Here is a 48,177-nt window from a genome sequence, read left to right as displayed (position 1 = left end):
CACTAATATTAGTGGTACTTACCTTTTTGGCCGCATTGGGCTGGGTGTATGACCGGATCGTTTTCGCAGGTGCCCGTAATGCCCGAATCGCGGCGGCACAGCAGGCCAGTGGTGAGCTACCAGAGGAAACATTGGAACAGCTAAATAAAGAAAATGCGGTCGTTGATTTATGCCGTTCGTTATTTCCGGTTTTGCTGGTTGTGCTTATTTTACGTTCATTTGTTGTCGAGCCATTCCAGATTCCTTCCGGTTCAATGAAGCCTACACTAAAAATTGGCGATTTTATTCTGGTGAATAAATGGCATTATGGTTTCCGTTTACCGGTGATTGGAACTAAAGTTATTCCCATGAACATGCCGCAACGCGGAGATGTGGTGGTGTTTAAATATCCGAATGATCCTAGTATTAATTACATTAAGCGAGTGGTTGGATTACCCGGTGACCGCGTGAGTTATCAGGATAAAACGGTATACATCAATGGTCAGCCGCAAAAACAGCAGTTACTTGAGCAGTTGCCACCACAGAGTCCACGGTTATTATTGATGGATGAGGTGCTCGGGGATGTCAGCCATCAGATCTATCGAGATGTTGCCCCGCCACGTCGACCAGCTGAATGGGTTGTTCCTGAAGGACAATATTTTGTTATGGGCGATAATCGTGATAATAGTAACGATAGTCGTTTCTGGGGATTTGTCCCAGATGAGTTACTGGTCGGTAAGGCGTTTGCCGTGTGGATGCATTGGCCAGACTTTTTTACCTTACCTAACTTTAGTGATGTACGCACTATCCATTAAAAGGAAAATTGGGGTTAGTTATGTCGATACGAAATAAGCAGCGGGGCGTTTCATTCTTCTCGCTGATGATCATTTTGATTGTCGCGGGTGTTTTTTTTGCGGTTGGCATGAAGCTGTTTCCGGTCTATTGGGATCACAGTTTGGTGACATCAATGATGGAAGAACTGGTGGAAGAGCCTGAAACGAAAAAGGATTCACCAAACGAAACCCGACTTAAAATATCTAAGCGTCTGCGGATTAATCAGGTTTCGTTGCCGGTTAAAGACGCGATCATTATCGATGAAAAAGAAGGGGTGAAAAATATCATCCTGAAATACGATGTAACTGTACCCATGTTTTACAATGTTGATGCAGTGGTTAAATTCCACGAACAGTATGAAGTGATTATCCGTTGATTATTAAGCCTGCGACCGACCTCGCCAAGAAGCTGGGTTATCAGTTTAAAGACGAGAGCATGATTGAATTAGCTCTCACCCACCGTAGCCACGGGAAACGCAATAACGAGCGCTTAGAATTTCTGGGCGATTCGATTTTGAATTTCGTGATTGCAGAAGCCCTCTACCGACGTTTCCCTGAAGCGAAAGAGGGGCAGTTAAGCCGTTTAAGAGCTCAGTTAGTTAAGGGTGAAACGCTGGCTGAACTCGCTCGAGAGATGAAGCTTGGTGATTACCTGCGACTGGGTTCCGGTGAATTAAAAAGTGGTGGCTATCGTCGAGACTCTATTCTTGCCGATGCCGTTGAGGCGATTATTGGCGCGATCTATCTGGATAGTAATATGGATAGTTGCCGGCCCTATATTCTCGGTTGGTATCAGTCTCGTCTTGAGCAGACATCGTTGCTGGATACTAAGAAAGATTCTAAAACGCGACTGCAGGAGTTTCTACAGTCACGTCGGGCCCCGTTACCAGATTATGAGCTACTGTCCGTTAGTGGTGAAGCGCATAAGCAGACGTTTGAAATTCGTTGTGCTGTCTCTTTGTTGGATAAACCAACGGAAGGTAAGGGTAGCAGTCGTCGGCAGGCTGAGCAGAATGCGGCCAAAACCGCACTTGATAAACTGAAGGTGGTTAAATGAGTCGCGATCTGAGTTATCTGTTAGATCAGCCGAGTGAAGATCAACACTGTGGTTTTGTGGCCATCATCGGTCGTCCGAATGTGGGCAAATCGACGCTAATGAACAATATACTTGGGCAGAAGCTGAGTATTACCTCGCGTAAACCGCAGACAACCCGCCATCAGATTGTCGGCATTAAAACTGAAGGTGATGTTCAGGCTGTCTATGTAGATACTCCTGGGCTACATAAAGATCAGGATAAAGCGATCAACCGCTATATGAACAAAGCCGCCAGTTCTGCGCTGCGTGATGTTGATGTCGTGGTCTTTATTATCGACCGCACCGCTTGGACGGAAGAAGATGAAATCGTTTTCGAAAAATTGGGTGGTATCAAATGCCCAGTGATTCTCGTGATCAATAAAATTGATCAGCTAGATGATAAAGAATCACTTCTGCCACATCTCGAAATTTTGTCGCAAAAAATGGATTTCTTAGAAATTATTCCTATTTCGGCTAAAAATGGCACCAGTGTCGATCGTCTCGAAGCCGTGATTAACGAGCACCTGCCTAAGAGTATTCATTTCTATCCCGATGATCAGATCACCGATCGCAGTTCACGCTTCTTGGCGGCCGAGCTGGTGCGAGAGAAACTGATGCGTAATCTGGGTGATGAAGTACCCTACGGTACTACCGTCGAGATTGAAGAGTTTAAACGCAATGAACGAGGCATCTTGATTATTAGTGCCCTGATTCTGGTTGAACGAGAAGGTCAGAAGCGCATCGTGATTGGTGACAAGGGCGATAAAATTAAAGGTATCGGGCGTGACGCGCGTCTGGATATGGAAAAGATGTTCGATTCTAAAGTGATGCTGAATCTCTGGGTTAAGGTGCGTAGCAACTGGTCGGATGACGAGCGGGCCTTACGCAGCCTTGGATATAACGATATAGAGTGATTGTAGACCGCGGATGAGTTATCAGGTTGAAGCTCAGGCGGCTTACGTCCTGCATACCCGTCCTTACAGGGAAACCAGCTTACTGGTTGATCTGTTTACGCTGGAACAGGGTAAGGTCAGTGTCGTTGTCAAAGGTGCCCGCAGTCCGCGTTCTCGTATGCGGGCGATGATGCAGCCGTTTACCCCTCTACAGATAAATTTACGCGGTCGCCATGAATTGAAAACGCTGCTTCAGGCTGAAGCCGTTGCCGCCCCCGTGTTTCTTAAGGGTGATGCATTGATTTGTGGGCTTTATGTTAATGAGCTACTTGAACGTCTACTGCAGCCCTCCGATCCCCACCCTCATCTCTATGTTTTTTATCAATATGTCTTAAATGAGTTGCTAGCGGCGACCGATATTGAGCTGGCTTTACGAACTTTCGAACAGCAACTGTTGCAGCAATTAGGCTATCAGTTTGACGTTCAGGAGTGTAAACCCGAGACCATCTATCGCTACGAGTCTGCCCGAGGCTTTGTTGCGGTCAGCCAACTATCGGATGCGTTAAGACCGTTTTGTTTTAGTGGCGATCAGTTAATCGGTATTGTGGCGGAACAGTATCACCGCCCAGAGATTCGTCGTGCCGCTAAACGACTGATGCGACTGGCGTTGGAAACCCAACTGGGAAATCGGCCGCTGCGTAGCCGTGAATTACTTCAGGGTTATCGCCCGAAGGGGGCTTGATTGACATTATCGTCCTTGAATAAATATCGTCAGACTATTTCTCCGCTGATGATTCTAGTAAGCTTTAACTTTTAATTACTTTCTATTTCTTTACTGATGAAGAGGTTTACCGTGGTTGAGCCAAGCCGTTTACTACTGGGGGTCAATATTGATCATGTTGCCACACTGCGTCAGGCTCGAGGCACTCGTTACCCCGATCCGGTACAGGCGGCGGCTGTGGCTGAAGACGCCGGCGCCGATGGTATTACCGTGCATCTGCGGGAAGATCGACGCCATATTCAGGATCGTGATATCTATCTGTTAGCAGATACCCTGCAAACGCGGATGAACTTTGAGATGGCGGTAACTGACGAGATGGTGTCTATCGCCGAAAAAGTACAGCCAGGACACGCCTGTTTAGTCCCCGAAAAACGGGAAGAGCTAACCACCGAAGGTGGGCTAGATGTTGTCGGGCAGCTACAAAAAGTGAAGGCCGCCTGTGATCGCTTGGCGGCGGCTGGGGTGACGGCGTCTCTGTTTATTGATCCAGAAAAGGATCAGATAGAGGCCACATTGGCCTGTGGCGCACCGGTTATTGAACTGCATACGGGTGGCTATGCGGATGCGGAAACACCAGTGCAACAGCAAGCGGAATTAACGCGGATAAAAGAAGCGGCTGCCTATGCTTTTAGTAAAGGGTTAGTGGTCAATGCGGGCCACGGGCTGAATTATCATAATGTTGAGCAGATCGCTGAAATTCCAGAAATTAATGAGCTTAATATCGGTCATGGCATCATGGCTCGCGCTGTTTTTGTGGGCTTGAAAGAAGCCGTTGCCGAGATGCGCCGCTTGATGATGGAAACTCAGGTTCGGGTTCAATCATTAAGAGATGCTGTGCGTCGATGATTCTCGGTGTAGGGACGGACCTGTTAGATATCCGTCGTATTGGTCAGGCGTTGGAAAGAACGCCGCGTCTTGCTGAGCGTATTTTAACCACGACGGAGCTAGAGCAATTCGGCGCCTCTTCGCAACCGGTGAACTTTTTGGCAAAACGCTTTGCGGCTAAAGAAGCGGCGGTCAAGGCGCTGGGTACAGGAATTGGTCGAGGTATCAGTTGGCAACATTTTGCTATTAGTCATGATTCACTCGGCCGTCCATTGATTGAAATGAGCGGTGGAGCCTTAGAAAAAGCAGAGCAACGAGGTATTCGGCAGATTCATATCTCTTACAGTGATGAAACCGATCATGTGGTTGCCTTTGCGGTGGCAGAATCTTAAGCGTGGCGATTGTTCACTATAAATTCCAGTTTCTTTTTTATTGAGCTTTTAAGTCACCGCCGGTACTATTCTGATTATGTTTTTGGTATATAAAATTACTTTTTAATTCTCTTCGGTTATAAGTTTATATTGGCTGAAGATCGGTGGACATGCAGACGTATGAGTATGAACTTTCCAACCATTGAAGACTATGTGGGTAATACCCCCTTGGTTCGCCTGCAGAGGCTTAACATCGGGCGCGGTAATACGGTGCTCTGTAAATTGGAAGGCAATAACCCTGCCGGTTCAGTGAAAGATCGTCCCGCGATCAGTATGATTCAGCGGGCCGAGCAGCGTGGACAGATTTCACCGGGTGATACTCTGATCGAAGCGACTTCTGGTAATACCGGCATCGCTTTAGCGATGGCGGCAGCGATCAAAGGTTACAAGATGACGCTGATTATGCCGGACAATAGCAGTGAAGAGCGCAAAACGTCGATGACGGCCTACGGCGCAAAACTGATCACTGTCACGAAAGAGCAAGGTATGGAAGGGGCGCGGGATCTAGCATTACAGATGCAGGCTGATGGCCAGGGTATTTTGCTTGATCAGTTTGCCAATATGGATAACCCAGAAGCGCACTACCGAGGTACTGGGCCTGAACTTTGGCAGCAGACCGATGGTCGCATCACCCACTTTGTGAGTGCCATGGGAACCACCGGAACCATTATGGGAACTTCCCGTTATTTAAAAGAGCAAAATTCTGAGGTTCAGGTGATTGGTTTGCAGCCGGCAGAAGGTGCGTCGATTCCCGGTATTCGTCGTTGGCCTGAAGCTTATTTGCCTAAGATATTTGATGCGTCTCGGGTGGATCGTGTAATCGATATTACTCAGGAGGAGGCCGAGCAGACAATGCGTGCACTGGCCCGACAAGAAGGCATCTTCTGCGGTGTGTCATCTGGGGGAGCCGTCGCTGGTGCATTACGGTTAGCTCAAGAGGTTGAGAATGCGATTATTGTATGCATTATTTGCGACCGAGGTGATCGGTATCTTTCCACCGGGGTTTTTAGTCATTAAAACAATCTATTAAAGGAGCCTTGAGCTCCTTTTTTTACGCTTAGAGTGTCCGTTTTACGACCTTTGTTGATCAAGGCGGAGATTTTATCACGCTGAACTTACTCGCTATTAAAGGTCTGAAATAATAGAATGGGCCGCTGTATACGCTATTGGTTTTAACACAGATTTAAAAATAGGTCTGTTTCTGCTGCTGTTTTATCGCGGTATCCAGCAGAGCTAGAAAGCAATAGTTTTTAGGGTATCAGGCAACGAAGGGAGCGGCGTAGCGCTGTGGTAAAAGTACGCGAAGATCATCCGATACAAGCTGACGGTAGTGTCGATCTGGAAATGTGGCTCGAGCGGTTACAGGAACAGGTCGATGTTAAGGATATTGATACAGTCCGTCAGGCGTGTTTGTATGCTCAACAGCTAAAGGACGAGGCGGAGCCCTCTGAAGGTTCATGGAGTGATTGTGATAGTTATCTGACCGGTTTGGAGATGGCGCAGATTCTGGTTGAACTCAATCAGGATCAGGACGCACTAGTGGCGGCGATTTTGTATCGTAGTGTCCGCGAAAAACGTACCACGTTGGAAGATATCCGCCGTCGTTTTGGGCAAACCATTACCTCGCTCATTGATGGTGTATTACAGATGGCCGCTATCGGTAGCCGTCAGAATCCACGGCGTGAAAATGTCTTAGGCCAGAGTGGCAATCCGCTGGATAATGTCCGCAAGATGTTGGTCTCAATGATCGATGATGTGCGGGTTGTACTGATTAAGATTGCCGAGCGCACCTGTGCGATTCGGCGAGTTAAAGGCGATTCCCGCAAGAAACGCTATCTGGTAGCTCGCGAGGTGTTTGATGTCTATGCGCCGTTGGCTCACCGGCTAGGTATCGGCCAGATTAAGTGGGAACTGGAAGACCTCTCTTTCCGCTATCTGAAACCCAATGACTACAAACAGATAGCCTCCCTGCTGGATGAGAAACGTCTCGATCGCCAGCAGTTTATCGAAGACTCTGTCAATATTCTCAACACCGAATTAGAAAAGGTGAATATTGAAGGGGATGTGATGGGTCGAGCCAAGCACATCTACAGTATCTGGCGCAAAATGCAGCGCAAAAATATTGCCTTTAACCAAGTCTACGATATTCGCGCAGTAAGAATACTGGTGCCGGAAATACGCGACTGTTATACCGTGTTAGGTATCGTGCATGGTTTGTGGCGCAATATTCCTCATGAATTTGACGATTACATCGCGTCACCGAAACCGAACGGTTATCGGTCGCTGCACACCGCGGTGTTTGGTCCGTCAGGCAAAGTATTAGAGATCCAAATTCGTACCTTCTCAATGCATGAGGAAGCCGAGTTAGGGGTCTGTGCTCATTGGCTTTATAAAGGCACCGATACTCAGACGACCAGTACGAGTTACGAAGAGAAGATCGCTTGGTTACGTCAGGTATTGGAATGGACTGAAGATCTGGGTGAGTCAGAAGCTTTTTCTGAAGTGCTTAGTGGTGACGTTGCTCATGATCGAGTGTATGTCTTTACCCCCGATGGTCATGTTGTTGATATGCCGGTTAAATCCACGCCAGTTGATTTTGCTTATCGGGTACATACCGAGGTTGGCCACCGTTGTCGAGGCGCCAAAGTGAATGGCCGGATTGTGCCCTTGACGCGGCAGTTACAAACCGGTGATCAGGTAGAGATTCTGACGGCAAATGAGGAACACCCTCGACGTGACTGGCTTAACCCTAACCTTGGGTATATCACCAGCGCCCGTTCCCGCGCAAAGGTACAGCACTGGTTTAAACTGCAAGATAAAGATAAGAATGCTGCTGCCGGTAAAAAGATCATTGATCGTGAGTTCCGTCGTCTGGCATTAGAAAGTAATGATCTTAACTTTAGCAAGATGGCGAAAGCGGTTAATCATCGGACGGCTGAGGATATGTATGCATCCCTCGGTGCTGGAGATATTCGCCTATCACAGGTGATTAATGCCGCACAACAGCAGGTCGAAAGTGATCATAATCACGATGCCCAGCTGGATCTGGCCTTGCCGAACAATAGCGGCCGAGCCCAACGGGACAGTGTCGGCTCGGATGGTATTAATATCCGTGGGGTGGGTAATCTACTCACGACGATTGCGCCTTGTTGTAAGCCCGTGCCGGGAGATCTGATTATCGGTTATATCACCAAAAACCGAGGCGTCTCCATCCACCGTGAAGACTGTATTAACGTTTTTCAGTTGCGCCAGCATGAGGGTGAACGGGTGGTCGAGGTCAGTTGGGGTGAAGAAGCTGAATCGACCTACCCTGTGGATATCTATGTGGAAGCGTTTGACCGTGCAGGCTTGCTGCGCGATCTCATGATGGTGATGGCCAACGAGAATGTAAACCTAGTGGCGGCACATACCCAATCAGATAAGAAGAGCAATATTGCTCAGTTGACCCTGACTATTGAGATTAGTCGTCTTGAATTACTGGGTAAGATCATGGATAAAATCAATCAGATTCCGAATGTTACGGATGTTCACCGACAGCGGAGTGGCTCCTGATGGCGGTGCAATATACGCTTAACGATCTGATTGGCTTGATGGCAAGGCTACGCGACCCTGAGGATGGCTGTCCTTGGGATCTGAAGCAGGATTTTGCCAGTATTGTTCCCCACACCCTCGAAGAAGCCTATGAAGTGGCTGATACCATTGAACGGCAGGATTGGGACCACCTTCAGGGAGAGTTAGGCGATCTACTGTTTCAAGTGATCTTTTATGCCCGTTTAGCGCAAGAGGAGCGGCGTTTTGGGTTTGCTGAGATTGTCGATACTCTGGTGGCAAAACTGATTCGTCGTCACCCCCATGTTTTCCCCGACGGCACGTTGGAAAGTCGGCGTACGGCTGAGCCATTAGATGAACAGGCCATTAAAGAAACCTGGGAAGCGATAAAAGCGGCTGAGCGGGCTGATAAGCCGGTTGAAGAAGCGCGGGTGTTGGATGATATTCCGATGGCTTTGCCGGCGCTAAATCGTGCCGAAAAACTACAAAAACGTGCTGCCAGAGTGGGATTTGATTGGGGCGATGTACTTCCAGTGCTGGATAAAATCGAGGAGGAGATCGCTGAACTACGTGAGGCGATCGCTGCCGGCGATCCACTCGAGATGGAACATGAACTGGGTGATCTGATGTTTGCCCAAGTTAATCTTGCTCGCCACATGGGGATCAATCCAGAAAGTGCTTTGCGCTATACCAATCAGAAATTCACTAACCGCTTTAACTATATCGAAGATCACGTCGCTAAGAGTGGCAAGGGGTGGAAGGATTTCACCTTAGATGAACTCGATAGCTGGTGGGATGAGGCCAAAGAGAAAGGTTTATAGTCATGTCGGTTGGCAATCAACCATTAATATAACTGACGATAGATAACGCTTAGGCGGAGATCAAGCATGGGATCGACACAGTGGATTATTCTGGCGTTTATTATTATGGCTGGACTGGGGTATTGGAATTACCAACGAATGGATGGCCAGCGTAAAGAGTTACAAGCGGCCGGATTTCAGATCTCTGATGAGCTTAAAGGTAATCCAACACTATTAGTCAGTGCCTCTCAGCGTCAGATAGCCGTGTTAAATCCTTCTGGCTATCGGCGGTTTAGTTTTGATCAACTACAACGGGCCGAGGTTCGTTCGCACTCATTAGCCCAAACAGAAACTCGTTTTCGTGTTGCTCTGATATTAGATGGAGAACCGGACGTTGAAGTTGGCTTTGAGAATGAGACTCGAGCCGATATTGCACTCAAGAAATTACGGCAGCTGACCGGTTTTTAACATGCTACCTTTGCCTTGGTACTACTTGGTACTAAGATAGTATTTGTGCTTTGCACAAATCGTGTAATATCAATGTTAGTGTATAAACAATACTTTATGAATTGTATGTTGCAGATATGACAGGGGATGCGGAATGACGACGCTTCACGAAGACCTGCGGGACGACGTTCGGATGCTAGGGGACTGTCTTGGACAGACCATTGTTGCTCACAAAGGACAGGCATTTCTAGATAAAATCGAAACCATTCGAGCTCTGTCTAAGGCGGGGAGATCATCAGGTAAGCCCGTCGGTGACGAGTTGCTAAAGACACTCAGCGAACTCGATGATGATGATCTGTTACCGGTTGCACGGGCATTTACTCAGTTTCTGAATCTTTCCAATATTGCTGAAGAACATCACCGGGTGCGGCGTCGCTCGGGTGTCATGGATGTTTGCACCAGTGATTCTTTCTGCGGCTTGATTGGTCGTTTGGTCCAGCAAGGTTCCACCCCACAGCAGATTGCCGATGCGGTCTGCGATATGGATGTTGAGTTGGTGTTGACCGCTCACCCCACAGAAGTTAACCGACGTACCCTGATTCAGAAGTTTGATTCGATCACAGAATGTTTGCAACGTATTGATCGAGGTGAAGATCTACGCCACCGGCTGCATGACCTGATCAGTCAAGCGTGGCACACGGATACGATTCGTAAGCAGCGTCCTACACCGATTGATGAAGCTAAATGGGGTTTTGCGGTTATTGAAAACTCGCTGTGGGAGGCCGTACCGGTATTTCTGCGCCATATCGATCAGCAGTTATTTGATGCAACCGGTATTCACCTGCCCTTGACCCGCTCACCGGTTCGTTTTGCCTCTTGGATGGGCGGTGATCGTGACGGCAACCCTAATGTGACCTCCAAGACCACCGAGCAGGTGTTGTTACTGTCTCGCTGGATGGCCGCCGATCTGTATATCAGAGATATTGAGCGATTGCGTACCGAGTTATCGATGAGTGATTGCAGTGATGAGCTGCGACAACGGGTGGGCGATCATCCAGAGCCCTATCGGGAATTGTTACGAGAGGTCAGTCAGACGTTAACTAAGACTAAACACTGGGTGACCGAGCGGTTGGATGGACACCCTGTGGATAAAGAGGGTATCTATATTCTGCCGGATCAGTTGCTTGAACCGTTGCTACTGATTGATTCATCGCTGCGTCGTTGTCAGATGGATGTCATTGCTGAAGGCCTATTAAGCGACACTATCCGTCGAGTGGCCTGTTTTGGTATGAATTTGGTGAATCTGGATATTCGCCAAAATGCCGATCGTCATGCTGAAGTGCTGGATGAGTTGACCGGTTTTTACGGTATTGGCTGTTATAGCGAGTGGAGCGAGACTAATAAGCAGATGTTTCTGCTGAAAGAGTTGCAGGAAAAACGACCGCTCTTTCCCCGTGATTGGCAGCCCTCTGCGGATGTTCAGGAAGTGCTGGATACCTGCAATGTAGTGGCGCGAGAAGAGCCCAACTCATTGGGTTCCTACGTGATTTCGATGGCTAGTCAGCCTTCGGATGTACTGGCCGTTATTCTGTTACTCAAAGAGAGCGGTATTCAGCACAATATCCGTGTCGCTCCGTTATTTGAAACCCTAGAAGACTTAGATAACGCTGAGAACTGTATCCGGCAACTGTTGGCGATTCCTTGGTATAAGAACTACACCGAAGGTCATCAAGAAGTGATGATTGGCTATTCCGATTCATCTAAAGATGCGGGGCAGCTAGCCGCGGCTTGGGGGCAGTATCGGGCTCAGGAAGCGTTAACTAAGGTTTGTCAGGAGTATGACGTTCATCTAACGCTGTTTCATGGTCGTGGTGGCACCGTCGGCCGTGGTGGTGGCCCAAGTCATACTGCTATTCTAGCGCAGCCACCGGGCTCTGTTGCCGGGAGTTTGAGGGTGACGGAACAAGGGGAGATGATCCGTTTTAAATTTGGAATCCCCGACATTGCCGTACGAAACTTAGAGCTTTATACCTCAGCAACATTGGAAGCGACGCTGGCACCCGCCGCCGGGCCTAAACCGGAATGGCGTCAGCTCATGAATGAGATGGCGCAAACAGGCCTGACAGCCTATCGGCAGGTGGTGAAATTTGATCCACAGTTTGTCCCTTACTTCCGTTCTGCGACGCCGGAACAAGAGCTGGCAAAACTTCCATTAGGGAGCCGTCCTGCTAAACGTAAAGCCGATGGCGGTGTCGAGAGTTTGCGAGCGATTCCGTGGATCTTTGCTTGGACTCAAATTCGGCTGATGTTGCCCGCATGGCTAGGCAGTGATGTGGCCTTGCAGCAAACTATCGACAACGGGCAGTTTGATCTAGTCGAAACCATGCGCAGAGACTGGCCATTTTTCCGTTCCTATATGGATATGTTGGAGATGGTGGTGGCGAAGTCCGATGGTAATATCGCCGCCTATTATGAGAAACGTTTGGTATCTGAAGAGTTAAGCGTGTTAGGGGCAGATCTGCGCTACCGCTTGGCAAACACGATCGAGCTGGTGAAAAAGATCAAGCAGCAAGATGTTTTATTGGAGCATAGCCCTGTTATTCGTCAGTCGATCGAGGTGCGAAACCCTTATATCGATCCTCTGCATTTTCTACAGGCGGAACTGTTATACCGTGATCGAAATCAGCCGGATGAACGCTTAGAGCAGGCGTTGATGATCACCATGGCGGGTATTTCCGCAGGGATGCGCAATACTGGTTAAGCTGTCCTCAGCCCTTATTGTGATCATTCAATAGGGCTGAGTTTTCGGTTGATCGGTCAGGTCGAGAGTGAACGGTGTCTGGCAGACTTATTTGAGCGTTGTTGTTGATCGTGATTGATAACAAGGGTCAACAAAAGCGGATCTTATCCTTTTGGGGGGTTGCTACCTTAGACCGTTTTGACTACCCTCGATCGTTCTTTTTTCGCCCTTGTAGTGTAAATATTTCAGTATTGGCGAAAATTGCCTCCCACAATTGGTAACCTTTAGGTGTGGATTGTAGGTCGAATGTCCAATTGTGCGTCGCAGGCATAGGGCTATAGTGTGACACATTGCCTTTCAGAAAATTTCAGTCGGCGGTTATCCAATAAGCGCTTGGCACTAAGGTTTAAGTTATAAGTGGTTTTAAGTTATAAGTTTTTGAATTATAAAATTAGAAACGGAGCAATCCTTACATGCGAATCATTCTTTTAGGTGCCCCAGGTGCCGGCAAAGGCACTCAGGCCCAGTATATCTGTGAAAAATACAGCATTCCTCAGATCTCTACCGGCGATATGTTGCGCGCAGCGGTCAAAGCAGGAACGCCTTTGGGTATCGAAGCGAAAAAGGTAATGGATGCGGGTGGTTTGGTATCCGATGATATTATTATCGGTTTGGTAAAAGAGCGTATTACTGAGTCTGACTGTGCGAATGGTTTTCTATTTGACGGTTTTCCACGCACCATTCCTCAAGCGGATGCAATGAAGGATGCCGGCGTTGCTATCGATGCTGTGGTTGAGATCGATGTGGCTGACGAAGAGATCATCAAGCGTATGGCGGGCCGCCGTGTTCACCCGGGTTCTGGTCGTACCTACCATGTGATCTTTAACCCACCGGCGGTCGAAGGCAAAGATGATGTTACCGGTGATGATCTGGTTCAGCGTGAAGACGATAAAGAAGAAACCGTGCGTCAGCGTCTGGATGTTTACCATGAACAAACTGCACCACTGATCACGTATTATAAAGGTTGGTCAGAAACGGCCGCTGCGGATGCTCCGAAATATAACTATATTCCGGGTGTTGGTGGTGTCGAAGATATTCGTGATGCGGTGTTTGCGTCATTAGAAAAGTAACTCTTTGCTGAGTTTATGACAAACCGCTCACTTGAGCGGTTTTTTATTGTCTGCGATTCCGCGATAATAGCGCTTTGCTTTTAATCGGAAATAAACTGATGTCTCAGCCCAAAACAGCGGTGCTGTTGGTCAATCTAGGCTCGCCTGATGAGCCGACGCCAGCAGCGGTTCGCCGGTATCTTAAAGAGTTTTTGTCGGATCGCCGAGTGGTGGAAGGCAACGGTATTATGCGGTTGGTTTGGTTAACGGTGCTAAATGGCATTATTTTGACCTTTCGCCCGCGTAAGGTAGCCAAGCTGTATGCTTCGATTTGGGATCAGGATTCGCCTCTGCGGTTGATACTGAATCAGCAAGTTGCTGCATTACAATTAGCATTGCAGCAGCAGATGCCGGCGCAGAATATTCAAGTTTATTCGGCGATGACCTATGGAAATCCAGGTTTAACCGCACGACTCGAAGAGCTCACTGAAGCTGGCTATAAAAAAATCTTAGTGGTGCCGCTGTATCCGCAATACTCGGCGACCACCACCGCGCCTATCTATGACCTGATCGCTCGGTTTCAGATGAAAACCCGTGATTTTCCCGATATTCGCGTTATTCATGATTATCATGATCATCCGCTTTATATTCGGGCACTGGCTGAATCTGTACAGACTTTTCAGGCGAGTCATCCCCACAGCGATAAGTTGATATTGTCCTATCATGGTATCCCCCAAGAGTATGCGGCTAAAGGTGATCCTTATCCCGAGCATTGCCATCGCACCTCGGAATTGCTGGCAAAAGCATTGGGGTTGGTGGCAGATCAGTGGCAAACGACTTTTCAGTCCCGTTTTGGGCCAAAAGCTTGGCTGCAGCCCTACACCGATAAAACCCTTGAGGCGCTACCTGAGCGTGGTGTGAAGAAGGTGGATATTATCTGCCCCGCCTTTGCCGCCGATTGTTTGGAGACCCTCGAAGAGATCGCCGTCGAGAACCGGGATGTGTTTACAGAGGCTGGTGGCGAGCAATATCAGTATATTCCGGCACTGAATGCCGAGCAGGGCATGATTAACCTGCTGGTGGCACTGGTACAAGAAAATAGCACTGGCTGGTTTAACCAAGCCGATACCGTTAATGAACAGAAAGAGACAAACAATGCGTCCTGAATATATCTTTGGTATCCATGCGGCCAGCACCACGCTGCAACGTGACAGCAAGCGGGTAAAAGGAATGTGGGTGCTTAAGGGGCGGGTTGATGGGCGGATGCAGACGCTGCTGGACTTAGCGGCTGAAAAGAACATCAGTATTGAACGGGTGAGTCGTAAAGAGCTAGATACGATGGCTGAAGAGGGTGTTCACCAAGGTGTGGTGGTTGCCTGTGAGCCGATTCAAGCGAAGAATGAGCAGTTCCTTGATGCGATGTTGGATAAGCTGGAAGAGCCCGCTTTTCTGTTGGTGCTCGATGGTGTTACCGATCCGCATAATCTAGGGGCGTGTTTACGTACTGCCGATGCGGCGGGTGTGCATGCGGTTATTGCGCCGAAAGACAAATCTGCCCCTTTAAACGCCACGGCGAGTAAAGTGGCCTGTGGTGCGGCAGAAGTGATGCCTTATGTATTGGTGACCAATCTTGCGCGCACCCTGAAAGAGTTGCAGCAGAAGGGCATCTGGGTCACTGGCACCGCCGGCGAAGCCGATACTCTGATCTATGATGCAGACTTGAAAGGTCCGATGGCATTAGTGATGGGGGCCGAGGGACAAGGGATGCGCCGTTTGACCCGCGAGCACTGTGACTTTTTGGTGAAAATTGATATGGCCGGTGAGGTTTCATCACTGAACGTTTCAGTTGCTACGGGTGTTTGCTTGTTTGAAGCGGTTAGACAAAGAAAAGCCTAGGTTTTTCTTTCTACAGAAGCGTTCGTTTGCTGTGCTTTTTTTAGCTGTCTTAGCTAGATCGAGCGTGGCTGGTTTTTAATCAGGCACGCTTCGGCATCGCCGCTTCAGTGGCGACTGCCTCCTTTAAACCGTTATTCAACGTTTGCCCTCAATAACTGTTTGTAGCACACTCAGTTGATGACAATGTTTGATCAAGCTAACGGTGCTGATCAGCATCGCCTATACACTGTATGATCTTAAGTAATACAGAACAGTAGAACTTAATCAGTTTAAAAAAATAACGATAAGACGAGGCAAAAATGAAGCACATCATCGGACTGTTAGCGTTAACCTCGAGTCTGTCTGCCATGGCAGTAGAGGGCTATCAAGATATCTATCTTGATAAAAAAGCAGACATTATTATTCATGGTGTCATGTGTGGCGATGATTTAAATAATCTTAATAAACTCAAACCCGCCAATGTTTATACCAATACCGCTGAGATTGAGAAGGGTACCTATTATTTTAGCTCGGCATACGGGGAATATTCACTCACGTTCAATCCGACCGATAATGATGCGGTGATGGTTCGTGGGTTGTTAACCGCCGGAAAAACCTCAACAGAGGATATGGAGAAAAAACTCTGTATCGTGAAAGATGTCGAAGGCTTGCCAACTGCGTTGAGGGGGTATTTGAAAAAAGTAACGCTGAAAGCTAACGACTCCAATTGGGCACAAACTATGAAAAATTACGCGCTGGTGGCGGGTAAACCTGCTTTTGGTAAAGGAGAATATTAACGCTGGGTTTCGTCTGTTGGGTTGGTAAAAACAGAGAGCCAGTGGCTCTCTGTTTTTTTGCCTTAGAACTGTCGCTAGCCGCGCGCGTGGCGGTCTAGCGATGCTGATCAGTTTTAGCTTTCAGCGGCGGCTAAAATGTTTTCCGTATGTCGGGCAATCATAGCCTCTTCATTGGTGGGTATTACCCGAACAACGACGGGACTGGTGGCTTTACTGATAATTGCTTCACTTTCTTGGTTAGCGCTTTTGTTTAGCTTAACACCGAGCCAGTCGAGTTGATCACAGACCCGTTGACGCAATGAACTATCGTTCTCACCAACGCCAGCGGTAAAGACCAGTTGATCCAAACCTTGTAAAGCGGCGCTTAGGCGTCCGATTTCCAGTGCTGCACGATAGACGAACATAGCAATGGCTTCTTCGGCTTCGGGTTTATCCGATTTTTTCAGTTCTTGCATATCAGAGCTGATACCCGAGACACCTAACCAACCACAGTCCTTATAGATAAAACTTTCTAGTTGGTCTGTATCCATATGGTAGTTACGTTGCAGATAGAGCAAGACACCAGGATCAATATTACCGGTACGGGTGCCCATCGGTAGACCTTCTACGGCGGAAAATCCCATGGATGAGGCAATCGATTTACCCTCTTTTATGGCACACATGCTGGACCCCGCGCCCAGGTGACAGACAACGGTTTTGGCGCTTTCGGCGCCATTGCCGATTTTTTTCAGTGCGTGTTGGATAAATTCATAGGATAAACCGTGGAAGCCATAGCGGTGTATACCCGCTTTGGTAAATTTTCGTGGAATGGCGTAATGCTGTTCTACATCGGGCTGATCCGTGTGGAACATGGTATCAAAACAGAGAATTTGAGGTAGATCGGGTTTAAGGTGTTGGCAGGCACGGATCAGCTTGATGCTATAGGGTTGGTGTAATGGGGCTAATGGAATGAGATCTTCGAGGTTCTTGAGTATCTCGTCATTAACAACCACCGGCTCACTAAACAATTCACCGCCATGTACTACCCGGTGACCAACAGCTTTGATATCGCTATCGGGTAGGTTTTTGTGAACCCATTGTATGACTTCATCAAGGCAGGATTGATGACGGTGATCAATGGCTATCTCTGTCATATCCAGCAGATGTTGCTCCAATATCTCCCCTTTAGAGGACATCACCTTCATTTTTGGTGTGTTGAGGATATTGCTTAACTTAATCGTATACACATTATCCGCAATATCATCATGACGAAAAAATAGCGCACATTTTAGGCTGGACGAGCCGCCATTGACGGTTAGGATCAGACTCATGTTATTTTTTCTCCTGTGGATGCAGAACCATATGTGATGCGAGCGCGCAGGACGCTAACCGTGTCAGGGTGCCTTCAGCGCGGCTGTTAAGAATAATAGGCGCCCGTGCACCCAAGGCGATCCCTGCTGATTTCGCATCGGCAAGGTAGATCAGCTGCTTAGCGATCATATTGGCGGCTTCAAGATCGGGTGCCAAGAGAATATCAGCATCGCCGGATACTGGGGATGAGATATGTTTATCGATGGCGGCCTGTAATGAGATCGCGTTATCAAAGGCCAGTGGGCCGTCTAGGATACCGCCGGTGATCTGCCCTCGATCAGCCATTTTGCATAACGAGGCCGCATCAATGGTGCTTGGCATTGACGGTTTTACTTTTTCAACGGCTGCGAGGATGGCGACTTTCGGTTCTTTTATACCTAGGGCATGGCAGAAGTCGATGGCGTTTTGAACGATATCTTGTTTGGTGAGTAGATCCGGCATGACGTTAATGGCGGCATCGGTGATCATCAACGGCTTATGGTAGTTGGGCACATCGAGTACAAAGACATGACTCAGGCGGCGCTCGGTTCGGATTCCTTGAGTTTTATGAATCACGGCACTTAGTAGTTCAGACGTGCCTAAGTCTCCCTTCATTAGGGTCTCAGCACGAGCCTCACGAATCAGTCGCACTGCTGTTTCAGCCGCTGCATGACTGTGCTCGACATCGATTAGTTCATAGTCGTCTATGTTTAATTCATACTTATCGGCTGCTGCTTTGATTTTAGCGGATGGGCCTACCAGGATCGGTACAATTAAGCCTCGCTCTGCTGCTTCAATTGCGCCACTCAAGCCGTTGTGTTCGACGGGATGTACCACTGCGGTGGTGACGGGGCGCGCTTTTACTGCTTCTTCAATAAAGAATTCGAGTTGATTATGAATGGGGGGCTTATCTGAAAGAATCATGGCAATACTCCAAGTGCTCAGTCCTGATTTCCGAATGGGTCTTCTACGGTCTTGGACGCAGGATTGTCGCGATATTAATTATATATTGGGTTTTGTTTCGGTTTGTCGCTTAACGTATGACAAGTGTATGAACTTCTCATGATGCAGTGCAACAAGATAAATAGCTAATATAATGATTTTATAACCAATGATAGGGCCTTTTCTATGACGCAGGTGCGGAAAAATGGCTTTTATCGTAGAAGAGTAACCATACAGTGGGAGCATCAGTTAGTTGAGCAACTGTTCAGTTTTTGATAATTTAACTTGAACTCTATCCCGCCCAGATGATGTAATCCGGTGAATAGTTTTGAGAGAAGGGTGAGAGAAATGGACTGTCTATTTTGTAAAATTATCAATAATGAAATTCCGGCGGAGATTATCTATGAGGATGATAGAGTCATCGCCTTCAATGACATTAACCCTCAGGCACCAACCCATGCGTTGGTGATTCCTCTTAAGCATATTGCAACGTTAAACGATATTACGCCTGAAGACTGTGACTTGGTGGGTCATATGGTGATGGTGGCCGGAAAGATCGCGGAGCAGCAAGGATTTGCGGCTGATGGTTATCGTACCGTGTTTAACTGTAACACCCACGGTGGCCAAACTGTTTATCATATTCATCTACATGTATTGGGCGGAAAACCCATGGGGTGGCCGCCTTATCAGGACACTTTAAAAGTACCGGTATAGTCTCCTCTGGATAGGAAAAAACCGCTTTGGCGGTTTTTTTCTGTCTGGTGCTCAGCGTTAGGCGACGGCATCGACGTTGACCTTAGTTGGGCAGTGGCGTACGTGTTCAATGTTACCGTCGGGGGAGACGGATTCTAAGTGAATATCGAAGCCCCAGAGGCTATGGAGATGTTTCAGCACCTCATCGGTGTCTTCACCTAGTGGCTGTTCGTTATGCATATAGTGACGCAGGGTCAGAGAGCGATCACCTCGGATATCGACATTGTAGATCTGGATATTGGGTTCTCGATTACCGATATTATAACTCGCCGCTAGATCTTCACGTACCTTCTGATAACCGACATCATTATGGATCGCGCTGATCTGCATGCTACTGAGCGCAGCGTTATCGGTAATGGTGAATAGTTTGAGTTCCCGCATCATACGGGGTGACAGATATTGCAAGATGAAGCTTTCATCTTTGTAATTGCGCATGGCATGTTGCAAGGTTTCGTTCCAGTCACTGCCGGCGATATCGGGAAACCATTCGCGGTCTTCATCGGTAGGGTTTTCACAGATGCGGCGGATATCCTGCATCATGCCGTATCCGAGCGCATAAGGATTGATCCCGTTAAAATAGGGTGAGTCAAACGGCGGCTGGTAGATAACGCTGGTGTGGGAATGAAGAAATTCCATAATAAAACCATCGGTGACTAGCCCTTCATCATGCAGATGGTTGAGGATAGTGTAGTGCCAGAAGCAGGCCCAGCCCTCATTCATTACCTGAGTCTGCCGCTGTGGGTAATAATATTGCGCTATTTTACGGACGATCCGCACAATTTCCCGTTGCCAAGGTTCGAGTAGTGGGGCATTTTTTTCGATGAAATAGAGTAGGTTCTCTTCGGGGTCTTTGGGAAAGCGGGGCGCCCTATCTTGAATAACTTCATCTTTTTTCGGGATGGTGTTCCAAATCTGATTGAGATGACGCTGAATATATTCTTCCCGATCCAGTAGTCGATTCTTTTCTTCCTCTGGTGTGACCGGTTGCGGGCGCAGGTAACGATTGACGCCATAGTTCATCAGCGCATGACAGGAATCCAGCATCTGCTCGACGGCATCGACACCATGCCGTTCTTCACATTTGGCGATGTAGTTCTTGGCAAACAGGAGATAATCAATAATGGCTGAGGCATCGGTCCAGGTTTTGAACAAATAGTTACCCTTAAAGAACGAGTTATGGCCATAGCAGGCATGAGCGATAACGAGTGCCTGCATGGTCATGGTGTTCTCTTCCATTAAGTAAGAGATACAGGGGTTCGAGTTGATAACGATCTCATAGGCCAGTCCCATCTGACCGCGCTTATACTGCTGCTCGGTAGAAACAAACTGTTTGCCGAATGACCAGTGATTGTAATTGAGTGGCATACCGACCGACGAATAGGCGTCCATCATCTGCTCGGAGGTGATGACCTCGATCTGATTAGGATAGGTATCCAGCCCGTAATGTTCGGCGACCCGGGCGATTTCCTGATCATATTTTTGAATCAGTTCGAAGGTCCATTCTGAACTGGTGGAAATGGGCTCTCGCTGTTTCATAGGCTCACTCCTTTTTCTCAAACAGTTTACGAAACACCGGGTAGATATCAGAGGCCTCTACGATGGTTTGCATGGCAAAGGTTTCGCCGAACTTTTCTCGTATCTGTTCATACTCTAACCAGAGGTTTTGGTGTGATCCGGTGGTGATTTCGACGTAGGCAAAATATTGCACCATCGGTAGAATTCGTTGCTCTAACACTTGACGACAGAGATGCGAATCGCCATCCCAGTTATCGCCATCCGATGCTTGAGCGACATAGACGTTCCAGTCGCCGGGAGGGTAACGTTCTTGAATGATTTCGGCGCTTAGATTGAGGGCACTTGAGACGATGGTGCCGCCGGTTTCCCGGGAATAGAAAAACTCCTCTTCGTCGACCTCTTTAGCGTGGGTATGGTGGCGAACAAACACCACCTCTATTTTTTTATAGCTGCGGGTTAAAAATAGATAGAGCAAAATAAAGAAGCGTTTGGCGGTATCTTTAATCGACTGTGTCATTGAGCCCGACACGTCCATAACACAAAACATCACCGCTTTAGAGCTTGGCACCGGGGTGCGGACTAAATTGTTGTACTTAAGATCAAACTCATCGATAAAGGGCATCCGTTTGATGCGCTTATTGAGGGTTTTGATCTCTTCATTGAGCGCGGCAATTTGCAACACTGCCTCTTGGCTGGGCGGCAAGCCCTCTAAGGTTTTGATCTCTGCTTTAAGTTCGCGTATTTTGCGCCGCTCTTTACCGGAAAGAGCGATTCGTCGAGCATTAGCGGCCCGCAGTGAGCGCACTACATTGAGCTTGTCGGGTGAGCCAACACTGGTGAAGCCTGCCCGACGTACCTCAAAGCTGGTGGCATCGCGCAGTTGTTTTTTGATCATATTAGGCAGTTCGAGATCCTCAAACATGAAGTCGAGAAACTCTTCCTGATTGATCTGAAAGGTGAACTCATCTTCTCCTTCACCCTGATTGCTCGCCTGTCCCTGGCCGGAACCGCCGCCACCGCCTTCGGGGCGTTTAATTTCATCGCCCACCACAAACTCTTTGTTGCCGGGGAAAACCCGCTGGCGAATGCCACCACTGCCATGATGAAAAACCGGTTCGGAAATATCCTTGCTGGGAATGCTGACTTCGCCCCCCCGATCAATATCGCGGATGCTACGGGTATTTACCGCGTCCTCAACGGCTCGCTTAATATGTTTCTTGTAGCGGCGTAGAAAGCGCTGTCGATTAACAGTGCTTTTTTTCTTCGCATTGAGGCGGCGGTCGATGATATAGCTCATACAGCGCTCTCCTGATCAGACCCGACTTAGGTAAACCCCTTATTGGGATTTACGCACTCTGATGTACCATTCTGACAGCAGCCGGACCTGTTTCTCGGTATAACCGCGTTCGGTCATTCGCTTCACAAACTCACTGTGTTTATTCTGATCCTCAGTGGAGGCTTTCGGGTTAAAGGAGATAACGGGCAGCAGATCTTCGGTATTGGAGAACATTTTCTTCTCAATGACCGAACGCATCTTCTCATAGCTGTTCCACGCTGGATTTTTGCCATCGTTCTCGGCCCGCGCCCGTAATACAAAATTAACGATTTCGTGGCGGAAGTCTTTAGGATTACTGATGCCTGCCGGTTTTTCTATTTTTTCCAGCTCTTCGCTGATGGCTTGACGATTGAGGATATCGCCGGTGTCTGGGTCGCGGTATTCCTGATCCTGAATCCAGAAGTCAGCATAGGTGACATAACGGTCAAAGATATTCTGGCCGTATTCTGAATAGGACTCAAGGTAGGCGGTTTGAATCTCCTTACCGAGATATTCGATATATTTGGGTGAAATATACTCTTTCAGGTAGCCGATCAGTCTGTCATGGGTTTCTTGCGGGAACTGTTGCTGTTCGATCTGTTGCTCAAGCACATACATTAGATGAACTGGGTTCGCAGCGATCTCAGTGGAATCGAAGTTGAACACCTTGGAAAGAATCTTAAACGCAAAGCGGGTGGAAATACCCTCCATACCCTCATCGACGCCGGCATTATCTTTGTATTCCTGCATTGATTTGGCTTTAGGGTCGGTATCTTTCAGGTTCTCGCCGTTATAGATCCGCATTTTGGAATAGATATTAGAGTTTTCCGGCTCTTTGAGACGCGACAGCACGGTAAACTGCGCCAACATATTCAATGTATCGGGGGCACAGGGCGATTGGGCAAGAGAGCTATTTTCAAGCAGTTTCTGGTAAATTTTGACCTCTTCAGAGACCCGCATACAGTAGGGCACTTTGACAATATAAACTCGGTCGATAAAGGCCTCATTGGTTTTATTGTTCTTGAAGGTTTGCCACTCGGATTCGTTGGAGTGGGCCATGATGATGCCATCGAAGGGAATCGCCGCCATCCCTTCAGTACTGTTGTAGTTACCCTCTTGAGTGGCGGTTAGCAATGGGTGCAACACCTTGATCGGCGCCTTAAACATCTCGACAAATTCCATCATGCCTTGGTTGGCATGACACAGGGCACCGGAGAAACTATAGGCGTCGGGATCGTGTTGGGGGAACTCTTCGAGCATACGAATATCGACTTTACCCACGAGACTGGAGATATCCTGGTTGTTTTCGTCACCGGGCTCGGTTTTGGCAACCGCAATCTGGTTGAGAATAGAGGGGTAGAGTTTCACTACTCTGAATTGCGAGATATCACCACCAAACTCATGCAGTCGTTTCACCGCCCAAGGTGACATTAAGCCTTTGATATAACGCAGCGGAATATTGTATTCCTCTTCAAGGATAGCGCCGTCCTCTAAAGGGTTAAATAATCCCAAGGGTGATTCATGAATGGGCGAGCCTTTAATCGCATAGAAAGGGGTATGCTCCATCAGCGCTTTTAGGCGCTCGGCGAGTGATGATTTACCGCCGCCTACCGGCCCGAGTAAATAGAGTATTTGTTTGCGTTCCTCGAGACCTTGCGCGGCGTGTTTAAAGTAATCCACAATCTGCTCGATCGCATTCTCCATGCCATAGAACTCATAAAACGCAGGGTAGCGGCGGATCATTTTGTTGGAAAAAATGCGACTGAGGTGAGGATCGCGGGAAGTGTCGATCAGCTCTGGTTCACCGATCGCGGCCAGTAAACGTTCTGAGGAGCTAGCATAGGCCAGCGGGTCATTTTTACAAATTTCGAGATACTCCTGCAGGGAGTATTCCTCTTCCTGTTTGGAGTCATAACGCGCTTTATATCGTTCAAAAATACTCATATGCCACCTTCCTGCTATAGTCTGACCTTGTTAGGCTAACGTCGCAAATAGCCCGAAATTGATTGAGGGCTTAGATCATCTACTCACACCATTTCTTTCTATAAGCTTAGTTCATGGATAGCTAGTGGGTAGAAAATCTGTAATTTTTTATCCTCGTTTTGGTTAAAAATATTTTAATTAACTAATTGATTCTTCGGCTAAATCGTCTATTACAGCACGTAAAAACCTTGCAGCTTCTCCTCCGGTTGCGGCCCGGTGATCGAAGGTCAGTGACAGCGGCATTACCCGGTGTATAACGACTTTACTGTCGACTGGAATAACCTGTTCTCGAATCACGCCCGCCCCGAGAATCGCCACGGTGGGTGGTACGACGATCGGACTGGCGTAGCGGCCAGCAATGGTGCCGAAATTACTCAGGGTGATGCTGGAACCCTGAAGTTCAGCCGGTGGAATAGTACGTTGGACTACATCCTCTCTTAGACGATTTAGCCCTGCACGGATATCTTTTAGGCTTCGATTGCCGATATCTCGTAGCACTGGCACGAACAATCCCTGATCGGTATCCACCGCGACGCCTAGATTAATTTGATTTAGCATTCTTCGTGCCAGTTGCTGGCCATCGAACCAGGCGTTGAGGGCCGGTTCTGCCTTACAGCCCGCGGCTACCGCATGAATCAAGCGGATGGTGATATCTTCGGCGACAGCCCAAGTGTGAATGTCGACGTCTTCGTAAAGGGTGACGGGAACGACGTTGGCGTGGGCGAGTGCCATATTACGAGCCATCTGTTTGCGTACGCCCCGTAATGGTTCAGCCTTACCGTGGGTGCGGTCGGTTTTGGCCAGCCGTTCAATATCATCTGCAGTGAGCTGGCCATCTTGGCCGCTACCTTGAATATTATGGGTTGCAACATCCAGACGATGGGCGAGTGAGCGCACCGCGGGCGTCATTTTTTGTCGATAAGCTTGCGTGCTAGGCGCGGCTCCGATAAAAAAATGGTCGGTCGATGCGCTGTCGGATGCCTGTTTTAGCTCGCCCACCACGGTGCCGCTATCATCGTCTTCGCCGGCAAACTCCAGCAGTGGCTCTCCGGTGTGAATGGTGTCGCCTGCTTGGCCGAACAGGTGGGCAATCACGCCATCCTGAGGCGAAGGAATCTCAATAATCGCCTTTGCTGTTTCCACGGTGGCTAAGATTTGATCGGTTTTGACCGCGTCACCTTCGTTGATTGTCCATTCAACAATTTCAGCTTCGGGGAGTCCTTCCCCAAGGTCGGGTAGCTTGAAATATTTCATGAGAACTCCAGTGTGCTATTAACCGCATCAATAATATCGGCGGTATTGGGCAGATAGTGGTTTTCCATTCGATAGTAAGGCATCACGGTGTCATAACCGGTTACCCGCGTGATGGGGGCTTGCAGGCTAAGTAAGCCGCGTTCAGCTAAGGTGGCTGATATTTCCGCGCCGACGGCGCAGCTTTTTGGCGCTTCGTGAATAATCACACAGCGACCTGTTTTCGCCACGGAGGCGAGCATTGTTTCATGGTCAATGGGGTTAAGTGTCACCACATCGATGACTTCGCAGCTAACCCCTTGTTTGGCGAGTTGATCGGCGGCTTCAAGCGTTTCCTTGATCATCGCTCCCCAACTGATCAGGGTGATATCGTTGCCCTCCCGCAGGGTATAACAGCTATCCAATGGCAGTGCTTTACCGTTATCTTCAACCGGTTGTGCGTTGAGTCGATAGATCCGCTTAGGCTCCATAAACAAGACCGGATCAGGATTACGGATAGCCGCTAATAGCAGGCCATAAGCTCGGGCCGGCGATGACGGGATAACCACCCTAAGCCCGGGTATGTGGGCGAACAGCGCTTCGGTGCTCTCTGAATGATGCTCGGGTGCATGAATGCCGCCGCCGAAGGGTACCCGTAAGACCATCGGGCAGTGAAGCCGTCCACGGGTGCGGTGGCGTAGTCGGGCGGCATGGCAGATAAGGTGCTCCATGGTGGGAAAGATAAAGCCCATAAACTGGATTTCGGCGATGGGCTTAAGTCCCTGGGCCGCCATCCCGACTGAGAGTCCCGCAATCATGGTTTCGGCCAGCGGGGTATCGAGCACGCGTTTGATACCAAAAGCTTCCCGTAGGCCGACGGTGGCGCGGAACACGCCGCCATTAACACCGACATCTTCGCCAAGAATCACCACCGTATCATCTCGCTGCATTTCTGATCGTAATGCGAGGTTGATCGCTTCGACCATGGTCATTGTGTCACTCATGATGGTTGCCTCCCGGTTGAGCATGACGGATCAAACGCTTGCGCTGCTCTTTCAGTGCCTCTGGTAGCTCGGCATAAAGAAAATCGATCAGGTGTTCAACCGGTTGAGCCGGTCGTTGTAAATAGCGATCTAAGCCCTGTTGAATCATCTGCCCAACCTCACTTTGCCAAGCGGATTCTTGTACTTCATCCCACCATCCCCGTTGATGCAGGAAGGTTTGTAGGCGCTTGATCGGTTCTCGCTCCCAGGCCGCTTTAAGTTCGTTGTTACTGCGGTAGCGGGTCGCATCATCGGCGGTGGTGTGATCCGACAAACGATAACTAATCGCTTCGATCAGCGTGGCGCCTTTGCCTTCACGAGCATGTTGCAGGGCATGATTAACCGATTCGTGCAGTGCTATCACATCATTGCCGTCAACCTGCTCACCGCGGATACCCGCACCGATCGCCTTCTGGGCCAATGTCGGTGCGCCACACTGCAACGACCGAGGTACCGAAATCGCCCACTGATTATTGTTCACCATAAAAACAACGGGGAGCTGCCATGCACCGGCGACATTAAGCGCTTCCATAAAATCGCCTTTAGAGGTGGCACCATCGCCGCAAACAGTGACTACTGCGCGCTTTTCTGCTCTTATTTTGATGGCAGTTGCCACGCCGGTGGCGTGCAGTGCTTGGGTCGCAATGGGCACGGCGTTTGGAAAGTCTTGCCCCATCGCTGCAGCGGCATTACCCCGTTCATCACCGCCCCAGTAACTGAGCATGTCCTCCATTGATAATCCTCGGAGCATCTGTGCGGCATGGTTACGGTAGTAGGGGACTAACACATCATCGGCCTGCATCCGCATACCTAACACCACTTCGATGGCCTCGGCCCCCAATAGTGAGGCATAAGTACCCATCTGACCGGTACGCTGCAGGGCGATAATTTTGTGATCAAGCTGTCGTGCCAGCACCATATTGCGGTAGTAACTGACTAAGGTGTCCGGTCGTTCTGTCCAGTTGGGAAGCGGTTGTAACGGCTCGCCGCTGGCGGATAAATAACGACTAAAATTGATCTGAGCCTGATAGACGGTTTCCATATTCGGTCTCCTTAGGCGGGCTGTTGTTTGACTAGGCAGGCCTGACGAATAATCATCTTAGCCCTGATGTCGGAGATGACGCTGGGTTGTTTATCAGCATCGGCATGTAGATAACGTTCGCTGAGAGCGTCATCAGGTTGGGGGATTTTCTGTTGAATCGCGGTATTTTTCTGCCCGCTATGATTCCGGGTGACGAAGATAAGTCCGCCCGTATTTAAGCGGTAATCAGAGACATAGCGTATGCCACGACGATATAGGGCTTCGCCTGAGTGCTCATCGGCTCGTTGGTTGTTAGCCGAGCCTGCGATAATAGCTTGTAAACCGGACTCTGAATCGTGCCAAAAATGGAGATCCTGTAGGCCGGTACTGTCCACCTGTTTAAACATGACGGGATCCTCCGTACGCGTTTCAAACCTTGGCACTACCTAGGGTGTTAATGTCTTGTAGAGATAGATTTATGCACTATCTTTGCTGTGTCACGCCCGATTTTTTGGATCGGTTTATTTTTTGAGATACTTTTTGGATAGCACAGGTCGGCGGAAAGTTCAGCTTGGTGAGGGGCTTAGAAAATAGTTTTGCGATGCTTTACTCGCGTACGGAACCTCTTGTTGCAGTGCATTAAATGCTGTTATCACAAGGGTTGGCGTGAGATGACAGAAGAAAATCATGGGCGGGTCTTAGCCGTTATATTTTTTTGTGAAAATATTGCTGCTTGAATAAAACGAAAAGCTTGCTACTTATAAGTACTAAAGTGATTAAAAGTATCTAAAATCTATAAAAATTAAAGAAAATTGAGCTTTTGTCTCTGAACGAGGACGAAACTTGATTCTCGATAAGAGGTGGGAGGCGATAATGTCTTATCCGTGACGTATTACAGCTGCAAAACCCGACTTTATCGGTATAATTCTGTTAATGTTAAATTTTTCCGTGTTAAAGGTTGCTAGTCTGAGTTATGAAAAACCTGCCTGTTATATATCTGCTAAAGCCGCTTAGAAAAGCAGTGCTGGTGTCTATCTGTGGTTTGCTGCCGTTAGGTGTGCAAGCCGATACAGATAATCTAAACCTTGATCAAGAGAGTCTGTTGCTGGCGAGCTTAGGGGACCTTCAACAGAACCAGATGACTGGGGCAATGGATAAATTACGTGCCTTGATAAAAGAACAGCCGGATTTTAGGCTGGCTCAACTGATCTATGCAGACCTGATGGCGGCTCAGGGCGGAACACTCAGTGCCGTAGGTAATAACGGCCACAGTGATAAGAAAACGTTACAGGGGCTGATTTCGGAAGCGCGTGCGCGTATGAGTGTCGACCGTTATAAGCCGGAGTCAGGCACTATTCCTAGCAGTCTGTTGCAGATGTCGCCAAAACAGAAGCATGTCATTGTAATCGATACCAGCCTATCGCGTTTATATCTGTTTGAAAACAACAACGGCGTTCCACAGCTAATGAAGGACTACTATGTCTCTTACGGTCGTGGCGGTGTTGATAAACGCAAGCGTGGTGATCTTAAGACCCCTCTCGGTGTCTATTTTACTACGGGGCGGTTAACCGACGAGCAGCTGCCACCGCGCTATGGTTCTGGCGCACTGCCGATCAATTATCCCAATGCATGGGATCAGCGTCTCGGTAACACGGGTAGCGGCATCTGGGTACATGGTTCACCTAAAGACACTTTTAGTCGCGCGCCACAGGCGAGTGAAGGTTGTCTCTCTCTGAGTAATAATCATTTTACCGAGCTGGATCAAGTAGTCGATTTTACTGACACCCCGGTCTTGATTGGTACTCACTTTGAGTGGCTTGATCCGCAGAGCTGGCAGCAAAAGAGGAAAGCCTTTACTGAGGTTGTCGATAGCTGGCGCAAAGATTGGGAAAGCCGTGATACGGATACCTATCTGGCCCATTATTCAGAGCAGTTTAATAACGGCAAAATGGGCTTCAACCGTTTTGCTCAGCATAAGCGTCGGGTCAATGGCAGTAAGTCGTTTATTGATGTGGATATTGAAAACCTCAGTATTTATCAGCACCCTGATAATCCAGATATGTTTGTTGCCACTTTTATGCAGAACTATAAAAGCGATAACTATAGTGGCAGTAGCCTTAAGCGTCAGTATTGGGTAAATGAGGGCGGCCAGTGGCGAATTGCCTATGAGGGTGACCCGCAGAAGGGTAAGCCCTAAGCTGTATAAGCTTGACCTATAACATTAAAAAACCGCCAATGGCGGTTTTTTAATGTCTGAAAGAGAGCGTTCTCGGTTACAAGGTTGTCTCGGTCAGGATTTTCCAGTGGCCGTTTTCCTGAATCAGAGTTAAAGTTTTGTACACCTCATCTTGATAGGTGTCGGACTGATATTTTTGGCGGAATACTGAGCGAACCCTACCATCACCCGCTTCAGCTAGGGAGATATCTGAGATATCAATCTTGATAAATGCGGGTTTGCTTAAGCGCTGTTGCCGACCCCATACCCACTGTTTGTGAGTGATATGACCTGGATTAGGGGTATAGGTATCAGTATAAAAACGGAGGTAAGCGTTAACATCTTTGGCTGCCCAGGCGGTTGCCCAGTCGCTAATGGTTTGCTGGACCTCAGTTCGAACCGAGTCGCTTAGAACATCATGGACTTTATGTTGAATGGCTGTGTTCATGTCAGCGTTTGCTTGCCCGACAGGAGCCGTTACTGGCTCTGTTACAACCACGTTTGTCGCTTTGGGTTCTGCTGCTATCGGCGTGGGGACGGTGCCTGCCGATTCATCTCGCTCTTCTATCACCAGCTCAATCGGCGTTTTTTTACTAACGCTAGGTTGGACTGAAGGAGCTGGTTTTTGTGTGGTTTTGGTTGTCGGTATCGGTTGCGTGGCGATTTGATGTGTAGTCGATGCTATAACCGTTTGTGTTGGCGTCGGCTGATATATCTGATCTAGAATACCTAGGTTGGCACGAGCAGGTTGCTTGTTGCTGTCTAGATCGAGTGCGCGGTTATAAGCTTGGGTCGCTAAAGCGGAATAAACCGCTTTTAGGTTTGTTTGGACCTGGGCGTAACTCGGATTGGTTTCAAAGGCCTGCAGGAGCAGTTCTACTGCTTTATCATTGTTGCCTTGACGGGCATAAACCACTGCAAGATTGTTGAAAGGTTCCGGTGAGTCGGGGTAAAGATGGCTAAGTTTGCTGAAAATATCGGCCGCTTCATCGAGCTTATTTTGATTGATCAATGAGATGCCGTATAGCAGCCAGCCGTTAGGGTCCTTGGGGTTAGAAACCAGATAGTCATTCACCCGAGTGAAAGCACCTTCAACATCGCCTTTGCTTTGTAGCTTTTTAGCTTGTTTTAACTCGGTGGCCAGTAATTGAGCATTAAACTCAATTTTTTGTCGCAGCTTATCCGATTCCGGTTGGTTCTTTTTTAACGGCATCGGATTCTGGGCTTGTTCCTCATCGGCCATCCAGCGATTTAGTTCATTCAGCTTGGCTTCAATATCGTCCTGATTAGCCTGAAAGGTCTGAGATTTTGTACAGTCATATCCATTTTCAGCACCCGCACTTTGACAGAAACTGTCTTGTTGCGAGGCTGCGCTGACTGAAACAGAGCCGGTTAACACACCTATCGCCAGTGCTAGGGTGAGTTTGCGGGTCTTAGCTAAACGTATTTGTTTGCTACCTTTCTTTGTCATCGGGGAGATCCATTGTGGCATAATCAGGCACTATCGCTTTTTGTAACTTGCGATTATAACTGGAAAAAAGTTATGAGAAAGCCTTCAAAGGTCATATTGGTGAGATAAAAAAACAGCCACCCTTGGGTGACTGTTTTTAGACTTGCATGATTACTTAGCTTTGTTCGCGAGCGATGGCTCGATAAGCGATGTCGTCACGGTAGTAAACTCCGTTCCAATCGATCTGCTTAACCAGCTCGTAAGCGCGTTGCTGTGCTTCGGTAACGCTGTTGCCGAGTGCGGTTGCGCAGAGTACTCGACCACCGTTGGTAACCACTTGGCCATCTTTCATCGCGGTGCCTGCATGGAACACTTTAGTACCCTCTTCAGTGCTCTCTGGTAGGCTGATGGCATCGCCTTTAGTGTAATCGCCTGGGTAGCCGCCAGCGGCCAATACGACGCCTACGGCGCTACGAGTATCCCAGTCAGCGCTGGTTTGATCCAGCTTGCCATCCAGTGCAGCATCGCATAACTCAACGATGCTGGATTTCAGACGCAGCATAATCGGTTGAGTTTCAGGATCACCAAAGCGACAGTTATATTCAATCACTTTCGGTGTGCCATCGGCCATGATCATCAGCCCAGCGTACAGGAAGCCGACGTAAGTGTTACCCTCTTCAGCCATCCCTTTGACGGTGGGTAGAATTACTTCGGCCATAATGCGCTGATCGATCTCAGGCGTAACCACTGGCGCAGGAGAGTAAGCACCCATACCGCCAGTATTTAAACCGGTGTCGCCGTTGCCGGCACGTTTATGGTCTTGGCTGGTGGCCATTGGCAGTACGTTAGTGCCATCAACCATGACGATAAAGCTCGCTTCTTCGCCATCGAGAAACTCTTCGATAACGACGCGGTGACCCGCTTCGCCAAAGGCATTGCCTGCCAGCATGTCCTGTACGGCGTCTTCCGCTTCTTGCAGGGTCATAGCGACAATCACGCCTTTACCTGCGGCTAGACCATCGGCTTTAACGACGATAGGTGCACCCTTTTCGCGTAGATAAGCCAAGGCAGGCTCAATCTCAGTAAAGTTCTGATAGTCGGCGGTAGGTATCTGCTGACGTTCGAGGAAATCTTTGGTGAAGGCTTTTGAACCTTCTAATTGCGCCGCGCCTTTAGAAGGGCCGAAACAACGCAGACCTTCGCTGCTAAAACGATCAACAATGCCTTCAACCAGTGGCGCTTCAGGGCCAACAATGGTTAGTGCAACGGTGTTCTCTTTAGCAAAGGCAACCAGTGCATCCTGATCCATGACGTCGATCGCCACGTTTTCAAGCTTAGGCTCGAGTGCTGTACCGGCGTTACCCGGAGCAACAAATACTTTACTTACCTTGCTGTCTTTCGCAGCATGCCATGCTAATGCGTGTTCGCGACCGCCGGAACCAATAACTAATACGTTCATATCTCTACCTTAATGTTGAAATCGTCCCATAACAAAAGAGCCAGATAAACTGGCTCTTGCTGTCGTCGCTATCCTTAGTGGCGGAAGTGACGCATACCGGTAAAGACCATCGCCATACCGTGCTCATTAGCCGCATCAATGACTTCCTGATCGCGCATTGAACCGCCCGGCTGAATCACCGCTTTGATACCCGCTGCTGCTGCAGAATCGATACCGTCACGGAAGGGGAAGAACGCATCAGAGGCCATAACGGAACCTTTTACTTCCAAGCCTTCATCGGCCGCTTTAATACCCGCGATTCTTGCGCTGTAAACGCGGCTCATCTGGCCTGCGCCTATCCCAATTGTCTGACCATCTTTGGCATAGACAATCGCGTTAGATTTAACAAACTTGGCCACTTCCCAGCAGAACAGCAGATCACGAATCTCTTGTTCGGTTGGCTGTAAGGTGGTGACAACTTTCAGCTCGCTAACATCAACCATGCCTAAATCTTGATCCTGCACCAACAAGCCGCCGTTTACGCGTTTGTAGTCGAATCGTTTAGTGCGTTCAGTCGACCATTCGCCACAGGCTAGCAGACGAACGTTAGGCTTAGCCGCTACGATATCGGATGCTTCTTGCGTGACGGATGGCGCGATAATGACTTCAACAAACTGACGATCAACGATCGCTTTAGCTGTTTCTGTATCTAATTCACGGTTAAAGGCGATAATGCCGCCGAAGGCTGAGGTTGGATCTGTTTGGTAAGCTTTGTTGTAAGCTTCCAATAGGTTGTCGCCAATCGCTACACCACAAGGGTTAGCGTGTTTAACGATCACACAAGCGGGTTCTTTAAACGGTTTAACACATTCCAGCGCAGAGTCGGTATCGGCCACATTGTTGAATGACAGTGCTTTACCCTGTAATTGACGTGCAGTAGAAACACTGGCTTCAGCCGGGTTAGCTTCAACGTAGAAGGCTGCTTTTTGATGTGGGTTCTCGCCGTAACGCATCTCCTGCGCTTTAACAAATTGAGTGTTAAAGGTACGCGGGAAGTCAGCGGGCTCATCAACACTGCCATCGGTGATAGCGCCGAGGTAGTTAGCGATCATGCCATCATAGGCGGCGGTGTGTTCAAACGCCTGTACGGCTAGATCGAAACGGGTTGGGTGAGTCAGGCCCTGGTTGGCGTCTAGCTCGGCAATGATGCGATCATAGTTGTCAGCAGTGACAACGATAGCAACATCTTTATGGTTTTTAGCAGCAGAGCGAACCATGGTCGGTCCACCGATATCGATGTTTTCGATAGCCAATGGCAGATCGCAGTCTGGACGAGCGATGGTTTGCTCGAATGGGTACAGGTTAACCACGACCATATCGATCGGGGTGATGCCATGTTCATTCATAATGGCATCATCAATACCGCGACGACCCAAGATTCCGCCGTGTACTTTGGGGTGTAGGGTCTTAACGCGGCCGTCCATCATTTCCGGGAAACCGGTATAGTCAGATACTTCAATAGCCGGAATATCGTTTTCTTTCAACAGCTTGTATGTGCCGCCAGTGGAAAGGATCTCAACACCGCGCTGGCTAAGTGCTTGGGCGAATTCAACGATACCTGATTTATCAGACACGCTGATCAGTGCGCGACGTACCGGAGTGATTTTCTGCTCTGCCATGGTTTTGTCTTCTGAGTTAAGGTTAAAAAATAGTCGTTTACAGTAAGCCGTACTGCTTTAGCTTTTTACGTAGCGTACCGCGGTTTAAACCGAGCAGCTCGGAGGCTTTAGTTTGATTGTCCCGGGTGTAGGTCATCACGGCTTCAAACAAAGGGGCTTCAATTTCAGCCAGTACCATTTGATACACGTCGGTGACAGGTTGCCCATCTAGCTGGCGAAAGTAGTTATGCATAGATACTTGTACGCTATCTCGCAAAGTGCGTTCCTGCACATCGATGTTTTCTATATGTGTTACTTGTGTATTCAATGTTTTGTTATCCACTTGCATTAACCTAAAAAATTGAACCGTTACTCAGGCAGCAGCGTCTGCTTTACTCGGCACAATGAAAAATGACCGGATCGCGTCTTGCTGAAGTTCGGTTTCTTCTATTTGATTAAACTCTTTTCTGAAACGTTCTGAGTTACTTAACTGCTCTGTGTGCTGACTGTTTTTGAGGTACCAGCCGACATGTTTACGGGCGATGCGTATGCCCGCATAGTCGCCATAAAAACGATACAGTGCAGACAGATGTTCCAATAGCGTATCCCTGACCTCAACGGCGGTCGGGGAGGGTAGCATTTTACCGCTCTTAAGGTAATGACTGATCTCTCGGAAAATCCATGGATTTCCTTGAGCCGTCCGTCCCAGCATAACGGCATCAGCACCGGTGTATTCAAGCACCTGTTGTGCTTTTAGCGGGCTATTAATATCGCCGTTGGCAAACAGAGGAATATCGATTGATTGACGAATTCGGGCAATCGTATCGTATTCTGCTTCGCCCTTATAACCGCAGGCCCGTGTCCGACCATGGACAGCGAGTGCTTGGATACCCGCGTCTTCAGCGATGCGCGCAATGGTTTCACCGTTACGATTGTCGGTATCCCAACCGGTACGGATCTTCAATGTAACCGGCAAATCAACGGCGGATACTGTTGCCTGAAGGATCTCTCTAACCAGTGTTTCATCTTTCAATAGGGCGGAACCGGCGGCCTTGTTACAGACTTTTTTGGCGGGACAACCCATATTGATATCGATGATATGTGCGCCATTAGCCGCATTGGCTCTGGCAGCTTCGGCCATCATCTCAGGATCACCACCGGCAATCTGAACAACGTTTAGACTGCTATCAGCATCTTGCTGTAAACGGTAACTGGATTTTCGGCTGTTCCATAGCCGTGTATCAGAGGTGACCATTTCGGAAACCACCATGCCCGCCCCCAGTTGTGTACACAACCGGCGAAATGGCAGGTCGGTTACACCGGCCATCGGTGCCAGAATAACCTGACTATCAATGGTGTGCTGTCCGATTTGAAACATGGCCAACCCCGAATTTAGAGAAATAGCTGCCTGTGATTATCAAAAAGATAACCCCGGAACCGCTGTTTGGAAGGCGGACAATCATACTCTTTCGCAGGGAGAGGGCCAAGGGTTTTTTGATGGTTTTTTGATCATATTGTTGTTGCAAAATGTGTTACATAATGATCAGAAAGGGACAGGTAAGTGGGCTTGAGTGCTGATTTTTAGCCGTGGTTACGTGATGTGACGGTTATTTGAATGGCCTGTTCTACTTGAGCGGTTTTTGCAGCATGGCCTCATAGCTGGTTGCTCTGCGACCGGGATCAAGCAGTTCAAATTCAATCTGTACCGGGCGTTTGGCGGGCATGTCGATCATCTGGGTTGAGTTCAAATAATCGCGGGGCTGAAAAACACGCTGGCTAATGGTTTGTCCGAGTCGGTCAGAAAATGATAGTAGAATAGCGGGGTAGGGTTGTGCCCTCTCCGCTTGGTTTTCCAGTAGCAGATGAACCATCAAGACGCCCTGATAATCTGGATGTTGCCGGACAACGAGTTGGCGGGTGATTATTTGCTCGAGCATGATCGGTGTGTCGAGATCGCAGGGCAGGTATTGGCAGGCGTATTGATATGCGGGAGAGAGCTCTGGGTAATGGCTGAGTAACTGGCGGTTAAACCAGAGATACTGACCGATGAGTAGTAATACCGCGATAAGGGACAGTGCTGTCCATCCATGCTGCGACGCTATTTTTTCTTGGCGGCTAATAACAATGGGTTCAGCGCGAAAATCGGTTAAATGGGACGATGATGCTTTCGTGGCGCGAAGATCCGCTTCTGTTTCCACTGGTTTAATGACAAAGGTTGCTGAGTTGGTTTGTCGCGCTGTGCCAGATATGTCAGGAGCGTCGTCTGGTTGAGTCGTTTGCAGTATATTGCTGACAGGCTGTTCTAAATCTTCTATCGAGGCGTTCTGGCTAATCGACTCAGGGATATCCGTTTCTGCACCCCAAATAAGGTCGTCGTGTGATGGAGGTAGTTGCGGATGAATTGGCTTTATGTCAGCCGCTGGATAGCGCTTATCGATTGCTGCGTTGGATTCCGACGTAAAGTTGGGTACGTCGATCTGATCAAATAAGGGATCATTATTGAAAGGGTCAGAGAGAAGGTCATTAATAAGAGCCTCATCATTAACCTGGTCGTTAGCGAGAGGGTCAATATCAAAAAGCTCATCGCTGCTGAGTTCTTCGCTGCTCGGAGTGTTATTGAAAGCATCAACGTATGGTTGATCGGCGTCATCTAGCAGATCAGGGACTAAGTTTGTTAATGGATCAGTGACATCATCACAGCGGTAGAGCTCTGCATTAAATACTTCGAGGCATTCGCCACAACGCACCTTGCCATGGGCTATTTTTAATTGCCCTGGTGTGACCTGAAACCGTGTAGTACAGGCCGGACACTCAGTGATGATGTTGTGGCTTATCATAAAATGACGTTACCGTTTAAGACCGGTAATTCGGATCCAACCCTCTTTTTCGGTCACCGGGTCAAGATCAAAATCTTGGCTATAAGCCGCCCGAAGTTCCTCTTCTTGGTCGGCTAGCAAGCCGGATAGAATTAACTGTCCGCCAGATTTGCACAGTGAAGTGAGGGTGGGTGCAAGTTGAACCAACGGTCCTGCAAGGATGTTAGCAACCACCAGATCAGCTTGATCTTGAGGGGCTTTTTCAGGGAAGTAAACCTGTAGCCGATCTTTAGATAGATGGTTACGTTGCAGGTTATCGAGACTGGCATCCAGCGCTTGTGGGTCAATATCCACCGCGGTTACATGTTCGGCGCCTAACAACAGTGAAGCTATCCCAAGGATGCCTGAGCCGCAGCCGTAATCGACCACTTGCTTGCCATCTAATGTTAGGGAGTCCAGAAACTCTAAACAGAGCGCCGTGGTTGGGTGGGTACCGGTACCAAATGCCAATCCAGGGTCAAGTAGCAGGTTGACCGCATCTGGTTCTGGCGCTGCTTTCCAGCTCGGGCAGACCCAAAGACGCTGGCCAAACTTCATAGGATGATAATTATCCATCCACTCTCTTTCCCAGTCTTTATCTTCGACGATTTCGGTTTTCATTGGCGGAAAGGGCGTATTCGGAAAGAGTTGTCTGTGGGACTCTTTTAAGAAGGCCTGAGTGGCTTCCAGATCATGATCCGCAGAAAACAATCCAGTCAGTACGGTGTTGTTCCATAAAGGGGTGGTGCCCAGATCTGGCTCAAAGATCGGTGTATCTTCTTTGTCCTGCAGGGTGACGGCAGCGCAGCCGGACGCGAGCAGCAGGTCTTCATACTGTTCGGCGTTATCTGGCAGTACATCCAGTTTGATCTGTAACCAGGGCATGATGTTTTCCTTATAACCTACGATATCTATTCTTTATAACAAGAGGATCAAACGAAAAAAAGCCTCCATTGGGAGGCTTTTCTCTGAGAGGTTGAGATTTTAAGCTCAGTCTAGACCCAGTTTCTTTTCCAAATAATGGATATTAACACCGCCTTCAGCGAAGTTAGTGTCGCGCACAATGATTTGGTGTAACGGGATATTACAACGAATACCTTCTACTACCATCTCGTCCAGCGCAATTTCCATTCTGCGTAAAGCCGTTTGCCGATCTTCACCATAAGTAATCAGCTTCGCAATGAGTGAGTCATAGTGAGGAGGAACGGTATAGCCATTATACAGATGCGAATCAACCCGTACGCCAATACCACCGGGTGCATGGAAGTGACTAACAGTGCCAGGGCACGGCATAAAGGTTTTAGGGTCTTCAGCATTGATGCGGCACTCGATGGAGTGGCCTAGCAGTTTCACATCTTCCTGTTTGAACGACAATGGCATGCCAGAAGCGATGCGCAGCTGCTCTTTAACAATATCGATACCGGTAACCATCTCTGACACGGGGTGTTCAACCTGAACGCGGGTGTTCATTTCGATAAAGTAAAAACGGCCATCTTCGTACAGAAATTCGAAAGTACCGGCGCCGCGATAGTTAATCGCAAGACAGGCATCAACGCAACTCTTGAGTACTTCGGCGCGAGCGGCTGGATCGATATCAGGTGCCGGCGCTTCTTCAACCACTTTTTGGTGACGGCGCTGCATAGAGCAATCGCGGTCATACAGATGGATCGCATGACCCTGTCCGTCGGATAGTACCTGAACTTCAACATGGCGAGGGTTCTCGAGGAACTTCTCCATGTATACGGTTTCGTCGCCGAAAGAGGATTTTGCTTCCGCTTTAGTGACGTATACCGCGTTCAGCAAGCTCGCTTCGCTATGGACAACCCGCATACCGCGTCCACCACCACCGGCAGCTGCTTTGATAATGACGGGATAACCGATTCGGCGTGCAATCTCGATAACTTTGTCGCCATCTTCCGGCAGTTCGCCGTCAGAGCCAGGTACGGTTGGTACACCGGCTTTTTGCATCGCTTCAATCGCGGCAACTTTATCGCCCATGATGCGGATGGTTTCCGCTTTAGGGCCGATAAAGGCAAAGCCGCTTTGTTCAACGCGTTCTGCAAAATCGGCATTTTCAGCTAAGAAGCCGTAGCCTGGGTGGATACCCATTGCGTCAGTCACTTCGGCCGCCGCAATGATAGCGGGAATGTTTAGATAGCTTTGTGCCGACGCTGGTGGTCCGATACATACGGCTTCATCTGCGAGACGAACATGCATCAGATCACGATCCGCAGTGGAGTGGATCGCAACCGTTTTGATGCCGAGTTCTTTACAGGCCCGGAGGATACGCAGTGCGATCTCTCCGCGGTTGGCAATAACAACTTTTTCTAGCATGTTGAGAACCTGTCTGGTGGATAGCTTAAACGATGATTACCAGTGGCTGATCAAACTCAACCGGCTGGCCGTCTTCTACCATAATGGCTTCGACAACACCGGAGCGGTCAGCTTCGATCTGGTTCATCATCTTCATGGCTTCAACGATGCAGATGGGGTCACCCTCTTTGACTGTCTGGCCGACTTCAACGAATGACGCAGAGCTAGGGGACGGTGAACGGTAGAACGTACCAACCATAGGAGACAGAACGGCTTGACCATTGTAGGCAGGTGCGGCTGCAGCTACAGGAGCTGCCGGTGCAGCGACAGGCGCAGCAACCGGTGCTGGAGCGGCTGCAACAGGTGCGGGTGCTGCAACAACAGTAGCGCCACGGCTGATACGTACAGACTCTTCGCCTTCTTTGATCTCAATCTCGTTGATGTTGGATTCTTCCAACAGTTCAATCAGTTTTTTTACTTTGCGAATATCCATACTAATGAAATTCTCTATCAATTCAGATGTTAAAGTTTTTCAACCCGGCTGATGGCGGATTGTAATGCAAATTCATAACCTTGGACGCCCAGTCCGCAGATAACGCCCACTGCCACATCGGAAAGATAGGAGTGATGGCGAAATGATTCGCGGGCATGCACATTGGAGATGTGGATCTCTATAAAAGGGATAGCCACGCCCAATAGCGCATCACGCAAGGCAACACTCGTATGAGTGAATGCCGCTGGGTTAATCAATATAAAATCCACCTGTTCGACACGGGCCTGGTGGATCCGTTCAATCAGTACATGCTCGGCGTTACTTTGCAGGCACTCAATTTGGTGACCCGCTTGCTGAGCAAGGGTGGTAAGGCGTTGGTTAATGTCCTGCAATGTCGCAGCGCCATAAACCTCAGGCTCGCGCGTGCCGAGCAGATTTAGGTTAGGGCCGTTGAGCAGCAGTATTTTAGCCATTAATAAAGCCTTTTAAGACGTACACTTACGTCCGATGGATATAAAAGTGGGTAGTTTGCCGGAAAAGCCAAACAGTGTAAACCGCTTTACTACTTATTGTGTTTTATCATCAGTTTTGCCGACGTTGTGCTTGGTTTCTGATCAATATCTGCTTTAGGTTCGGCTATTTGATAGTGCTGTTAGCGCTTTTTATGTGCCTGAACCGTCGATTAACGAAGGCTTGTTTCAGTGCTTGAATAAATACCGCTGCAATCAGTGTAGTATAATGATCAATTATTTACAGTGCACCGGCATTGACCCTATCAGTCAAATCGGACATATTGCGGTGCAATAAGAAGCGCTTTTACGTTAAAGGAAATACCATGGATATGTTACAGCGGTTGTGGTTCTCATGCTGGGATAAACTAACAGGCACAGTGGGCCGCGTGAAACTTTTGCGGCCGGTGTTAGTTATTCTCGGTCTGTATTTAGTGGTGAGTGTCGGCGTGGGTATTTGGTGGAGCCAAGAGCCCGAACCATTTGATATTCAACCGGTTGTAGTACAGGCGGCCGATGGGACAGAACATAAAATTATCGGTTCCGCGACGGTCTCAACGCTGATTAAAATTACCGATACATTGTTACAAAAGCAGGGCGGTTATCTGTCTAACGATCGCCTGCCACCGGGTATCTGGTTAGATAATATACCGAACTGGGAGTTTGGCGTATTGGTTCAGGCGCGGGACATGTCTCGGGCCATGCGTAAAGATTTTAGTCGTTCACAGTCGCAATCCACTGAAGATGTGGATCTAAAAGCCGCTGAGCCTTTATTGCATTTTGATAGCGATAGTTGGGTGTTGCCTTCTAGTGAGGGAGAGTATTCCCGAGCGTTGAAGCATCTACGGGCCTATGAAGTGCGTTTGGCTGACCCTCAGCAGCAGGATGCGCAGTTTTATTCCCGGGCTGATAACCTGCGCGGCTGGTTGGCGGATGTATCCACTCGGTTGGGTAGTTTGTCTCAGCGTCTGAGTGCGAGTGTTGGGCAAAAACGGGTAAATACCGATTTGGCGGGCGAGTCTAGTGCGCGTCAGTCCACCGATAATGCCGGGGACCGAGAGGTGAAAACCGGTTTCCTCGAGATTGATGATGTCTTTTATGAAGCGCGCGGTACGGCTTGGGCGTTGATTCATCTACTGCAAGCGGTTGAAGTTGATTTTGCCGATGCGTTGGAAAAGAAAAATGCGTTGATCAGCCTGCGTCAAATTATTCGAGAGCTGGAGGCGACACAGGGCGCCGTTTGGACGCCGATGATTTTGAATGGCAGTGAGTTTGGTTTGCTTGCTAATCACTCATTGGTGATGGCTTCTTATATTTCCCGTGCGAATGCTGCGATTATTGATCTGCGTACCTTGCTAGAACAAGGTTAATGGATGTTTGAGATAAACTGCCAATAGCGTGTTAGCGTAAAATGCGTTTAGTAAGAAGGGAAGCCGAATGATCCGAGTTGTCTTTAATCAGAAGGGTGGTGTAGGTAAATCCAGTATCAGTACCAACCTTGCCGCCATTAGCGCGAGTCAGGGGAAGCGAACGCTGGTGGTTGATCTGGATTCACAATGCAACACCAGCCACTATTTGCTTGGCGATCAGGTGAACGAGACGGTTGGCGATATCAAAGACTTCTTTGAGCAGATGTTGAGCTTTCAGGTACGGCCTAAAGAGATCACCGAGTTTATTCATGGGACCGCCTATGAAAACCTAGATCTGTTGCCCTCAAGCCCAGAGCTGGGTGATCTGCATGCCAAGCTGGAAGCGAAACATAAGATCTATAAATTGCGTGATGCTCTGCTGAATCTAGATCAGTATGATGCGATCTATATTGATACGCCGCCGGCGTTTAATTTTTATACCTTATCAGCGCTCTGTGTGGCGGATAGTTGTTTGATTCCATTTGACTGTGATGAGTTCTCCCGTCAGGCGTTGTATAGCTTGATGTACAACGTCCAGGAGACGCAGCAGGATCATAATGACAAATTAACTATCGAAGGGATTGTGGTTAATCAGTATCAACCTCGGGCGAATGCCTCTATCAGTATTGTTGAAATGCTTAAAGAGGATAATCTACCGGTGCTGAATGCGAAACTCTCCTCATCGGTCAAGATGAAAGAGTCACATAATGCCTGTGTGCCTTTGGTTCATTTTGCGCCAAAGCATAAACTCACACTGGAATATCTGGCGCTGTATGACGAATTAAGCGACTGATACTCTCCCTGCTTTATTGTCACTGGATAGGCGTGTCTTTGATGCGTCTTTTTGGTGCAGTTCTCCTGCGTTATGGCTTAAACTGGCTGGCTGATTACGCCTCTCCCTATTTTGTGACGTCCATCTAAGACATTCTGTCTAGCTCAAGGTATTATGTTTTAAATTTTCATTTTCAGGCTCAGTGCGATGGTGTGTCCATCGGTTGACGCTTTCGTTTTCCGTCGCTTTAAAAAGAGACTTCAGTATGCGTATACACGAAATTAATCACCCTTTAGTTAAACATAAGATTAGTCTGATGCGGGCTGCGGATATCAGCACCCGAGCGTTTCGTCAGCTAGCGGCAGAGGTCGGTGCTTTGTTGACCTATGAAGCGACGAAAGACCTGAAAACAGAAAGCTATCAGTTTGAAGGCTGGTGCGGTGAGATGACCGGCGAACAGATTAAAGGCAAAAAGGTCACTGTTGTGCCTATTTTGCGGGCGGGTATCGGTATGCTCGATGGTGTTCTGGACCTAATTCCTAGTGCCAAAATCAGTGTGGTTGGCTTGTATCGTGATGAAGAAACGCTGCAGCCGGTGACCTATTTTGAACGCTTGACCAGTGATATGGAAGAGCGATTGGCATTAGTGATTGATCCGATGTTGGCAACCGGTGGTTCCATGAATGCGACCATCGCCATGTTAAAACAGTCCGGTTGTCAGGATATTAAAGCACTGGTGTTAGTGGCTGCACCTGAAGGTATCAAAGCGGTAAATGATGCGCATCCTGATGTTGAGTTGTATACCGCAGCGATCGATAGTCACCTCAATGAGAATGGTTATATTATTCCGGGCTTGGGCGATGCCGGTGATAAAATTTTTGGCACTAAATAAAGGGTTTTCTTATGACTGGAAAGGTAAACGAGACTCTGGACGGTAGCGAGGCCCTTTGGCGTACGGTACTGGCGGGTTCACAAATGTTGTTTGTCGCCTTTGGTGCGCTGGTGCTGATGCCATTGCTCACAGGTATGGATCCTAGCGTAGCACTGTTTACTGCGGGCTTGGGAACGTTGTTGTTTCAGTTTGTAACGAAGCGTCAGGTGCCGGTCTTTTTGGCATCCTCTTTCGCTTTTATCGCGCCGATTATCTATAGCACCAGTACTTGGGGCATGCCTGCCACCATGGGAGCGCTATTTTGTGCTGGATTGGTCTATATGCTGTTGGCGCTGGCGGTGAAATTTCGCGGTGTTGGCTTTTTACATCGTTTACTACCACCGGTAGTTGTCGGTCCCGTTATTATGGTTATCGGCTTAGGGCTGGCGCCAGTGGCGGTCAATATGGCGATGGGTAAAGCAGGGGATGGCAGTATCGAGCTGTTTCCCTATATCGATTCGATGATTGTTTCGATGTCGGCACTGGCCACAACGCTATTGGTAGCCACTCTAGGCAAAGGTATCTTCCGTTTACTGCCGATTATGGCTGGGGTGGTGGTTGGTTATCTGATGGCCAACTTCTTCGGTATGGTGAATTATCAGATCGTTGCCGATGCTGCCTTTCTTGCCGTGCCTGCGTTCGTTTTGCCAGAGCTTAACTGGCAAGCAATTCTGTTTATGATTCCCGTGGCGATTGCACCAGCCGTTGAGCATGTGGGGGATGTCTTGGCCATTGGTCATGTGACCGGCAAAGATTACATCAAAAAGCCCGGTTTGCACCGTACACTGTTTGGCGATGGTTTGGCTACGTCGGCGGCGGCACTGTTTGGTGGCCCACCGAACACCACTTATTCAGAGGTAACCGGTGCGGTCATGTTAACCCGCTCGTTTAATCCGATGATCATGATATGGGCGGCGGTCTTTGCTATCTTGCTGGCCTTTGTTGCTAAGTTTGGTATTTTGCTGCAAACCATTCCATCCCCTGTGATGGGCGGTATTCTGATTCTGTTGTTCGGTTCCATTGCGGCGGTGGGTTTGAATACATTGATTAAGGCACGTGTTGATCTGGCCGAGCAGCGTAACCTTGTGATCGTAGCGACCACGCTGGTGTTTGGCATCGGCGGCATGGTGGTCGGTCAGGGCGAATTCAGTATGCAGGGTGTCAGCCTATGTGGTGTTGTCGCTATTCTGCTTAACCTGTTATTACCAGGGCATAAGCCGATGGCTGATGATCTACATGAAGAGCAGAACGTTGTCGATGATTTGATCGATCATGTGAAATGATCCATTTTAACGGCTAATTTGGTACTCGATAGACGGGTCGAATTAAACGTAATAGAAAACCGGCGCGAGTCGGTTTTTTTGTCAATATCATGGCTATAGGGGTATTCCCTTATTTTGTGATTGAAATTTGACGCCAATAATGGAACACTGTGGGCTGATTTTAAGAGGATAAACGCGATATGAAGATTAACAGTTTTGGTGTAGTCGGTGCTGGCCAGATGGGTGGTGGTATTGCTCAGGTAGCTGCCTGTTCTGGTTTCGACGTAGTGTTGTATGATCTGAATGATCCCGCTTTGGAACGAGGCATTAAGGCCATCAGTTCCAGTTTGGCGCGGATGGTGAATAAAGAGAAGCTGACGCAGGCGGAAGCGGATCAGGCGCTGGCACGTATCAAACTGACAACTGATATGGCGGATATGGCTGCAACCGGTATCGTAGTAGAAGCGGCCAGTGAAGATGAAGAGATTAAAAAAACCATCTTCCGTAAGCTCGATGAAGTCTGCCAGCCAGAGACGATTCTGGCGACTAACACCTCATCTATCTCTATTACGCGTTTGGCGGCGGTGACTTCCCGTCCGGGTAAAGTGATCGGTATGCACTTTATGAACCCCGTACCGATGATGCAGTTAGTGGAAATCATCCGCGCGCTGCAAACCGATGATGCGGTGTTCGATGCGGTACAGCAGTTGTCACTAGACATGAGCAAAGTGCCGGTGGATGTTAAAGATGCGCCGGGTTTTGTTTCTAACCGTATTCTGATGCCGATGATCAATGAAGCTGTGTTTTGCCGATATGAGAATCTGGCAACCGCAGAAGAGATCGACACCGTGATGAAGCTAGGGATGAGCCACCCGATGGGGCCATTGGCGCTGGCGGATCTGATTGGTCTGGACACCTGTTTGAGCATTATGAATGTGCTCTATGATAACTTTAAAGATTCCAAATACCGTCCTTGCCCATTGCTGGTACAGATGGTGGATGCCGGTTATATGGGCCGTAAGAGCGGCCGCGGGTTTTACACTTACGACTGAGCTTAGCGATATCAGCGAGTAGGCTGAGAGATAGAAAATCAAAAGGCCGATGTGTATACATGGGCCTTTTGGGTTGACCACGACACAGCATGATTTGAAATTTTCAAGGAAAGGGCGCGCTTAGTTTTCGTGCTTGCCTGTTTATTCGGTTGGTGATATTTTGATCAACAATAAAATCAATAAGTTATTGATTTGGTTTACAGGTTTATAGACCACTCATCACCGAAATAGTGTGCACGCACGCTTTTCTGGAAAGGAATCAGCAAACTATGGAAGGTTTCAGAATGAAATCAGTTGCTTACCAGCAGAAGCCCGGCGAGTTCTCACCAGAATATCAGGCACGCACACGAACAAGCTGTTAGGCCAATTTCGAATACAGGGACATCTAAATGAACTTAGAGTTATTCCTCAACGCATTACCTCAGGTGGCTGCTAGTCCTTACGCATTAATTGGCTATGTCGTAGTGGCTATTGTTTGGGGGATAAGTCTTTGGAGAAATCGCAAATTAAAAATTATTGGAGACCGGCTTGAGCAACTTCCTGAAAAGGATCGAATCAAGGCTTTAGAGTTAGAGTATCGCCTTCTTCCCAAAGGAGGGCTGGATTCAGAATCATTCCTTAAGTTTAGTAGCAAGCAAAACAACATGTTAATTATCTTGGTGGCTATAGCTGCGATTGTTTTAATTGTCAGCTTGGCAATTTATAAGTCAGTTGAAGATTCCAAGCTAGCTGCTGCCGTTGATACTCTAACAGTTGCTTTAAACGTCACGAAAATGGGAAAAGACTCAGCAGAAAACAATGAATTCGTAAAAGCAGCAGGAATACTTGAGTCTGTTCTTGAGTTACATCCTTCGGCCGCCGGCTTTATCAACCTTGGATATGTTTACGAGGAAGTGTCGAATACTGACTCGGCTTTACTGTCTTATGAAAAAGCCCTTTCTTTAGATCCTAAAAACCCTGAGATATTGAACGCCATAGGCTATTTGCATAAAGACTTAGGGAAATTTGATGAAGCTAAGAGCGTATTAAACGCTGCTTTAGCTAATTCTGAAGAGGGTAGTGAAATTTGGTTTATGGTCATGGCAAACCTCGGCAATGTCGAGTACGAAATTGGCAGAGAAACAAATGATATAGAGGAAAGAAGAGCACGATCAGAGACGGCTATAGAAAAATATTTCCTTCCTGCTATGAAATATAAGGGTATTGTAAAGAATAGAGATTTTGTTGCGAAAACGTTAGCAAACATTGGGAATTGCTATAAGGACATTGAGGATTTTGACTCTGCGGAGAACTATCTGATAGAGGCACTAAGTATCAAGCGTAAGATTGCAGCTAGTAGGTCTCTCGCAGATACCTTGGTTAATATGGCAGATCTTTTATTAAAGAGAGGAAAATATTCTGATGCTAAACCATTTTTACTTGAAGCCATCGGAATTTTCTCAATAACTGGGAATGAACTCGGCCTTGGAGCAGGATATTTCAATTTAGGAGATATTCACTGGGCGGCTGGTGAGGCTGAAGAGGCAAAAAAGTATTACCAAAGATCCTCTGATTCATTTTTAATATCTAGCTTAGGGGGCGAATATGGAAAAGCTCCAAGGAGAAGACTTCAAAGAATGGCTAAGAATGATATACCAGAATTTGTATTAAAATCTTGGAGTGTTCTAGGCCTAACAAGTCAAAGCACGCGGACGCAGTAAACTGCGCCGGTGTTTGAGGCGTTAGTTGCTCACGGAGAGCCCATGGAATCAGAGTTTGATCGGCTTATAAAGTTTTCTCGTTCGTTCGATTACGAGCATGACAATGATCGTGAAATCGTTATTGTTGGCTGTGCCTACATCGAAAGCTTGATCAAGGAAATTATCGAGGCTACTTTCATCGATGACCCTAAAGAGGCCAGGGCCCTCTTGAGTGACTCTACGGGGTCTCTTTCTGGGTTGGTTCCAAGGGCAAGGCTGCTCTATCTGCTTGGGGTGATTCCTGAACCGGTTTACAAGGACATTAAAACAGTTGGCAAAATCAGAAATGAGTTTGCTCATAAAGTATCTGCGTCATTCTTCGACAATAGAGTTCAACAGCTCTGCGGAAATCTTGAATGGCATGTGCAGAGCCTTTTTATGAAGCCGCCGCAGGAAGCTACGGCTAGAGATATTTATCAGGTTGGAGTCAATCAACTGGTTTCGCATCTTGGGGCGTTGCCCGGGTTTCAGAGGTTCAACCGTGAGTGAAGCAACTAACCATGGCAGTCGCAGCGACGGTTTTTACATTGCGGCTTCGCCTCCATTCCAAAACCGAGCGTGCTGAGAGGCGTCAAAGAGGCTAAGGAGGAAGCATGCCATATCCAGATCGATCTGGTGCCAAGGCACGGAAGAAGTTGGTGGGGCAGTTATTGCTACGATGTAGGCGCAAGTAAAAGCCTCTTCTAAAATCACTATCCTCGCACAAGTCATAAGCTGCATAGCACTGGTAATTGCAGCTGGATCGCTCTATTTCTCTTATCAAGACGCCAATGACGATGCTGTAGTGGCATAGTGAGTTTGGCCACCTAATTAGAG

Annotated in this window: 44 protein-coding genes; 25 read left to right on the top strand and 19 right to left on the bottom strand. The window is 48.3% G+C overall.

Going from position 1 to position 48,177, the window contains the following annotated elements; genetic code table 11:
• The 16 genes from lepB to KO512_RS18950 all read left to right on the top strand — a co-directional run.
• Positions 1–794 (top strand): signal peptidase I (gene lepB, locus KO512_RS19025; protein ID WP_215953901.1); only part of this gene is annotated, 794 nt, incomplete at its 5' end.
• A 20-nt stretch (positions 795–814) separates the two neighbouring features.
• On the top strand, positions 815–1,189 hold the full coding sequence (locus tag KO512_RS19020) for a DUF4845 domain-containing protein (protein WP_215953900.1): 375 nt from the start codon (positions 815–817) through the stop codon (positions 1,187–1,189).
• Positions 1,189–1,869 (top strand): ribonuclease III, encoded by a 681-nt coding sequence (gene rnc, locus KO512_RS19015; protein WP_215953902.1) that lies wholly within the window; start codon positions 1,189–1,191, stop codon positions 1,867–1,869. The genes KO512_RS19020 and rnc overlap by 1 nt, the downstream gene beginning before the upstream one ends.
• Positions 1,866–2,801 (top strand): GTPase Era, encoded by a 936-nt coding sequence (gene era / locus KO512_RS19010; protein WP_215953899.1) that lies wholly within the window; start codon positions 1,866–1,868, stop codon positions 2,799–2,801. The genes rnc and era overlap by 4 nt, the downstream gene beginning before the upstream one ends.
• A 13-nt stretch (positions 2,802–2,814) precedes the next feature.
• On the top strand, positions 2,815–3,522 hold the full coding sequence (recO, locus tag KO512_RS19005) for a DNA repair protein RecO (protein ID WP_215953898.1): 708 nt from the start codon (positions 2,815–2,817) through the stop codon (positions 3,520–3,522).
• A 111-nt stretch (positions 3,523–3,633) separates the two neighbouring features.
• Positions 3,634–4,407 carry a pyridoxine 5'-phosphate synthase gene (gene pdxJ / locus KO512_RS19000; RefSeq protein ID WP_303493450.1) on the top strand — a complete coding sequence of 258 codons (774 nt, stop codon included), beginning with the start codon at positions 3,634–3,636 and terminating at the stop codon, positions 4,405–4,407.
• Complete coding sequence (acpS, locus tag KO512_RS18995) at positions 4,404–4,778, top strand: holo-ACP synthase (protein WP_215953896.1); 375 nt, start codon at positions 4,404–4,406, stop codon at positions 4,776–4,778. The genes pdxJ and acpS overlap by 4 nt, the downstream gene beginning before the upstream one ends.
• Positions 4,779–4,937: 159 nt before the next feature.
• Positions 4,938–5,834: a cysteine synthase CysM gene (gene cysM, locus KO512_RS18990; RefSeq protein ID WP_215953895.1), complete on the top strand. Its 897-nt coding sequence runs from the start codon at positions 4,938–4,940 to the stop codon at positions 5,832–5,834.
• 270 nt (positions 5,835–6,104) lie between these two features.
• Positions 6,105–8,369, top strand: a complete 2,265-nt coding sequence (relA, locus tag KO512_RS18985; RefSeq protein ID WP_215953894.1) for a GTP diphosphokinase — start codon at positions 6,105–6,107, stop codon at positions 8,367–8,369.
• On the top strand, positions 8,369–9,187 hold the full coding sequence (gene mazG, locus KO512_RS18980; RefSeq protein WP_215953893.1) for a nucleoside triphosphate pyrophosphohydrolase: 819 nt from the start codon (positions 8,369–8,371) through the stop codon (positions 9,185–9,187). The genes relA and mazG overlap by 1 nt, the downstream gene beginning before the upstream one ends.
• Positions 9,188–9,253: 66 nt before the next feature.
• Positions 9,254–9,634 (top strand): hypothetical protein, encoded by a 381-nt coding sequence (locus KO512_RS18975; RefSeq protein ID WP_215953892.1) that lies wholly within the window; start codon positions 9,254–9,256, stop codon positions 9,632–9,634.
• 133 nt (positions 9,635–9,767) lie between these two features.
• A complete protein-coding gene (ppc, locus tag KO512_RS18970; protein ID WP_215953891.1) occupies positions 9,768–12,374 on the top strand; it encodes a phosphoenolpyruvate carboxylase in 2,607 nt (868 codons plus the stop codon).
• 452 nt (positions 12,375–12,826) lie between these two features.
• Positions 12,827–13,483 (top strand): adenylate kinase, encoded by a 657-nt coding sequence (gene adk, locus KO512_RS18965; RefSeq protein WP_215953890.1) that lies wholly within the window; start codon positions 12,827–12,829, stop codon positions 13,481–13,483.
• 98 nt (positions 13,484–13,581) lie between these two features.
• On the top strand, positions 13,582–14,628 hold the full coding sequence (gene hemH / locus KO512_RS18960) for a ferrochelatase (protein WP_215953889.1): 1,047 nt from the start codon (positions 13,582–13,584) through the stop codon (positions 14,626–14,628).
• A complete protein-coding gene (gene rlmB / locus KO512_RS18955) occupies positions 14,618–15,358 on the top strand; it encodes a 23S rRNA (guanosine(2251)-2'-O)-methyltransferase RlmB (protein WP_215953888.1) in 741 nt (246 codons plus the stop codon). Before hemH ends, rlmB begins: the two co-directional genes overlap by 11 nt.
• Before the next feature lie 299 nt (positions 15,359–15,657).
• The gene (locus KO512_RS18950; RefSeq protein ID WP_215953887.1) at positions 15,658–16,134 is read left to right on the top strand and encodes a hypothetical protein; all 477 of its coding nucleotides are present in this window, start codon (positions 15,658–15,660) and stop codon (positions 16,132–16,134) included.
• Positions 16,135–16,247: 113 nt separating this feature from the next.
• On the opposite strand, the gene KO512_RS18945 is transcribed toward KO512_RS18950, so the two are convergent.
• Positions 16,248–17,444 (bottom strand): acetate/propionate family kinase, encoded by a 1,197-nt coding sequence (locus tag KO512_RS18945; RefSeq protein WP_215953886.1) that lies wholly within the window; start codon positions 17,442–17,444, stop codon positions 16,248–16,250.
• 1 nt (position 17,445) lies between these two features.
• Positions 17,446–18,387, bottom strand: coding sequence for a bifunctional enoyl-CoA hydratase/phosphate acetyltransferase (locus KO512_RS18940; protein WP_215953885.1), 942 nt, complete (start codon positions 18,385–18,387; stop codon positions 17,446–17,448).
• 366 nt (positions 18,388–18,753) lie between these two features.
• On the opposite strand from KO512_RS18940, the gene KO512_RS18935 reads away from it, so the two are divergent.
• A complete protein-coding gene (locus KO512_RS18935; protein WP_215953884.1) occupies positions 18,754–19,119 on the top strand; it encodes a histidine triad nucleotide-binding protein in 366 nt (121 codons plus the stop codon).
• Between the two features lie 57 nt (positions 19,120–19,176).
• Here KO512_RS18935 and KO512_RS18930 read toward each other — a convergent pair whose 3' ends face one another.
• The 7 genes from KO512_RS18930 to KO512_RS18900 all read right to left on the bottom strand — a co-directional run bounded on the left by KO512_RS18930 (position 19,177) and on the right by KO512_RS18900 (position 27,672).
• Positions 19,177–20,694 (bottom strand): SpoVR family protein, encoded by a 1,518-nt coding sequence (locus KO512_RS18930; protein ID WP_215953883.1) that lies wholly within the window; start codon positions 20,692–20,694, stop codon positions 19,177–19,179.
• A gap of 4 nt (positions 20,695–20,698) precedes the next feature.
• On the bottom strand, positions 20,699–21,970 hold the full coding sequence (locus KO512_RS18925; protein ID WP_215953882.1) for a YeaH/YhbH family protein: 1,272 nt from the start codon (positions 21,968–21,970) through the stop codon (positions 20,699–20,701).
• Positions 21,971–22,009: 39 nt separating this feature from the next.
• Positions 22,010–23,932, bottom strand: coding sequence for a PrkA family serine protein kinase (locus KO512_RS18920; protein WP_215953881.1), 1,923 nt, complete (start codon positions 23,930–23,932; stop codon positions 22,010–22,012).
• A gap of 177 nt (positions 23,933–24,109) precedes the next feature.
• Positions 24,110–25,225, bottom strand: coding sequence for a dihydrolipoamide acetyltransferase family protein (locus tag KO512_RS18915; RefSeq protein ID WP_215953880.1), 1,116 nt, complete (start codon positions 25,223–25,225; stop codon positions 24,110–24,112).
• Entirely contained in the window at positions 25,222–26,205 is a 984-nt protein-coding gene (locus KO512_RS18910; RefSeq protein WP_215953879.1) for an alpha-ketoacid dehydrogenase subunit beta, read from the bottom strand. The genes KO512_RS18915 and KO512_RS18910 overlap by 4 nt, the downstream gene beginning before the upstream one ends.
• On the bottom strand, positions 26,198–27,286 hold the full coding sequence (pdhA, locus tag KO512_RS18905; RefSeq protein WP_215953878.1) for a pyruvate dehydrogenase (acetyl-transferring) E1 component subunit alpha: 1,089 nt from the start codon (positions 27,284–27,286) through the stop codon (positions 26,198–26,200). The genes KO512_RS18910 and pdhA overlap by 8 nt, the downstream gene beginning before the upstream one ends.
• Positions 27,287–27,297: 11 nt before the next feature.
• Complete coding sequence (locus KO512_RS18900; RefSeq protein WP_215953877.1) at positions 27,298–27,672, bottom strand: hypothetical protein; 375 nt, start codon at positions 27,670–27,672, stop codon at positions 27,298–27,300.
• A 566-nt stretch (positions 27,673–28,238) separates the two neighbouring features.
• Between KO512_RS18900 and KO512_RS18895 the strand changes: the two genes are divergently transcribed.
• Entirely contained in the window at positions 28,239–29,462 is a 1,224-nt protein-coding gene (locus tag KO512_RS18895; RefSeq protein ID WP_215953876.1) for a L,D-transpeptidase family protein, read from the top strand.
• Positions 29,463–29,538: 76 nt separating this feature from the next.
• On the opposite strand, the gene KO512_RS18890 is transcribed toward KO512_RS18895, so the two are convergent.
• The 10 genes from KO512_RS18890 to aroQ form a co-directional block, all read right to left on the bottom strand.
• On the bottom strand, positions 29,539–30,951 hold the full coding sequence (locus KO512_RS18890) for a L,D-transpeptidase Cds6 family protein (RefSeq protein ID WP_215953875.1): 1,413 nt from the start codon (positions 30,949–30,951) through the stop codon (positions 29,539–29,541).
• A gap of 154 nt (positions 30,952–31,105) precedes the next feature.
• Complete coding sequence (purD, locus tag KO512_RS18885; RefSeq protein WP_215953874.1) at positions 31,106–32,389, bottom strand: phosphoribosylamine--glycine ligase; 1,284 nt, start codon at positions 32,387–32,389, stop codon at positions 31,106–31,108.
• Positions 32,390–32,463: 74 nt separating this feature from the next.
• Entirely contained in the window at positions 32,464–34,047 is a 1,584-nt protein-coding gene (purH, locus tag KO512_RS18880; protein WP_215953873.1) for a bifunctional phosphoribosylaminoimidazolecarboxamide formyltransferase/IMP cyclohydrolase, read from the bottom strand.
• Positions 34,048–34,084: 37 nt separating this feature from the next.
• Positions 34,085–34,375, bottom strand: coding sequence for a DNA-binding transcriptional regulator Fis (gene fis / locus KO512_RS18875; protein WP_126158370.1), 291 nt, complete (start codon positions 34,373–34,375; stop codon positions 34,085–34,087).
• A gap of 24 nt (positions 34,376–34,399) precedes the next feature.
• Positions 34,400–35,404 (bottom strand): tRNA dihydrouridine synthase DusB, encoded by a 1,005-nt coding sequence (gene dusB / locus KO512_RS18870; protein ID WP_215953872.1) that lies wholly within the window; start codon positions 35,402–35,404, stop codon positions 34,400–34,402.
• Between the two features lie 247 nt (positions 35,405–35,651).
• A complete protein-coding gene (locus tag KO512_RS18865; protein ID WP_215953871.1) occupies positions 35,652–36,863 on the bottom strand; it encodes a zinc-ribbon and DUF3426 domain-containing protein in 1,212 nt (403 codons plus the stop codon).
• Between the two features lie 9 nt (positions 36,864–36,872).
• A complete protein-coding gene (gene prmA, locus KO512_RS18860) occupies positions 36,873–37,766 on the bottom strand; it encodes a 50S ribosomal protein L11 methyltransferase (RefSeq protein WP_215953870.1) in 894 nt (297 codons plus the stop codon).
• A gap of 105 nt (positions 37,767–37,871) precedes the next feature.
• Positions 37,872–39,215 carry an acetyl-CoA carboxylase biotin carboxylase subunit gene (gene accC / locus KO512_RS18855; protein ID WP_215953869.1) on the bottom strand — a complete coding sequence of 448 codons (1,344 nt, stop codon included), beginning with the start codon at positions 39,213–39,215 and terminating at the stop codon, positions 37,872–37,874.
• Positions 39,216–39,240: 25 nt separating this feature from the next.
• Entirely contained in the window at positions 39,241–39,687 is a 447-nt protein-coding gene (gene accB, locus KO512_RS18850) for an acetyl-CoA carboxylase biotin carboxyl carrier protein (protein WP_215953868.1), read from the bottom strand.
• 29 nt (positions 39,688–39,716) lie between these two features.
• On the bottom strand, positions 39,717–40,160 hold the full coding sequence (gene aroQ / locus KO512_RS18845) for a type II 3-dehydroquinate dehydratase (RefSeq protein WP_126158376.1): 444 nt from the start codon (positions 40,158–40,160) through the stop codon (positions 39,717–39,719).
• A gap of 362 nt (positions 40,161–40,522) precedes the next feature.
• On the opposite strand from aroQ, the gene KO512_RS18840 reads away from it, so the two are divergent.
• The 7 genes from KO512_RS18840 to KO512_RS18810 all read left to right on the top strand — a co-directional run bounded on the left by KO512_RS18840 (position 40,523) and on the right by KO512_RS18810 (position 47,850).
• Positions 40,523–41,566 (top strand): DUF2333 family protein, encoded by a 1,044-nt coding sequence (locus KO512_RS18840; protein ID WP_215953867.1) that lies wholly within the window; start codon positions 40,523–40,525, stop codon positions 41,564–41,566.
• Between the two features lie 67 nt (positions 41,567–41,633).
• A complete protein-coding gene (locus KO512_RS18835) occupies positions 41,634–42,398 on the top strand; it encodes a ParA family protein (protein ID WP_215953866.1) in 765 nt (254 codons plus the stop codon).
• Between the two features lie 244 nt (positions 42,399–42,642).
• The gene (upp, locus tag KO512_RS18830) at positions 42,643–43,269 is read left to right on the top strand and encodes a uracil phosphoribosyltransferase (protein WP_215953865.1); all 627 of its coding nucleotides are present in this window, start codon (positions 42,643–42,645) and stop codon (positions 43,267–43,269) included.
• Between the two features lie 11 nt (positions 43,270–43,280).
• Positions 43,281–44,591, top strand: a complete 1,311-nt coding sequence (locus KO512_RS18825) for a uracil-xanthine permease family protein (RefSeq protein ID WP_215953864.1) — start codon at positions 43,281–43,283, stop codon at positions 44,589–44,591.
• Positions 44,592–44,770: 179 nt separating this feature from the next.
• The gene (locus tag KO512_RS18820) at positions 44,771–45,622 is read left to right on the top strand and encodes a 3-hydroxybutyryl-CoA dehydrogenase (protein WP_215953863.1); all 852 of its coding nucleotides are present in this window, start codon (positions 44,771–44,773) and stop codon (positions 45,620–45,622) included.
• A gap of 389 nt (positions 45,623–46,011) precedes the next feature.
• Positions 46,012–47,322: a tetratricopeptide repeat protein gene (locus KO512_RS18815; RefSeq protein ID WP_215953862.1), complete on the top strand. Its 1,311-nt coding sequence runs from the start codon at positions 46,012–46,014 to the stop codon at positions 47,320–47,322.
• A gap of 42 nt (positions 47,323–47,364) precedes the next feature.
• Positions 47,365–47,850 (top strand): MltR family transcriptional regulator, encoded by a 486-nt coding sequence (locus KO512_RS18810; RefSeq protein ID WP_215953861.1) that lies wholly within the window; start codon positions 47,365–47,367, stop codon positions 47,848–47,850.
• Positions 47,851–48,177: the final 327 nt, after the last annotated feature.

The organism is Amphritea atlantica, assembly GCF_018860855.1.
In the GTDB taxonomy this organism is placed as follows: domain Bacteria; phylum Pseudomonadota; class Gammaproteobacteria; order Pseudomonadales; family Balneatricaceae; genus Amphritea; species Amphritea atlantica_A.
This window is presented reverse-complemented; position numbering and strand designations above follow the sequence as displayed.

Bases quoted from the DNA above. Each gene is read 5' to 3' on its own strand.
- KO512_RS19020 (WP_215953900.1), top strand. From the start codon at position 815: ATGTCGATACGAAATAAGCAGCGGGGCGTTTCATTCTTCTCGCTGATG.
- era (WP_215953899.1), top strand. From the start codon at position 1,866: ATGAGTCGCGATCTGAGTTATCTGTTAGATCAGCCGAGTGAAGATCAA.
- recO (WP_215953898.1), top strand. From the start codon at position 2,815: ATGAGTTATCAGGTTGAAGCTCAGGCGGCTTACGTCCTGCATACCCGT.
- acpS (WP_215953896.1), top strand. From the start codon at position 4,404: ATGATTCTCGGTGTAGGGACGGACCTGTTAGATATCCGTCGTATTGGT.
- cysM (WP_215953895.1), top strand. From the start codon at position 4,938: ATGAGTATGAACTTTCCAACCATTGAAGACTATGTGGGTAATACCCCC.
- mazG (WP_215953893.1), top strand. From the start codon at position 8,369: ATGGCGGTGCAATATACGCTTAACGATCTGATTGGCTTGATGGCAAGG.
- KO512_RS18975 (WP_215953892.1), top strand. From the start codon at position 9,254: ATGGGATCGACACAGTGGATTATTCTGGCGTTTATTATTATGGCTGGA.
- ppc (WP_215953891.1), top strand. From the start codon at position 9,768: ATGACGACGCTTCACGAAGACCTGCGGGACGACGTTCGGATGCTAGGG.
- adk (WP_215953890.1), top strand. From the start codon at position 12,827: ATGCGAATCATTCTTTTAGGTGCCCCAGGTGCCGGCAAAGGCACTCAG.
- hemH (WP_215953889.1), top strand. From the start codon at position 13,582: ATGTCTCAGCCCAAAACAGCGGTGCTGTTGGTCAATCTAGGCTCGCCT.
- rlmB (WP_215953888.1), top strand. From the start codon at position 14,618: ATGCGTCCTGAATATATCTTTGGTATCCATGCGGCCAGCACCACGCTG.
- KO512_RS18950 (WP_215953887.1), top strand. From the start codon at position 15,658: ATGAAGCACATCATCGGACTGTTAGCGTTAACCTCGAGTCTGTCTGCC.
- KO512_RS18945 (WP_215953886.1), bottom strand. From the start codon at position 17,444: ATGAGTCTGATCCTAACCGTCAATGGCGGCTCGTCCAGCCTAAAATGT.
- KO512_RS18940 (WP_215953885.1), bottom strand. From the start codon at position 18,387: ATGATTCTTTCAGATAAGCCCCCCATTCATAATCAACTCGAATTCTTT.
- KO512_RS18935 (WP_215953884.1), top strand. From the start codon at position 18,754: ATGGACTGTCTATTTTGTAAAATTATCAATAATGAAATTCCGGCGGAG.
- KO512_RS18930 (WP_215953883.1), bottom strand. From the start codon at position 20,694: ATGAAACAGCGAGAGCCCATTTCCACCAGTTCAGAATGGACCTTCGAA.
- KO512_RS18925 (WP_215953882.1), bottom strand. From the start codon at position 21,970: ATGAGCTATATCATCGACCGCCGCCTCAATGCGAAGAAAAAAAGCACT.
- KO512_RS18920 (WP_215953881.1), bottom strand. From the start codon at position 23,932: ATGAGTATTTTTGAACGATATAAAGCGCGTTATGACTCCAAACAGGAA.
- KO512_RS18915 (WP_215953880.1), bottom strand. From the start codon at position 25,225: ATGAAATATTTCAAGCTACCCGACCTTGGGGAAGGACTCCCCGAAGCT.
- KO512_RS18910 (WP_215953879.1), bottom strand. From the start codon at position 26,205: ATGAGTGACACAATGACCATGGTCGAAGCGATCAACCTCGCATTACGA.
- pdhA (WP_215953878.1), bottom strand. From the start codon at position 27,286: ATGGAAACCGTCTATCAGGCTCAGATCAATTTTAGTCGTTATTTATCC.
- KO512_RS18900 (WP_215953877.1), bottom strand. From the start codon at position 27,672: ATGTTTAAACAGGTGGACAGTACCGGCCTACAGGATCTCCATTTTTGG.
- KO512_RS18895 (WP_215953876.1), top strand. From the start codon at position 28,239: ATGAAAAACCTGCCTGTTATATATCTGCTAAAGCCGCTTAGAAAAGCA.
- KO512_RS18890 (WP_215953875.1), bottom strand. From the start codon at position 30,951: ATGACAAAGAAAGGTAGCAAACAAATACGTTTAGCTAAGACCCGCAAA.
- purD (WP_215953874.1), bottom strand. From the start codon at position 32,389: ATGAACGTATTAGTTATTGGTTCCGGCGGTCGCGAACACGCATTAGCA.
- purH (WP_215953873.1), bottom strand. From the start codon at position 34,047: ATGGCAGAGCAGAAAATCACTCCGGTACGTCGCGCACTGATCAGCGTG.
- fis (WP_126158370.1), bottom strand. From the start codon at position 34,375: ATGCAAGTGGATAACAAAACATTGAATACACAAGTAACACATATAGAA.
- dusB (WP_215953872.1), bottom strand. From the start codon at position 35,404: ATGTTTCAAATCGGACAGCACACCATTGATAGTCAGGTTATTCTGGCA.
- KO512_RS18865 (WP_215953871.1), bottom strand. From the start codon at position 36,863: ATGATAAGCCACAACATCATCACTGAGTGTCCGGCCTGTACTACACGG.
- prmA (WP_215953870.1), bottom strand. From the start codon at position 37,766: ATGCCCTGGTTACAGATCAAACTGGATGTACTGCCAGATAACGCCGAA.
- accC (WP_215953869.1), bottom strand. From the start codon at position 39,215: ATGCTAGAAAAAGTTGTTATTGCCAACCGCGGAGAGATCGCACTGCGT.
- accB (WP_215953868.1), bottom strand. From the start codon at position 39,687: ATGGATATTCGCAAAGTAAAAAAACTGATTGAACTGTTGGAAGAATCC.
- aroQ (WP_126158376.1), bottom strand. From the start codon at position 40,160: ATGGCTAAAATACTGCTGCTCAACGGCCCTAACCTAAATCTGCTCGGC.
- KO512_RS18840 (WP_215953867.1), top strand. From the start codon at position 40,523: ATGGATATGTTACAGCGGTTGTGGTTCTCATGCTGGGATAAACTAACA.
- KO512_RS18835 (WP_215953866.1), top strand. From the start codon at position 41,634: ATGATCCGAGTTGTCTTTAATCAGAAGGGTGGTGTAGGTAAATCCAGT.
- upp (WP_215953865.1), top strand. From the start codon at position 42,643: ATGCGTATACACGAAATTAATCACCCTTTAGTTAAACATAAGATTAGT.
- KO512_RS18825 (WP_215953864.1), top strand. From the start codon at position 43,281: ATGACTGGAAAGGTAAACGAGACTCTGGACGGTAGCGAGGCCCTTTGG.
- KO512_RS18820 (WP_215953863.1), top strand. From the start codon at position 44,771: ATGAAGATTAACAGTTTTGGTGTAGTCGGTGCTGGCCAGATGGGTGGT.
- KO512_RS18815 (WP_215953862.1), top strand. From the start codon at position 46,012: ATGAACTTAGAGTTATTCCTCAACGCATTACCTCAGGTGGCTGCTAGT.
- KO512_RS18810 (WP_215953861.1), top strand. From the start codon at position 47,365: ATGGAATCAGAGTTTGATCGGCTTATAAAGTTTTCTCGTTCGTTCGAT.